Annotated in this window: 61 protein-coding genes and 3 pseudogenes (2 of these 64 only partly in view); 31 read left to right on the top strand and 33 right to left on the bottom strand. The window is 65.5% G+C overall.

Features of this window, described 5'->3' with window-relative positions:
• The 9 genes from ASD73_RS21285 to ASD73_RS21245 form a co-directional block, all read right to left on the bottom strand.
• A protein-coding gene (locus ASD73_RS21285; protein WP_056368048.1) for a GFA family protein crosses the window boundary here: on the bottom strand, positions 1-450 show its 5' portion. 6 nt of this gene lie to the left of the window's left edge; 450 of the gene's 456 nt are visible here — the first part of the coding sequence; its start codon is at positions 448-450; its stop codon lies beyond the left edge, outside the window.
• On the bottom strand, positions 450-1,055 hold the full coding sequence (locus ASD73_RS21280) for a hypothetical protein (protein WP_056368046.1): 606 nt from the start codon (positions 1,053-1,055) through the stop codon (positions 450-452). The genes ASD73_RS21285 and ASD73_RS21280 overlap by 1 nt, the downstream gene beginning before the upstream one ends.
• A complete protein-coding gene (locus tag ASD73_RS21275; RefSeq protein ID WP_056368044.1) occupies positions 1,043-1,687 on the bottom strand; it encodes a DUF2238 domain-containing protein in 645 nt (214 codons plus the stop codon). Before ASD73_RS21275 ends, ASD73_RS21280 begins: the two co-directional genes overlap by 13 nt.
• Positions 1,688-1,831: 144 nt before the next feature.
• A complete protein-coding gene (locus ASD73_RS21270) occupies positions 1,832-2,611 on the bottom strand; it encodes an arginine deiminase family protein (RefSeq protein ID WP_056368042.1) in 780 nt (259 codons plus the stop codon).
• Between the two features lie 106 nt (positions 2,612-2,717).
• A complete protein-coding gene (locus tag ASD73_RS21265; RefSeq protein WP_056368041.1) occupies positions 2,718-3,743 on the bottom strand; it encodes an aspartate-semialdehyde dehydrogenase in 1,026 nt (341 codons plus the stop codon).
• 47 nt (positions 3,744-3,790) lie between these two features.
• A complete protein-coding gene (locus tag ASD73_RS21260) occupies positions 3,791-4,402 on the bottom strand; it encodes a DUF1287 domain-containing protein (protein ID WP_082521768.1) in 612 nt (203 codons plus the stop codon).
• Positions 4,403-4,500: 98 nt separating this feature from the next.
• Entirely contained in the window at positions 4,501-4,878 is a 378-nt protein-coding gene (gene rplS, locus ASD73_RS21255; RefSeq protein WP_037513643.1) for a 50S ribosomal protein L19, read from the bottom strand.
• Positions 4,879-4,883: 5 nt separating this feature from the next.
• Positions 4,884-5,621 carry a tRNA (guanosine(37)-N1)-methyltransferase TrmD gene (gene trmD, locus ASD73_RS21250; RefSeq protein WP_056368039.1) on the bottom strand — a complete coding sequence of 246 codons (738 nt, stop codon included), beginning with the start codon at positions 5,619-5,621 and terminating at the stop codon, positions 4,884-4,886.
• 38 nt (positions 5,622-5,659) lie between these two features.
• The gene (locus tag ASD73_RS21245; protein WP_056368037.1) at positions 5,660-6,070 is read right to left on the bottom strand and encodes an SRPBCC family protein; all 411 of its coding nucleotides are present in this window, start codon (positions 6,068-6,070) and stop codon (positions 5,660-5,662) included.
• A 125-nt stretch (positions 6,071-6,195) separates the two neighbouring features.
• On the opposite strand from ASD73_RS21245, the gene ASD73_RS21240 reads away from it, so the two are divergent.
• Positions 6,196-6,780: a bifunctional transcriptional activator/DNA repair enzyme AdaA gene (locus tag ASD73_RS21240; RefSeq protein ID WP_056368036.1), complete on the top strand. Its 585-nt coding sequence runs from the start codon at positions 6,196-6,198 to the stop codon at positions 6,778-6,780.
• Here the strand turns inward: ASD73_RS21240 and ASD73_RS21235 are convergent.
• The 5 genes and pseudogenes from ASD73_RS21235 to ffh all read right to left on the bottom strand — a co-directional run bounded on the left by ASD73_RS21235 (position 6,777) and on the right by ffh (position 12,386).
• Positions 6,777-7,715, bottom strand: coding sequence for a LysR substrate-binding domain-containing protein (locus tag ASD73_RS21235; RefSeq protein ID WP_056368034.1), 939 nt, complete (start codon positions 7,713-7,715; stop codon positions 6,777-6,779). The two genes, ASD73_RS21240 and ASD73_RS21235, sit on opposite strands and share 4 nt — an antisense overlap.
• 353 nt (positions 7,716-8,068) lie before the next feature.
• The gene (locus ASD73_RS21230) at positions 8,069-9,586 is read right to left on the bottom strand and encodes a serine hydrolase domain-containing protein (RefSeq protein ID WP_056368032.1); all 1,518 of its coding nucleotides are present in this window, start codon (positions 9,584-9,586) and stop codon (positions 8,069-8,071) included.
• 114 nt (positions 9,587-9,700) lie between these two features.
• A complete protein-coding gene (gene rimM / locus ASD73_RS21225; protein WP_056368030.1) occupies positions 9,701-10,195 on the bottom strand; it encodes a ribosome maturation factor RimM in 495 nt (164 codons plus the stop codon).
• A 243-nt stretch (positions 10,196-10,438) separates the two neighbouring features.
• Positions 10,439-10,900: pseudogene (gene rpsP, locus ASD73_RS23375) on the bottom strand (30S ribosomal protein S16); the annotation flags it as partial.
• 40 nt (positions 10,901-10,940) lie between these two features.
• Entirely contained in the window at positions 10,941-12,386 is a 1,446-nt protein-coding gene (ffh, locus tag ASD73_RS21215; protein ID WP_200934994.1) for a signal recognition particle protein, read from the bottom strand.
• A gap of 272 nt (positions 12,387-12,658) precedes the next feature.
• On the opposite strand from ffh, the gene ASD73_RS21210 reads away from it, so the two are divergent.
• From ASD73_RS21210 to ASD73_RS21180, 7 genes and pseudogenes are all read left to right on the top strand, one after another.
• The gene (locus ASD73_RS21210; RefSeq protein ID WP_056368024.1) at positions 12,659-14,290 is read left to right on the top strand and encodes a putative bifunctional diguanylate cyclase/phosphodiesterase; all 1,632 of its coding nucleotides are present in this window, start codon (positions 12,659-12,661) and stop codon (positions 14,288-14,290) included.
• A gap of 72 nt (positions 14,291-14,362) precedes the next feature.
• Positions 14,363-14,772, top strand: a pseudogene (locus ASD73_RS21205) (endonuclease domain-containing protein).
• Positions 14,773-14,806: 34 nt separating this feature from the next.
• Positions 14,807-15,613: a diaminopimelate epimerase gene (gene dapF, locus ASD73_RS21200; protein WP_056368022.1), complete on the top strand. Its 807-nt coding sequence runs from the start codon at positions 14,807-14,809 to the stop codon at positions 15,611-15,613.
• Positions 15,610-16,845, top strand: a complete 1,236-nt coding sequence (locus ASD73_RS21195; RefSeq protein WP_056368020.1) for a MiaB/RimO family radical SAM methylthiotransferase — start codon at positions 15,610-15,612, stop codon at positions 16,843-16,845. Before dapF ends, ASD73_RS21195 begins: the two co-directional genes overlap by 4 nt.
• Positions 16,842-17,768 carry a signal recognition particle-docking protein FtsY gene (gene ftsY / locus ASD73_RS21190; protein WP_037513628.1) on the top strand — a complete coding sequence of 309 codons (927 nt, stop codon included), beginning with the start codon at positions 16,842-16,844 and terminating at the stop codon, positions 17,766-17,768. The genes ASD73_RS21195 and ftsY overlap by 4 nt, the downstream gene beginning before the upstream one ends.
• Positions 17,765-18,436 (top strand): inner membrane-spanning protein YciB, encoded by a 672-nt coding sequence (locus ASD73_RS21185; RefSeq protein ID WP_056368018.1) that lies wholly within the window; start codon positions 17,765-17,767, stop codon positions 18,434-18,436. Before ftsY ends, ASD73_RS21185 begins: the two co-directional genes overlap by 4 nt.
• Positions 18,437-18,517: 81 nt before the next feature.
• Positions 18,518-19,090, top strand: a complete 573-nt coding sequence (locus tag ASD73_RS21180) for a urate hydroxylase PuuD (RefSeq protein WP_056368017.1) — start codon at positions 18,518-18,520, stop codon at positions 19,088-19,090.
• A gap of 139 nt (positions 19,091-19,229) precedes the next feature.
• Here the strand turns inward: ASD73_RS21180 and ASD73_RS21175 are convergent, their stop codons facing one another.
• The 4 genes from ASD73_RS21175 to ASD73_RS21160 are packed head-to-tail and all read right to left on the bottom strand — an operon-like array spanning position 19,230 to position 24,605.
• Positions 19,230-19,778, bottom strand: a complete 549-nt coding sequence (locus ASD73_RS21175; RefSeq protein WP_056368015.1) for a gamma carbonic anhydrase family protein — start codon at positions 19,776-19,778, stop codon at positions 19,230-19,232.
• Positions 19,775-22,063 (bottom strand): spermidine synthase, encoded by a 2,289-nt coding sequence (locus ASD73_RS21170; protein ID WP_282570895.1) that lies wholly within the window; start codon positions 22,061-22,063, stop codon positions 19,775-19,777. The genes ASD73_RS21175 and ASD73_RS21170 overlap by 4 nt, the downstream gene beginning before the upstream one ends.
• The gene (gene hemB / locus ASD73_RS21165) at positions 22,029-23,027 is read right to left on the bottom strand and encodes a porphobilinogen synthase (RefSeq protein ID WP_056368013.1); all 999 of its coding nucleotides are present in this window, start codon (positions 23,025-23,027) and stop codon (positions 22,029-22,031) included. The genes ASD73_RS21170 and hemB overlap by 35 nt, the downstream gene beginning before the upstream one ends.
• Positions 23,028-23,087: 60 nt before the next feature.
• Positions 23,088-24,605, bottom strand: coding sequence for a M23 family metallopeptidase (locus ASD73_RS21160; RefSeq protein ID WP_235534634.1), 1,518 nt, complete (start codon positions 24,603-24,605; stop codon positions 23,088-23,090).
• Positions 24,606-24,905: 300 nt separating this feature from the next.
• On the opposite strand from ASD73_RS21160, the gene ASD73_RS21155 reads away from it, so the two are divergent.
• From ASD73_RS21155 to ASD73_RS21130, 6 genes are all read left to right on the top strand, one after another.
• The gene (locus ASD73_RS21155) at positions 24,906-27,680 is read left to right on the top strand and encodes a helicase-related protein (protein WP_056368276.1); all 2,775 of its coding nucleotides are present in this window, start codon (positions 24,906-24,908) and stop codon (positions 27,678-27,680) included.
• Positions 27,680-28,039, top strand: a complete 360-nt coding sequence (locus ASD73_RS21150) for an RNA-binding S4 domain-containing protein (protein WP_056368009.1) — start codon at positions 27,680-27,682, stop codon at positions 28,037-28,039. The genes ASD73_RS21155 and ASD73_RS21150 overlap by 1 nt, the downstream gene beginning before the upstream one ends.
• A gap of 115 nt (positions 28,040-28,154) precedes the next feature.
• Positions 28,155-28,493 (top strand): ferredoxin FdxA, encoded by a 339-nt coding sequence (gene fdxA / locus ASD73_RS21145; RefSeq protein ID WP_037513620.1) that lies wholly within the window; start codon positions 28,155-28,157, stop codon positions 28,491-28,493.
• A gap of 154 nt (positions 28,494-28,647) precedes the next feature.
• Positions 28,648-29,298 carry an ATP-dependent Clp endopeptidase proteolytic subunit ClpP gene (gene clpP / locus ASD73_RS21140; RefSeq protein ID WP_056368006.1) on the top strand — a complete coding sequence of 217 codons (651 nt, stop codon included), beginning with the start codon at positions 28,648-28,650 and terminating at the stop codon, positions 29,296-29,298.
• A 190-nt stretch (positions 29,299-29,488) separates the two neighbouring features.
• The gene (clpX, locus tag ASD73_RS21135; protein ID WP_037513618.1) at positions 29,489-30,760 is read left to right on the top strand and encodes an ATP-dependent Clp protease ATP-binding subunit ClpX; all 1,272 of its coding nucleotides are present in this window, start codon (positions 29,489-29,491) and stop codon (positions 30,758-30,760) included.
• A gap of 269 nt (positions 30,761-31,029) precedes the next feature.
• Complete coding sequence (locus ASD73_RS21130; protein ID WP_056368005.1) at positions 31,030-34,230, top strand: TonB-dependent receptor; 3,201 nt, start codon at positions 31,030-31,032, stop codon at positions 34,228-34,230.
• Between the two features lie 100 nt (positions 34,231-34,330).
• Here ASD73_RS21130 and ASD73_RS21125 read toward each other — a convergent pair whose 3' ends face one another.
• The 10 genes from ASD73_RS21125 to ASD73_RS22890 form a co-directional block, all read right to left on the bottom strand.
• Positions 34,331-34,741 carry a SufE family protein gene (locus tag ASD73_RS21125; protein ID WP_056368002.1) on the bottom strand — a complete coding sequence of 137 codons (411 nt, stop codon included), beginning with the start codon at positions 34,739-34,741 and terminating at the stop codon, positions 34,331-34,333.
• 130 nt (positions 34,742-34,871) lie between these two features.
• On the bottom strand, positions 34,872-35,117 hold the full coding sequence (locus ASD73_RS21120) for a hypothetical protein (RefSeq protein ID WP_056368000.1): 246 nt from the start codon (positions 35,115-35,117) through the stop codon (positions 34,872-34,874).
• Positions 35,118-35,140: 23 nt separating this feature from the next.
• Complete coding sequence (locus ASD73_RS21115) at positions 35,141-35,404, bottom strand: hypothetical protein (RefSeq protein WP_056367997.1); 264 nt, start codon at positions 35,402-35,404, stop codon at positions 35,141-35,143.
• Positions 35,405-35,433: 29 nt separating this feature from the next.
• Positions 35,434-35,697: a hypothetical protein gene (locus ASD73_RS21110; RefSeq protein WP_037513613.1), complete on the bottom strand. Its 264-nt coding sequence runs from the start codon at positions 35,695-35,697 to the stop codon at positions 35,434-35,436.
• A 23-nt stretch (positions 35,698-35,720) separates the two neighbouring features.
• Entirely contained in the window at positions 35,721-36,038 is a 318-nt protein-coding gene (locus ASD73_RS21105; protein WP_056367996.1) for a hypothetical protein, read from the bottom strand.
• A gap of 14 nt (positions 36,039-36,052) precedes the next feature.
• Positions 36,053-36,352 (bottom strand): hypothetical protein, encoded by a 300-nt coding sequence (locus ASD73_RS21100; RefSeq protein ID WP_056367994.1) that lies wholly within the window; start codon positions 36,350-36,352, stop codon positions 36,053-36,055.
• Positions 36,353-36,391: 39 nt separating this feature from the next.
• A complete protein-coding gene (gene pspC / locus ASD73_RS21095) occupies positions 36,392-36,772 on the bottom strand; it encodes an envelope stress response membrane protein PspC (RefSeq protein ID WP_056367992.1) in 381 nt (126 codons plus the stop codon).
• 1 nt (position 36,773) lies between these two features.
• Positions 36,774-37,049 carry an envelope stress response membrane protein PspB gene (gene pspB, locus ASD73_RS21090; protein WP_056367989.1) on the bottom strand — a complete coding sequence of 92 codons (276 nt, stop codon included), beginning with the start codon at positions 37,047-37,049 and terminating at the stop codon, positions 36,774-36,776.
• 12 nt (positions 37,050-37,061) lie between these two features.
• Positions 37,062-37,727 carry a phage shock protein PspA gene (pspA, locus tag ASD73_RS21085; RefSeq protein WP_056367987.1) on the bottom strand — a complete coding sequence of 222 codons (666 nt, stop codon included), beginning with the start codon at positions 37,725-37,727 and terminating at the stop codon, positions 37,062-37,064.
• A 116-nt stretch (positions 37,728-37,843) separates the two neighbouring features.
• Complete coding sequence (locus ASD73_RS22890; protein WP_156377496.1) at positions 37,844-38,014, bottom strand: hypothetical protein; 171 nt, start codon at positions 38,012-38,014, stop codon at positions 37,844-37,846.
• A gap of 179 nt (positions 38,015-38,193) precedes the next feature.
• Here ASD73_RS22890 and pspF point away from each other — a divergent pair, with 179 nt between their 5' ends.
• Positions 38,194-39,225: a phage shock protein operon transcriptional activator gene (pspF, locus tag ASD73_RS21080; RefSeq protein WP_056367985.1), complete on the top strand. Its 1,032-nt coding sequence runs from the start codon at positions 38,194-38,196 to the stop codon at positions 39,223-39,225.
• A gap of 2 nt (positions 39,226-39,227) precedes the next feature.
• Here pspF and ASD73_RS21075 read toward each other — a convergent pair whose 3' ends face one another.
• Positions 39,228-39,737 (bottom strand): hypothetical protein, encoded by a 510-nt coding sequence (locus ASD73_RS21075; protein ID WP_056367983.1) that lies wholly within the window; start codon positions 39,735-39,737, stop codon positions 39,228-39,230.
• A gap of 228 nt (positions 39,738-39,965) precedes the next feature.
• Here ASD73_RS21075 and rplU point away from each other — a divergent pair, with 228 nt between their 5' ends.
• The 3 genes from rplU to ASD73_RS21060 all read left to right on the top strand — a co-directional run bounded on the left by rplU (position 39,966) and on the right by ASD73_RS21060 (position 41,609).
• Complete coding sequence (rplU, locus tag ASD73_RS21070; RefSeq protein ID WP_056367981.1) at positions 39,966-40,451, top strand: 50S ribosomal protein L21; 486 nt, start codon at positions 39,966-39,968, stop codon at positions 40,449-40,451.
• A gap of 52 nt (positions 40,452-40,503) precedes the next feature.
• A complete protein-coding gene (rpmA, locus tag ASD73_RS21065) occupies positions 40,504-40,773 on the top strand; it encodes a 50S ribosomal protein L27 (protein WP_039577112.1) in 270 nt (89 codons plus the stop codon).
• 239 nt (positions 40,774-41,012) lie between these two features.
• On the top strand, positions 41,013-41,609 hold the full coding sequence (locus tag ASD73_RS21060) for a GNAT family N-acetyltransferase (RefSeq protein ID WP_056367978.1): 597 nt from the start codon (positions 41,013-41,015) through the stop codon (positions 41,607-41,609).
• 36 nt (positions 41,610-41,645) lie between these two features.
• Here the strand turns inward: ASD73_RS21060 and ASD73_RS21055 are convergent, their stop codons facing one another.
• Positions 41,646-42,239, bottom strand: coding sequence for a DUF937 domain-containing protein (locus tag ASD73_RS21055; RefSeq protein ID WP_056367976.1), 594 nt, complete (start codon positions 42,237-42,239; stop codon positions 41,646-41,648).
• 177 nt (positions 42,240-42,416) lie between these two features.
• Here ASD73_RS21055 and ASD73_RS21050 point away from each other — a divergent pair, with 177 nt between their 5' ends.
• From ASD73_RS21050 to ASD73_RS21040, 3 genes are all read left to right on the top strand, one after another.
• The gene (locus ASD73_RS21050; protein ID WP_056367974.1) at positions 42,417-42,815 is read left to right on the top strand and encodes a DUF3597 domain-containing protein; all 399 of its coding nucleotides are present in this window, start codon (positions 42,417-42,419) and stop codon (positions 42,813-42,815) included.
• 123 nt (positions 42,816-42,938) lie between these two features.
• Positions 42,939-44,783 carry a DUF885 domain-containing protein gene (locus tag ASD73_RS21045; protein ID WP_056367973.1) on the top strand — a complete coding sequence of 615 codons (1,845 nt, stop codon included), beginning with the start codon at positions 42,939-42,941 and terminating at the stop codon, positions 44,781-44,783.
• Positions 44,783-45,721: a DUF2268 domain-containing putative Zn-dependent protease gene (locus tag ASD73_RS21040; RefSeq protein ID WP_056367971.1), complete on the top strand. Its 939-nt coding sequence runs from the start codon at positions 44,783-44,785 to the stop codon at positions 45,719-45,721. Before ASD73_RS21045 ends, ASD73_RS21040 begins: the two co-directional genes overlap by 1 nt.
• Here ASD73_RS21040 and ASD73_RS21035 read toward each other — a convergent pair.
• A complete protein-coding gene (locus ASD73_RS21035; protein ID WP_056367969.1) occupies positions 45,718-46,167 on the bottom strand; it encodes a hypothetical protein in 450 nt (149 codons plus the stop codon). The genes ASD73_RS21040 and ASD73_RS21035 overlap by 4 nt on opposite strands.
• Before the next feature lie 49 nt (positions 46,168-46,216).
• A complete protein-coding gene (locus ASD73_RS21030) occupies positions 46,217-47,818 on the bottom strand; it encodes a phosphoenolpyruvate carboxykinase (protein ID WP_056367967.1) in 1,602 nt (533 codons plus the stop codon).
• A gap of 82 nt (positions 47,819-47,900) precedes the next feature.
• Here ASD73_RS21030 and ASD73_RS23370 point away from each other — a divergent pair, with 82 nt between their 5' ends.
• The 10 genes and pseudogenes from ASD73_RS23370 (at position 47,901) to ASD73_RS20990 (ending at position 54,168) form a co-directional block, all read left to right on the top strand.
• Positions 47,901-48,062 (top strand): hypothetical protein, encoded by a 162-nt coding sequence (locus ASD73_RS23370; RefSeq protein WP_162256158.1) that lies wholly within the window; start codon positions 47,901-47,903, stop codon positions 48,060-48,062.
• Positions 48,063-48,099: 37 nt separating this feature from the next.
• Positions 48,100-48,810: a response regulator transcription factor gene (locus tag ASD73_RS21025; RefSeq protein WP_056367964.1), complete on the top strand. Its 711-nt coding sequence runs from the start codon at positions 48,100-48,102 to the stop codon at positions 48,808-48,810.
• Positions 48,800-50,422, top strand: coding sequence for a sensor histidine kinase (locus ASD73_RS21020; RefSeq protein WP_056368275.1), 1,623 nt, complete (start codon positions 48,800-48,802; stop codon positions 50,420-50,422). The genes ASD73_RS21025 and ASD73_RS21020 overlap by 11 nt, the downstream gene beginning before the upstream one ends.
• Before the next feature lie 54 nt (positions 50,423-50,476).
• A pseudogene (locus ASD73_RS23365) lies at positions 50,477-50,611 on the top strand (HPr kinase/phosphorylase); the annotation flags it as partial.
• A 79-nt stretch (positions 50,612-50,690) separates the two neighbouring features.
• The gene (locus ASD73_RS23360; protein ID WP_235534643.1) at positions 50,691-50,924 is read left to right on the top strand and encodes a hypothetical protein; all 234 of its coding nucleotides are present in this window, start codon (positions 50,691-50,693) and stop codon (positions 50,922-50,924) included.
• Between the two features lie 10 nt (positions 50,925-50,934).
• Positions 50,935-51,873 carry an RNase adapter RapZ gene (rapZ, locus tag ASD73_RS21010; RefSeq protein WP_056367960.1) on the top strand — a complete coding sequence of 313 codons (939 nt, stop codon included), beginning with the start codon at positions 50,935-50,937 and terminating at the stop codon, positions 51,871-51,873.
• A 14-nt stretch (positions 51,874-51,887) separates the two neighbouring features.
• Complete coding sequence (locus ASD73_RS21005; protein ID WP_037513594.1) at positions 51,888-52,316, top strand: PTS sugar transporter subunit IIA; 429 nt, start codon at positions 51,888-51,890, stop codon at positions 52,314-52,316.
• Positions 52,313-52,591, top strand: coding sequence for an HPr family phosphocarrier protein (locus ASD73_RS21000; RefSeq protein ID WP_037513592.1), 279 nt, complete (start codon positions 52,313-52,315; stop codon positions 52,589-52,591). Before ASD73_RS21005 ends, ASD73_RS21000 begins: the two co-directional genes overlap by 4 nt.
• Positions 52,592-52,595: 4 nt before the next feature.
• Positions 52,596-53,411: a TrmH family RNA methyltransferase gene (locus ASD73_RS20995; RefSeq protein WP_056367958.1), complete on the top strand. Its 816-nt coding sequence runs from the start codon at positions 52,596-52,598 to the stop codon at positions 53,409-53,411.
• 52 nt (positions 53,412-53,463) lie between these two features.
• A complete protein-coding gene (locus ASD73_RS20990; protein ID WP_056367956.1) occupies positions 53,464-54,168 on the top strand; it encodes an META domain-containing protein in 705 nt (234 codons plus the stop codon).
• Positions 54,169-54,178: 10 nt separating this feature from the next.
• On the opposite strand, the gene ASD73_RS20985 is transcribed toward ASD73_RS20990, so the two are convergent.
• Positions 54,179-54,289, bottom strand: the 3' end of a protein-coding gene (locus tag ASD73_RS20985) for a DNA recombination protein RmuC (protein ID WP_056367953.1). It continues 1,245 nt past the right edge of the window; only the last 111 of its 1,356 coding nucleotides appear in the window; its start codon lies off the right edge, out of view; its stop codon occupies positions 54,179-54,181.

Here is a 54,289-nt window from a genome sequence, read left to right as displayed (position 1 = left end):
GCCGCGTCGCTCCGTTATAAAGCGCATGAACTCCATCGGGTCCGGACTTTCGTCGAAGGTCGGCACACCTTCGGCAATCGCGATCCAGCCGCGCTTTCGCGTCACCCAGATATGCGCGAAGGGCTCAAGCCCCGAGGGGTCGTCGAGCGTGCCAGCGCGGACGATCGTCATCGCCGGGTAGACGGTGTTCGCATTGCACACACGGCTGAAACAGTCGGGACAATGTTGATTGTTCGTCGTTCCGCCCGACGGACGCTGCGTCGAAAAGGTCACGCTCCGCCCCGTCAGCGTCAACGCATCGGTCGGTACGATCACCTGATCGGCAAAGGCGCTCGCGGTCGATTTCTGGCAATCGAGGCAGTGACAGCAATAGTTGAGCAGCGGCCCTTCCTGCTCGAAGCTGTAACGCAGCTGCCCGCAGCGACAGCCGCCCGTGATCGCGGTCGGCATCAGCGGAAGAAACAGTTGGTGCCGGCGAAAAGCGCGTCGATCTTCGCCGAATCGCCGGGGGCAGCGAACATGCCGCCGATAACATTGTCGCCGGTCCCGATGCTGAACTCCTCGCCCAGCGTGCTGTCCTCAAGGTCGACGATCGTCACCGATTCGGACGCCTTGGCGCGCGTCGTGCCGACACCGATGCCGCTCATCGTTGAATAGGTCGCGGCGCCGGGCTCGTTGCCGAGGAACCAGCCGGCGAACTTGCCGTCCTGAAAGTTGAGCGTCATCGCGTCGTAGCGGGTGAATTCCATCGATCCCGCGCCGCATTCCGCGTTCGTGCTGCGGTCGTCTTCCTTGCCGGCGACATTCGCAAGCGCCGTTTCGGCCTGCGCGCGCGGGACACCGAAGGCGAGCAGGCTGGTCTTGCCGCTGGTCTTGTCGACGAAGCGCAGCCCCTCGCCGTCGAGGCCGACTGCGGTGGTTGCCGCGTTCGGGCCATCGGCCTTCGCCTCGGGCACCGCGGGAGCGACTGGGTCGGCATCGACGGGGGCCTTGTCGGCCGCGGGTTTGCACGCGGCGAGCAGGCCGATCATCGCGAGGGTCGTCAAGTTGCGCATGCCTGTCTCCTGTTTCGAACGCTCGGCCCCATCGTCATCACCAGTATCGCACCGAGGGTCGCGAGCGCCATATCCTTTTGCGCGTCCCAGATATCGCCCTGTTGCCCGTTATAGCGATCGGCGGTTTCGCCCGCCGCGACGATGGTGAGCAGCCATTCGAAGATTTCATAGAGACAGGATATGGCCAAGACCCAACCAAGCACGGTTAAGACGGCGCCGCGCGGGCCAAGCCCGCCCCAACGCCGCGCAATCTCGGCAACGGGGATCACCGACAGCGCGCCGAAGGCAAAATGGACAAAGCGGTCATAATGGTTGCGCGTCCAGCCGAAGGCGTCGGAGAGGCTGGTGCCGGTCAGCGACCGTGCCCAATCGTCATAGGGGACATTGCTATAGGCATAGCGTCCGCCGAGCGTGTGGAGTGCCATGAAGACGACGATGCACGCGACCGACGCGGTCGACAGCGGCCAGCGGCGAAGCAGCCAAGGCGCCGCAACGATCAGTAGCATCGTCGGGATATGCTGAAGCAGCGCGACATCGGGATAGGGCTGGTCGATTTGCGCGAGGAGGAGCAGCGCCAGGAGCAGGCCGATCAGCGGCCTTTGCGCATCGGGACGCGCCGAACCGGCCGTCATCGACCGAAATCCGCGAGGACGGCAATGGCGGAAAACTCCTTAACTTCACTCGCAAATGCAGTAGTCGGGCGCGGCGTCGGTGTTTGCATCATGCCGACGACGCTAATGCAGCAAGATATTGCAGGACAGCGATTTCCGATGCCGTCACCAGCGCAGCGACATGCAGCTGAGCCCGGCGTCGATATGCGCGATCTGGTCGGTCGGCAGCGGACGGATCGCGATGCCGCGCGCGGCGAGCAGCGCGTGCGTCGCGGGCCAGCGGTCACCGACGAGAACGGTGTCACGGATGCGCAGGATATTGGCGGCGGGCTCTTCGCCCGGCGGCGTCGTCACGACCTCCAGCCCCTCGAACTGCGGACAGCCCGCGAGCGCGGGCACCGCGAGGATCGTGCCCTCGTCAATCAGCCCGCAACCGGTCTTGAAGTGGAGAACGCCCGGCGGCGTTTCGGCGATCTCGGCGCGGGTGCCGAGCGTACCGAGCAGGCCCGCGAGTTCCTCAGCGCCGGTGGGGTCGGTGCGCGCCGAAAGGCCGATGATGACGCGGTCGGCGAGCCGCAGGATGTCGCCCCCGTCGGCGTATCCCGGGCCGCTCATTTCGAGGAGGCGGCTGTGGTGCGCCGCGAGGGCCCCGCGGATATGCGTAACCTCGCCCGCGCGGCTCGGTGCGCCGGGGCGGAGTAGGATCGCGCCCTTGGGAAAGGTCAGCGCGACATCCTCGGTGAACAGCGCGTCGGGGAAATCGTCGAGCGGCGTCAGGACTTCGACCGCGAGGCCGAGTTCGCGGAGCGTCGCGACATAGGCTTCATGCTCGCCGACGAGGCCATAGAAATCGGGATCGGGGCCGCCATCGGCGCGGATGCCCTTCACCGCAGAGCGGGCGGGCGCGCGGCAGAGGGCATGGGTGAAGGCATAGGGTCTGGTCATTCGCCCCTCTTATCCGTTCGCATCGAGCGAAGTCGAGATGCCCTGAGGGCAAACACCAGCGATGGTGTCTCGACGTCGCTCGACACGAACGGATGATGAGCGAGGCTCAGCCTTTCTTGAGGTGGCGGCGGCCGAGCAGTTCGGCGATCTGCACCGCGTTCAGCGCCGCGCCCTTGCGCAGATTGTCGCTGACGCACCAGAGGTTCAGGCCATTTTCGACCGTCGGGTCTTCACGCACGCGCGATACGAACGTCGCAAAGTCGCCCACGCATTCGACGGGGGTGATATAGCCGCCATCCTCGCGCTTGTCGTGGAGCACGACGCCGGGAGCCTCGCGGAGGATGCGCTGCGCGTCCTCGGCCGACAGCTCATTCTCCATCTCGATGTTGATCGCTTCCGAATGGCCAACGAACACCGGCACGCGGACGCACGTTGCGGTGACCTTGATCTTCGAATCAAGGATCTTCTTGGTCTCGACGACCATCTTCCACTCTTCCTTGGTCGACCCGTCGTCGAGGAATTTGTCGATGTGCGGGATGACGTTGAAGGCGATCTGCTTGGTGAACTTCTGGATGTCCTTCTCGTCGCCGACGAAGATCTGGCGCGTCTGGTTCCACAGCTCGTCCATGCCCGATTTGCCCGCGCCCGACACCGACTGATAGGTCGAGACGACGACGCGCTTGATCTTGGCGGCGTCGTGGAGCGGCTTCAGCGCGACGACCATCTGCGCGGTCGAGCAGTTCGGGTTCGCGATGATGTTGCGCTTCGTATAGCCGTCGATCGCGTCGGGGTTCACCTCGGGCACGATCAGCGGCACGTCGGGGTCCATGCGATAGAGCGAGCTGTTGTCGATCACGACGCAGCCGGCCGCCGCAGCCTTGGGCGCGTGGATCGCGGTCGCGTCGCTGCCGATCGCAAAGATCGCCATGTCCCACCCGGCCCAGTCGAAATTGTCGATATTCTGGCATTTGACGGTGCGGCCGCTGTCGCCGATTTCGACGTCGGTGCCCTGGCTGCGCGACGATGCGACCGCTGCCAGTTCGTCGATCGGAAATTCGCGCTCGGCGAGAATGGCGAGCACTTCGCGCCCGACATTGCCCGTGGCTCCGGCGACAACGATACGATAACCCATTTATTCACTCCTCAGTGTAAATACTCGGTTGAAAACGTAAATCTAATTCAGACTTTCCAGCGGAAATGGCCGGTCAGCTTGTGATCGAACAGCGCATCCTCCTCGCGCGTCCCGCCCCCGATATTGTGGAGGACGAGCGGCACGCCGGCCGTATCCTTGCGGTCGGACACGATGCCGGTGTGCGGCAGGCGGCCGTTCACCATCGCGGTGAAGATGTCGCCCGGGCGCCAGTCGGCCGGATTGGTTGTGACAGGGAGTGACGCCCCCTGCCGGCGCCAGAAGGTCGCGAGATTGGGCACGCGGCGATGGTCGATATTGCGGTCGGGGCGGCCCAGCCCCCAGTTTTTCGGATAAACCGCAAAATTGGCGCGCATGTCGGCGTTTACAAGAGCCTGCAGATCATGGCCGAGCGCGTCGCGAAAGGCGCGGATCACGACGTCGGTACAGACGCCCTTTGCGCGGTCGACATCGCCGTTCGGAAAGCGAAGCACGCTGTAGGCGGGGTCATAGCGCAGCGTCACGCCGACCTGCCGCCGCGCCGCGCTGACCAGCCGCTGCGCATTGGTGAGGGCCATCGCCTCGCCCGACACGCCGAATGCGAGCACCGCGCCAAGAAAGGCGCGCCGCGTCGGCTGGAACGGGAGGACGGACTGCTGCATGAAATTCGCTTTGCCCAAAAGAAAACGACCGGCTCTGCCTGTTGGCGGAACCGGTCGTTTTTGAAAGCTGTTTCGGCTTTGTAGAGGAGAAGCTCTCCTTAGCCTTCGCCGGCTTCCGACCGGTATTCGCGGCGCTCCGCAATACGCGCCGATTTACCAGTGCGGCCACGAAGATAGTAAAGCTTCGCACGACGCACGGCACCCTTGCGGATGACGGTAATGCTGTCGATGTTGGGCGAGTACAGCGGGAACACGCGCTCGACACCTTCGCCGAACGACATTTTGCGCACGGTGAAGTTGGAGCCCATGCCCTTGTTCGAGCGTGCGATGCACACGCCCTCGAAATTCTGGACGCGGGTGCGTTCGCCTTCGACCACCTTCACGCCGACTTTCAGCGTGTCGCCGGGGCGGAAGGTCGGAATGGTCTTTGCCGCTTTGGCAATTTCTTCGGCTTCGATCGTCTGGATGAGGTTCATGTCCTCTAGTCCTTTTCTTGTCGCCGCGCGCCAGAGGCAGGTCGGTCCCGAGCATCGACATGACGCTCCCAAAGGTCCGGCCTGCGTAACCGTGTGTCGATCTCCGCCTGGTGTTTCCGCCAGGCCGCGATCTTCGCATGATCCCCCGATCGCAGCACTTCGGGGATCGTGCGCCCTTCCCAATTTACGGGCCGGGTATAGTGCGGATATTCGAGCAAACCGTTTTCGAACGATTCGTCGTCACCGCTTGAAGCCGCGCCCATTACGCCGGGAAGCAGCCGAATGCAAGCGTCGAGCAGCAACAGCGCCCCCATCTCGCCGCCCGACAGGATGATGTCGCCCATCGACACCTCTTCGATCGGCCGCGCCTCGAAAATCCGCTCGTCGAATCCCTCGAACCGGCCGCAGAGGATGATCGCGCCCGGACCCGCCGAAAGCTGGCGCACGCGCGCCTGCGTGATCGGGGTGCCGCGCGGGGTCATCGCGAGGATCGGGAGGCCCGGATGCGCCGCCACCGCATGGTCGATCGCGGCGCCGAGCACATCGGCCTTGAGCACCATGCCCGCCCCGCCGCCCGCGGGCGTGTCGTCGACGGTGCGGTGCTTGTCGGTCGCAAAATCGCGGATCTGCACCGGCGCGCAATGCCATGTCCCGCTTTCGAGCGCGCGCCCCGCCATGCTGTGCCCCAGCGGGCCGGGGAACATGTCGGGATAGAGTGTCAGGGGGACGGCGGTGAAGGGCATATATCCCCATGCCGCTCACCGACCCCGCTTGGCAAGCGTCAGCTGTCGACGCGCACGCGTTCCATATGCGCCTTCATGCGCGCCAGCCCCTCTGCCATCATCGGCGCGACCTGCTGCGCGAGCGCATCGGGCAAGATGTCGGCGGTCCAGCGCACGCGCGCGCCGCCTTCGGCCTCGGCGACTTCGAGCACGCCATTATGATGCTCGAACGCCTTGATCGCCCAGACGAGGCGGCGGCGGTCGTCGTCGACCGAGACGATCGTTTCGTCGGCCACCGCGCCGTTCGCAAAGGTGACGCGGCGTACCCGCGCGCCGCCGCCTTCGATCATTTCGGTGGCGGCGACGAACCCCGGGACGAGCCGGTCGTGAAGCCGGCCGACGTCGCGCGCGGCCTCCCAGATCGTGCCGGGATCGGCGGCAATGAAGATGTCGTGGTGGATCGAGGCCATCGGGCTTGCTCCTGCTCTGGATAGGCGGCCGATGATAGCGGCGTCGCCGCACCGTCGCTGGCAGGAATCGGACGCGGTCACCGACACCCCCGGACAAGCGCGGCGGATTCCCGTATAAAGAGCGCATGACGCCGCCCGACGAACCCGACCTCGATTTCGCGCTGTGCGAACGGGTGCGCTATGCGCGCGATCCGGCCTATGACGGGATTATCTTCATCGCGGTCAAATCGACCGGCATCTATTGCCGCCCGGTCTGCCCGGTGCGCCAGCCGCTCTCGCGCAACGTCAGCTATTACCGCAGCGCGGCGGCGGCCGAGCGCGCGGGCTTTCGTCCCTGCCTTCGCTGCCGGCCGGAAACGGCGCCGCGCTCGCCGGCGTGGAACGGCACCCGCGCGACCGTCGATCGCGCGCTGCGGCTGATCGAGGACGGCGCGCTCGACGAAGCAGACGTCGAGGCGCTGGCCGGGCGGCTCGGCATCGGCGCCCGCCACCTGACGCGGCTGTTCCGCCGCCATCTCGACACCACACCGCTGGCCGCCGCGCGCACGGCGCGCATCCAGCGCGCCAAGCGACTGATCGATACCACCGACCTTGGCATGACGGACATCGCGCTGGCAGCGGGCTTTGGCAGCGTGCGGTCGTTCAATGCGGCCTTCCAGCAAGTCTATCGCCGGGCGCCGAGCATGTTGAAACGCCGCGTAAGGCGCTAGCCCGGTTCGGGCGGCGACAGCGGCTCCCATACCGCGTCGGGCAGCAGGTGGCGATCCTTCTCCATCTCGTCATGCAGCCATTCACGGAACCGCTCAATCTTGCGCACCCCGACGCGGTTGTCGCGGTGGACGAGCCACATGCCCGACGATGCCGAGACATAAAGCGTGTCGAACGGTTGGACCATGCGGCCGCTCGCGAGTTCGCCTTGCCAATAAAGCGGGGTCATCATCGCGACGCCGAAGCCCGCCTGTACCGCGCTCCCTTCCTGCAACTGGCTGTCGAGTTCGATCCCGCGCCGTGTCGACGCCGGCGGCGTCGCGACCCCGGCCAAGGCGAACCAGTCGGTCCACCAGCTGTCGTTCGGCGCGAGCCGCTGGACGCGCAGGAGGTCGGCCGGCTCGCGAATGGCATGTTCTTCGATAAACGCCGGCGAGGCGATCGGCGCGAGATATTGGCGCATCAGGAAATCGCTGCGCAGCCCGGGCCAGACGCCCTTGCCGATGCGGATCGCGACATCGACGTTTGAGGCGTCGAAATCGATGAGGTCGTTGCTCATCGCCATGCGCACCGCGAGCTCGGGATATTCGAGCTGGAAGCTGCCGATGCGCGCGCTGAGCCAGGTGCCGCCGAAGCTGGTCGCGGCGTTGATCGTCAGCACATCGGCCTCGTCGCTGCCGAGCGCGGCGAAGGCGTCGCCCATCGTCGCGAAGGCGTTGCTGATCGCGGGGAGCAGCCGCTGCCCGGTTTCGGAGAGCCGCACGCGGCCTTTCTCGCGCACGAAGAGCGCGCGGCCGAGTCGATCCTCCAATTGGCGGATTTGATAACTCACCGCCGCCTGCGTCAGCCCCAGTTCCTCGGCGGCGCGCGAGAAATTCTGCAGCCGCCCGGCGGCTTCGAAGGTGCGTACGGCGGCGAGAGGCGGCAGGCGGGACACGCCTCCTTATAAGTACGGCTTATATCATGGTCTACGCCTTTTGTTGGCGGCGCGGTGTCGAGGGGTGCATATTCTCCTCATCAAGCGAAAGGAAATGAACGATGAAAGACGAGCAGTTCATGCGCGTTTGGAATGACGGTCATGATCATTTCAGCGCCGATATCGCCCGCGGCCTCCACTGGCTCGCGACCCCGTTCCGCCGCCTCGGCGAATGGATCGCCCTGCCGAGTGCGCCCGGCGAAGACAGCGTCTTCACCCGCGCCGGGCGCGATAAGAATCCCTGCCCCTCCCCTCAAGGTCCAGGGCGAAACGGGGTGGGGCCGTCCCTTGCTAAAGGCCCCGCCCCGTCGACATCAGCGCGCTTCGGGCGGCACCACACGCAGGCGCAGCGCCTGGATCGTGACGGGCATCGTCGGTGCGAGCAGCAATATCCCGTCGAGCTTGCCCTTTTCGCAGTTGAGGCGGAAGGCGGTCGACATCGCGCCCGTCGGCGCGAGCGGTTCGTCGGTGGGACACTCCCCCACCTCAGCCTTCAGCCTCACAAATTCGGCCACCCAATTATCGGCGGAGCGGTCGAGCAGGAAGTTCATCGCGAGCTTGCCCTGAAGCGGGCCGAGATCGCCCGCAACATAAGCCGCCCTTGCCGCCGCATAGGCATCCGCCACCGCCGGTGACACCGGGACGGTGCGCGTTTCGAGCAGCCCCGCCTTGTCCATCAGGGCCGCGGTGTCCCATGCGGGGCCCGACGGGCCAGCGTAAGTGCGGTTCGACAGCGCGAACACGCCGACGCCGTGATCGGGCATCAGCATGACATGGCTGCCATAGCCCGGATAACCGCCGCCATGCGCGAGCGTCAGGCCAAGGTCGCAGTCCTGCGCGACGCGCCAGCCCATGCCGTAAGCGCTCGACAGCTTGCACGCGTCGGCGCCGCTCGCTCCGGTGCGATTGACCACCGCGGTGAAATTCAGCCCCTGCGCTATTTCGCGCACCGTCGCGCGCTTGACCGGCCCGGTGTCGGGATCGTCACGCGCGGGCCAGGCCGCGAGCAGGAAGGCGACCCATTTGGCATAGTCGTTCGCGCTGACTTGCAGCCCGCCCATCGCGTTGAACGCCCCGTCGACCATCTCAGGCTCGGCGGTCCATTTCTCATTTTCCCAGCGATAGCCAAGCGCGTAGCGCGCCTTCGGCGCTTTGGGCGCGTCGAAGCCGCTGCTCGTCATGCCAAGCGGGGTCAGGATCGCCTTCCGGACATAGGCCGTGTATGGCATTCCCGACGCATTGCTGACGATCCGTCCGAGCAAGGCATATCCGAAATTCGAATATTCATGTTGGCTCTGCGGCACGCGGCTGAACGGCACGCCCGCCGCGATCATCCGGGTGAAATCCTCCTGCGGCAGCACCTGCTGGCGGTCGCCCCACGGATCGTCGGTGACGAAACCGCCGACATGCTGGAGCAGGTCGCGCACCCGGATGCGCGGGCTGTCCTTGGTCGGATAGGTCCAGCCCTTCATTTCTGGCACATATTGTTCGGCGAGGTCATCGAGGCGGAGCTTGCCGTCGTCGCGCAGCTTCAGGATCGACAGCGCAGTGAACGCCTTGGTCATCGAGGCGATGCGGAACAGGCTGTCGGGGGTGACGGGGCGCTTGTCGGTGACATTCTGGACGCCAAGGCCCTTCACATAGGCAAGCTTGCCGTCCTTGACGACGCCATAGACCACCCCGGGGACATGCTGATCGGACTGGAATCGGGCGAAAAGCGCGTCGATTTCGGGAGCGAGCTTGTCGAGGGTTTTGGGAGCCGTGTCCTGGGCGGTGACAGGGGGCGCAACGGCCAGTGCTGCCGCGAGAAGGAGACCAAATCTTGCGCGCATCAAAACCTCCGTTCGTGCTGAGCTTGTCGAAGCACTGTTCTTCCTTCGCAACATAGAAAGGAAGAGCAGCCCTTCGACAAGCTCAGGGCGAACGGATTTTGATGGGAGGCGGTTTTACTCGACGAACGCCGCGTTCACGGTCACGCCGTCGTCGTTCCACACCGGCACCGCCTGTGCGGTCATCGGCACCATGAAACGTTTGCGATCGGGCTTCTCGATTTCGAGGATGTCGCCCGCGCCGAAATTCTCGATCGCGGCGACATGGCCGATGGCCGTGCCGTCGGTCGACACGCACGGCAGGCCGAGCAGATCGTGGTGATAATATTCGCCCTCGCCCAAGGGCGGCAGCGCCGAGCGCGGGACGGTGAGCAGGGTGCCGCGCAGCGCTTCCGCGCCGCTGCGGTCGGTGACTTCGGCAAAGGTCGCCACCGCGCCCTGATTGGCGGGGCGCACCGATTTCAGGGTCAGCTTGCGGTCGCCGGCCTCTAAAACGGAAAAGGCGCGGAGAGCATCCGCGCCTTCGCCAAATAATTTGAGACGCACCTCGCCCCGTACCCCATGCGCGCCGGCGATGGCGGCGAGGGTGACGGGGCGATTCGCGTCGGCCAAGGCTTAGCCTTCGGCCTTTTCTTCGCCAGCTTCTTCAGCGGGCGCTTCTTCAGCAGCAGCTTCTTCAGCAGCGGGAGCAGCCGGGGCTTCTTCGGCCGGGCCGCCTTCGGCAGCCTGTTCGGCCATCGCGGTGGCGTCGTCCGCGGTTGCGTCGGCCGGGGTTTCGTCGGCAACGGCTTCAGCAACGGCTTCGGCGGTCGCTTCGCTCTTCACCGAGCCGGTTGCGTCCGATTCAGCGGCAGCGGGGGCGGCTGCTTCTTCGGCCACGACTTCTTCAGCGGCAGTTTCTTCAGCCGGAGCGGCTGCTTCGACCGCTTCGGGCTCGGGTGCCGGAGCGGCGGCGGCAGCTGCTGCGGCTTCTTCGGCGTCAGCCAGCTTCTGGGCCTTTTCTTCGGCGCGTTCCTTGGCCTTTTCGCCCGGGACAGCCTTGTTCGGGTTGTTGCGTGCGGCGCGTTCGAGGACGCCAGCGGCGTCGAGGAAGCGGGCGACGCGGTCGGTCGGCTGCGCGCCAACCGAGACCCAATGCTTCGCGCGGTCGGCGTCGAGCTTGATGCGCTCGGGATTGTCCTTGGCGAGCAGCGGGTTGTAGCTGCCGATACGTTCGATGAAGCGGCCGTCGCGCGGGCTGCGCGAATCGGCGACGACGATCTTGTAATAAGGACGCTTTTTCGAACCGCCGCGTGCGAGGCGAATGGAGGTTGCCATGATATTTTCCTTTTACTTCTAAACTGAAATTCGGGTTTAATTACTTCTTTTTATTCATCAAATTTGCGAGCTCGGGCGGCATCGATCCGCCTCCACCGAGACCGGGAAGGCCACCGCCACCCATACCGCCCATTCCGGGAATGCCGCCGCCCTTGCCGAACAGCGCGCCGAGGCCCTTGAGCCCGCCCATCTTGCGGATCTTCTTCATCGCGGTCGCCATTTCCTGGTGCATCTTCAACACTTTGTTGACCTGCTGGACCGTCGTGCCCGAACCGTTGGCGATGCGAATCTTGCGCTTCGCGGTCAGGATTTCGGGCTTCGCGCGTTCCTTGGGGGTCATCGACCCCATGATCGCGTCGAAATGGACGAGCATCTTGTCGTCGGCACCGCCCTGCGCCGCGGCGACCTGCGCCTTCTTGATCCCGGGGATCATGCCCGCCAGCGCGCCAAGGCCGCCCATGCGGCGCATCTGATTGAGCTGGGTGCGCAAATCGTTGAGGTCGAACTGGCCCTTGGCCATCTTCGCCGCCATCGCCTCGGCCTCTTCGGCCTGGATCGTCTCGGCGGCGCGCTCGACGAGGCTGACGACGTCGCCCATGCCGAGGATGCGGCCCGCGATGCGCGACGGCTGGAAGAGTTCGAGCCCGTCGAGCTTTTCGCCCGTGCCCGCGAACTTGATCGGCTTGCCGGTGACGGCGCGCATCGAGAGCGCGGCACCGCCGCGCGCGTCGCCGTCCATGCGGGTGAGCACGACGCCGGTGAGCGGCACCTGATCGGTAAAGCGCTGCGCGACCTGCACCGCGTCCTGCCCGGTCAGGCTATCGACGACGAGCAGGGTTTCGGCCGGGTTCGCCGTGCGCGATACCGCCTGCATCTCGTCCATCAGCTGCTGATCGACGTGGAGGCGGCCCGCGGTGTCGAGCATCAGGACGTCATAGCCCTGAAGCTTCGCTGCCTGCATGGCGCGCTGCGCGATCTCGACCGGCTGCTGCCCCGCGACGATCGGCAGCGTCGCGACGTCGATCTGGGTGCCGAGGACGGCGAGCTGTTCCTGCGCGGCGGGGCGATTGACGTCGAGCGACGCCATCAGCACCTTCTTGCGCTCTTTTTCCTTGAGCCGCTTCGCGATCTTCGCGGTCGTCGTCGTCTTACCCGAGCCCTGCAGGCCGACCATCATGATCACGGCGGGCGGGGTGACGGCGAGTTCGAGCTCGGCGGTTTCGGAACCGAGCATTTCGGTCAGCGCGTCGCTGACGATCTTGACGACCTGCTGCCCCGGGGTGACCGAGCGAAGGACATTGGCGCCGATCGCGAGGTCGGTGACCTGATCGATGAAGCTGCGCACGACGGGCAGCGCGACGTCGGCCTCGAGCAAGGCGATTCGCACTTCGCGCATCGCGGCGCGCACGTCGGCCTCGGTCAGCGCACCGCGACCGCGGAGCTTTCCGAAAACATCGCCAAGCCGGTTGCTCAGACTATCGAACACAGCCAAAATCCTTGCCTACAACGCCCGCAACGCAAAACACGCCGGTGAGCGAAACCTCGCCAACCAGCGGTATCCGTGGACAGTGTTTCCGTCGCGGATGTCGATATGCCCGAACGCAAAATGCGCGCGGACGCGGCGGCCTTTACGCAAAAGCGCCGCCGAAAGCAAGCGGCGGGCCGTCCTGCCCCCGCGAACGGCGCGGCTGCGGTGCACTTAACCCAAATTTCACCGCTTTGCCCGCATAGAGCCCGTAAGGGTGGGATAAAATTCATATGACATCGACGCCGAAGCCATTCGACCGCAGCGAGGGCGCGAAACGCGACATCATCGCCGGCGGCATCGTTGTCGCCGCCATTCTGCTGTTCGTGGGGACGGGCAGTAATGTGATGCAGGCGGCCGTCCGCGCTCTCATCGGCATCGGCGGCGGCCCCGACCGCGCGCTGGCGACGGCGGTCATCCTCAATGTCGCGCTGATTCTCTTCGGCTGGCGCCGTTACAAGGATCTCAACCGCGAAATCCTCGAGCGCACCGAGGCCGAGCAGCGCGCGCGCTACCTCGCCGACACCGACCCGCTAACGGGCTTTCTCAATCGCCGGGCCCTGCTCGCGACGGGGCAGCGGCAGATCGCGAATGCGATCGCCGAAAAGCGTCAGGTCGCGCTGTTCCTGCTCGATCTCGACCATTTCAAGACCGTCAACGACATCCACGGCCATGTCGCGGGCGACCGCGTGCTGCAGGTTGCCGCCGACCGCATCTCGGCCGTGCTGCCGCCCAATGCCACCAAGGCGCGGCTCGGCGGCGACGAGTTCGTCGCGATGCTGGTGTTCGAGCCCGCGGCGCGCGCCGATATCGACGCGCTGGCCGCCGAGCTCGTCATGGCGCTCGACAATAATGTCACGCATGACGGGCAGCAGATCCGCGTCGGCGCGTCGCTCGGCATATCGCTCGCCAGCGACGCCAGCGTCACGATGGAGACGATGGTCCGCCAGGCCGACATCGCGATGTATCATTGCAAGGACGAGGGCCGGAACCGCTTCTGCTGGTTCGAGGCCGGGATGGAGATGGCCGTACAGGTCCGCAACCAGATCGAAACCGGCATTCGCGACGGCATGCCGCGCGGCGAGTTCGTCCCGCATTTCGAACCGCAGGTCGACATCGCCAGCGGCCGCCTGATCGGCTTTGAAATGCTGATGCGCTGGGAATCGCCCGAATATGGTATGATCCCGCCTGAACGCTTCATCCCGGTCGCCGAGGAAAGCGGCCTGATCGGCGAATTGTCGCTCCAGGTGATCCGCGAGGCGATGGAGACCGCCAAACGCTGGGACCCGTCGATCATGCTCGCGGTCAATATCTCGCCGCAGCAGCTGAAGGATCCGTGGTTCAGCCAGAAGCTGACCAAGCTGCTCGTCGAGGTCGGCTTCCCGGCGAGCCAGCTCGAGGTCGAGATTACCGAAAGCTCGCTGTTCGAGAATCTGCCGCTGGTGCGCTCGATCGTCACCAGCCTCAAGAATCAGGGCGTATCGCTCAGCCTCGACGATTTCGGCACCGGCTACAGCTCGCTATCGCATTTGCGCGCGCTGCCGTTCGACCGGATCAAGATCGACCGCAGCTTCGTCGCCGCAATGCGCGGCAGCCCCGATGCGCAGGCGATCGTCGTCGCGATCGTGCGGCTCGGCGAAAGCCTGGCGATGCCGATCACCGCCGAAGGCGTCGAGGACGAAGCGACCGCGATCGAACTGACGCGGCTTGGCTGTTCAAAGGGGCAGGGCTGGTATTTCGGCCGCGCCTCGTCGGCCGCCGACACCGAGCGGCTGCTCGCCGAGCGCGGCCTGCTGCGCAAGCCGATGGCGCCGCCCGCCGGCCCCGATACCAGCGAAGACGCGCCGCTGCGCAAGACGGCTTAGTCCTCCCCTCCCTGCAAGGGAGGGGCTGGGGGTGGGTTGGCGAGCGAAGCTCGCCGCTCTAGTCTTCGGTCCATGCATCGCGTACCGCCGGAAATGACCGAGCGCGCCCGGCAGCTTCGGAGGGATTCCACACCAGCGGAGCGGAAACTGTGGCGCATACTCTCGCGCTATCGACCAGCGTTCACGCGGCAGCTTGTGGTGGCCACTATATTGTCGACCTTGCATGCCGGGATGCCAAGCTCGCTATCGAACTCGATGGCAGTCAACATCTCGATCAACAACAATATGACGAGAAGCGAACCGCCTATCTGGAAAGCATGGGCTGGCGAGTCATCCGGCTATGGAATTCCGAGGTGATGACCAATCCCGACGGAGCAGCGGAATATCTGCTCGCGCAGGCCGCCGAGTGCCTCGGCGGAACCCACCCCCAACCCCTCCCTTCCAGGGAGGGGAGGATCAGGAAGCCCCGGATGGTTCGCTAGACTTCGCGCCCGCGCGCCCTTACATGCGCGGACTATGGCAGACCGCTTCACCAAGATGCACGGCCTCGGCAACGACTTTGTCGTGATCGACGCGCGCGAGCGCAGCGTCGAGATAACGCCGGCGCGCGCGCATGCGATCGCCGACCGCCGGCATGGCATCGGGTGCGACCAGCTGATCCTGCTCGAACCCTCAGCCAGTGCCGATGTGAAGATGCGCATCTTCAACGCCGACGGCGGCGAGGTCGAGGCGTGCGGCAATGCGACGCGCTGCGTCGCGACGCTGATCGGCAAGCCCGCAGTGATCGAGACGCTGGGCGGCATGCTGCGCGTCACGCCCGCCGACGGCGGCGCCGAAGTCGTGCTGGGCGAACCCGAATTCGACTGGGAGCATATCCCGCTCGCGATGCCTATGGACACGCGCGACATGCCGGTCGCGTGGGACGAGCTGGAGCATGGCGCGGGGGTCAATGTCGGCAATCCGCATATCGTCTTTTTCGTGCCCGAGGCCGATGCCGTCGCACTCGACGAGCTGGGCCCGCGGATCGAGACCGATCCGTTGTTCCCCGAGCGCGTCAACGTCAATGTCGCGAGTCTCGACGGTGAGAATCAGTTGCAGCTGCGCGTCTGGGAACGCGGCGTCGGGCTGACGCAGGCGTGCGGCACCGGCGCGTGCGCAACCGCGGTCGCCGCGATCCGCGCGGGGCTGGTCCAGTCGCCGGTGACGGTGTCGCTGCCCGGCGGCGATCTCGTCATCCGCTGGGCGCCCGGCGAGCCGATCGTGATGAGCGGCGCTGCGACGCGCGTTTACGAGGGCGAGACCGACTGGGCGCAGTTCGGATGAGCGCTTCCCTCGTCGACCGGCAAGAGGTCGTCAATTTCGGTTGCCGGCTGAACATCGCCGAGGGCGAAGGGGTTCGTGCGGCCGTCAAGGCTGCGGGCGCTCGCGACACGATCGTCTTCAACAGCTGCGCGGTAACCGACGAGGCGGTGCGGCAGGCGCGGCAAGCCGTGCGGCGCGCGCTGCGCGAGCGGCCGGGCGCCGAGGTTGTGGTCACCGGGTGCGCGGCCGAATTGGAGCGCGAGACCTTTGCCGCGATGGGTGCGCGTGTGGTGTCCAACGATGCCAAGGACCTTGCGCAGAGCTACGGCGGCGCAGTCGCGCCGGTGGCTTCGGCTTATGCTCCCGCCCTCTCCGGCGCCGATCATGCGCGCGCCTTCCTTGGTGTCCAGACCGGTTGCTCGCATAGCTGCACCTTCTGCGCGACGGTGCTGGCGCGCGGGACGGCGCGATCGGCAAGTGTCGACGCGGTCGTCGCGTCCGCGCAAACGGCACTCGACCGCGGGCAGCGCGAGATCATCCTGACCGGGGTCGATCTTGCCAGCTATGGCGATGACAGCGGCACGACATTGGCCGCGCTGGTCGAGGCGTTGCTGGCGCTGCCGGTCGAACGGCTTCGCCTCTCGTCGCTCGACCCGGACCGGATCGACGACGCGCTGTTCGCGCTGCTCACGCAGGAACAGCGTGTGATGCCGCATATCCACCTGTCGCTGCAGGCGGGCGACGATATGGTGCTGACACGCATGAAGCGCCGCCATCGCCGTGCCGACGCGGTTCGGCTGATCGAGCGATTGAAAGCCGCGCGGCCCGAGATCGCGATCGGCGCCGATCTGATCGCGGGCTTTCCGACCGAGGATGACGCGATGTTCGCGAACTCGCTGGCGCTGATCGACGATTGCGACATCGTCTTCGGGCATATCTTTCCGTACAGCCCGCGCGCCGGGACGCCCGCCGCGCGGATGCCGCAGGTCGGCCGCTCGATCGCCCGCGAGCGCGCCGCGATCCTGCGCGACGCCAATGCGCGGCGGCGGCAGGATTGGCTCGATACGCAGGTCGGTCGCACCGCATCGATGCTCGTCGAGCGCGACGGCGCCAGCGGTCATGTCGAAAATTTTGCCGCCGTGGCGCTGACCGCACCCGCGGCGCCCGGCACCATCATCGACGTGCGCCTCGGCGTGCGTGACGGCGACCGCATGATCGCCACCCAAATCGAAGCAAAGGATATCGCGGCATGACCGGCCAAAGCTGGAGCGAACGGCTGCTCGGCGGATTTCGCCGCACGTCGGAACGGCTCGGCGAAAATCTCGCCGGGCTGACCGGCAAGGCGCGGCTCGACGAGGATGATCTCGACCGGATCGAGGAGGCGCTGATAACCGCCGACCTCGGCCCCGCGATGGCCGAGCGCATCCGCAGCCGCCTCGCCGAGCGCCGCGACATCGCCGCGAACGGCACCGAGGAATTGCGCAAGGTCGTCGCCGAGGAAATCGCCGCGGTGCTGCGCCCGGTCGCCGAACCGCTCGACATCGATGCCTTCCCGCGCCCGCAGGTCATTCTGGTGATCGGGGTCAACGGGTCGGGCAAGACCACGACGATCGCAAAGCTCGCGCATCTGTTCCAGGAACAGGATTATGGCGTGATGCTCGTTGCGGGCGACACGTTCCGCGCCGCGGCGATCGGGCAACTCAAGGTATGGGCCGAACGGCTGGGCGTGCCGATCATGGCGGGACCCGAGGGTGGCGACAGCGCGGGCATCGTGTTCGACGCGGTCAAACAGGCGACCGCGACGGGGATCGACGTGCTGATCGTCGACACCGCGGGGCGGCTGCAGAACAAGCGCGAGCTGATGGACGAGCTTGCCAAGATCAAGCGCGTGCTCGGCCGCCTCAACCCCGCCGCGCCGCACGATGTCGTGCTCGTGCTCGACGCGACGACGGGGCAAAATGCGCTGTCGCAGATCGACGTGTTCCGCGAGGTTGCGGGGGTTACCGGGCTGGTGATGACGAAGCTCGACGGCACCGCGCGCGGCGGCGTTCTCGTGTCCGCGGCCGAACGCCACGGCCTCCCCATCCATGCGATCGGCATCGGTGAAACCATCGACGACCTTCGCCCGTTCGATGCGGACGAGATCGCAGGCATTATTGCAGGAAATATCCGATGAGCGACGTGCTTCCCACTGGCCCCGAGGCGGTCCCGGCACCGCCGCCGGCGAAGCATGGCTGGCTCAACTTCGTGATCGATTTCGGGCCGTTGCTCGTCTTCTTCCTCGCCTATAAATTCTCTTCGGGCGGCGAAGGCGCGTTTGCCGCGACGACCGCGGCGATCAAGGGCACGGTCGCCTTCATGGTCGCGATCGTCATCGCGATGGCGGTGTCGAAGTGGAAGCTCGGCAAGATTTCGCCGATGCTGTGGATGTCGAGCATCCTCGTCCTCGGCTTCGGCGCGCTGACCATCTGGTTCCACGACGAGCGCTTCATCGTGATGAAGCCGACGATCATCTATGGCGCCTTCGCCGCGCTGCTGCTCGGCGGATACTGGTTCAAGAAACCGATGCTCAAATATCTGCTGCAGTCGGCGCTCGAGGGGCTCACCGATCGCGGCTGGCTGCTTCTGTCGCGCAATTGGGGGCTGTTCTTCGCCGCGCTCGGTATCGCCAATCATGTGATGTACGAGATGATCCAGGCGAAGCAGATGAGTTTCGACCTGTGGCTGACGATCAAGGTCTGGGGCGTCACCGCCCTCTCCTTCCTCTTCACTTTCAGCCAGGTTCCGGTGATGCTGAAGAACGGCCTCGCCGTTCCCGAGGAAGCGGCAACCGACAAAAGTTGATGCATTTCCCCGCCGCGCTGGCATAGCTGCGTCACCGGCACCGGGTCGCACGCGGCGCCGCGATAAACAGGGGGAACTGCCATGGATAAATTTTTCGGAAACCTGCACGCGGTGTTGGGCACGGGGCTCGTGCTCGCGATCATCCTGATGCTGTGCCTGAACGGCCAGAATTTCGAGGACGGGGTCGCCGCGGGCAATGCGATCATGCGCTGGCTGCACACCTTCTTCGGCGTGCTGTGGATCGGCCTGCTTTACTATTTCAACTTCGTCCAGATGCCGACGATGCCGAAGATTCCGGCCGAGCTGAAACCCGCGGTCGGCAAGCATATCGCCCCCGCCGCGCTGTTCTGGTTCCGCTGGGCGGCGCTGGTCACCGTGCTGCTGGGCCTCGCAATCGCGGGTCATGCGAAATATCTCGCGCCTGCGCTGGGTCTTCAGGATCCGTACAAGCTGATCGGCGTCGGCATGTGGCTGGGCCTGATCATGGCGTTCAACGTCTGGTTCCTGATCTGGCCGAACCAGAAGAAGGCACTGGGCATCGTCGAAGCCGACGATGCAACCAAGGCAAAGGCCGCGCGGACCGCAATGATCTTTTCGCGGACCAACACCTTGCTGTCGATCCCGATGCTCTATGCGATGGTGAACTTCAGCTAAGCCGACTGGCGACGCTTAAAGAAAGGGCGCTTCGGAAAACCGGAGCGCCCTTTTTTTGTCCGTCGCCCCCGCGAAGGCGGGGGCCGCCATCGGCCTTACGCTACATCTCCAGCGGCCCCCGCCTTCGCGGGGGCGACGATTATTGATCGATCGCCGCCTTGTGCATGCGGCCGTTCATCACATAATGCGCGACGCCCAGTTGCATGCCGGCCGCCTGCGCATCGTCGATCTCGCGCACCCGCCGCGCGGGTGAGCCCGCCCAGAGCTCGCGGGTCGGAATTTCCTTATTTTCGGTGAGCAACGCGCCCGCGGCGAGCATCGCGTCGCTGCCGATCCGGCACCCGTTCATTACCGTTGCCTTCAGCCCGACAAAGGCGCGATCGGCGAGCGTGCAGCCATGCACCATCGCCAAATGGCCGATCAGCACATCCTCGCCGATGATCGTCGGGAAACCCTCGGGACGGTGCGGCATCGGGCCGTCGCAATGGACGACGCTGCCGTCCTGGATGTTCGAGCGCGCGCCGACGACGATGCGGCTGACGTCGGCGCGCAGCACGCAATTATACCAGATGCTGACGTCGGGCCCGATCGTCACGTCGCCGATGATGCGGCATCCCGGCGCGATAAAGGCGCTCGGGTCGATCTGTGGCGTCTTGCCATTGACGCTGATGATGCTGATGTCGGTCATTCGTCGCGGCCTCCGATGATATTCTTCCAGATCAGGACCGGCAGCGTCGATGCATAATCGTCGGTCCAGCGGGTGAAACCGGGGCGCGCGTCGAGCGGCACCCACGCGTCGAGGTCGCGCGAATCCTTGCGCGGCCTGATCCCGCCGGTCAATTGCTGCATTCGCTGCGGCGTCGCGGTCAGTGCGACCCAGTTCGATCCCGTCAGGTCGCCATATTCGTCGATCGGGCCCGGGTCCATCCGGATCGCGCTCGTCCAGCCGCGCGCCTTCGCCTCCGCCGCCAGCACCGGCTCCAGATCGAAGAAGCGGTTCGAGATATGGACGAGCAGGATCCCGTCGGGCTTCAGCGCGCGCGCATAAATGCCGATCGCTTCCTTGGTCAGCAGGTGCAGCGGGATCGCGTCGGAAGAGAAGGCGTCGATGACGATGACGTCGAAATGTCCCGCGGGCTGGTTGGCAAGTTGCAGCCGCGCGTCGCCGATGACGATCGGCGTGTCGGCGGCGCAATCGGACAGGAAGGTGAATTTCGACGGGTCACGCGCGATGTCGACCATCACCGGATCGATCTCGAAGATCGTCCAATGCTGGCCGGGCCTCCGGTAACAGGCGAGCGTGCCCGCCCCCAGCCCGACGATGCCGACCGACGCATTCGGCCCGGCGAGCGCCCCCACCTTATCGAGCGTCAGCCCGACCCCCGACTGGTGGCCATAATAGGTCGTCGGATCGCGCCGGTGCGCGGCGTCGGTGCGCTGGAGCCCGTGGAGCGTTGTGCCGTGCGCGAGGCGGCGCTGGTTCGATTGGGGATAGTCGGTGACGGTGTAGACGCCGAAATAGCTGCGCACGCGCGCGTCGGTGAAGCTTTCCTGGATCGTGTCCCAGCCGCCGACGCCGATCATCAGCAATGCGAGCACGGGCACATAGGCCCAGCGCCAGCCGATGACGAGCATGCCGATGACGAAGATCACGATGCCCCACGACGTCGTCGCGCTGTCGAGCCGGCCGGTCCAGTCGCCGACCATATGCCACGCACCGAAGGCGGCGATCGCGACGAGCGCCGCGGCCACGACACGCGCGGTTTTCGCTTCGAGTCCCAACCATTTGTCCCACGGAAGGAGCGCGGGGAGCGGCAGCAGGATCGCCGCGGCGAGGATCAGCAGCGGATGCTCATAGACCCAGTCGAAAATCAGCGGCGCGAACAGCGCCGCGAACAGCCCGCCGAGCACACCGCCCGCCGACATGATGAGATAAAAGAGCGTCAGGTGCTGCGCCGCCGGACGGAGGTGATAGAGATAGCCGTGGAGCGCGGTCGCGACGACGAACAGCATCGCGAGGCTGGCGAGTGCGACCATCATCGACCCGCCGCCCGAGCTCAATAGCCCGAGCCCGCCGACCGCGAGCAGCACGACCGGCGCGATCAGCGTGATGATCTGCGTCGGCCGCTCCATCGTCGAAAAGGCGATCACGAAGCTGAGCAGATAGAGGCCGAGCGGCAGCACCCAGAGCAGCGGCATCGCGACGATATCGGTGGTAAGATGTGTCGTCGTCGACAGCATCAGCCCCGACGGCACCGCCGCGATCAGCAGCCAGTGGAGCTGGCGGCGCAGGCTCGGGCGCGGTTCGTCGGTGATCGCGGCATGCGCCTCGGCACCGCCGTGCCAGCGCGCCGCCGCGGCCCCCGCAACGAGCAGGACGAGAAGCGCGTAACCCGCGGTCCAACCCCAGCTCTGCGCCGCGAGCGGCATCGTCGGCTCGACGAGCGCCGGATAGCTGATGAGGCCGGCGAAGCTGCCGAGGTTCGAGGCGGCATAGAGATAATAGGGATCGCCCGCGCGCGCGTCGGCAGCGAACCAGCGCTGCATCAACGGCGCCTGCGCCGAGACGACGAAGAAAACGGGGCCGATCGACGCAAGCAGCAGCAAGGGCACCCACAGCGCCTCCTGCCCCGGCCCCGGTGCCGCGATCTGGGCAATGCCGATCGGGAGCCAGAGCGCCGCGACGAGGAAGAGCGCGAGGTGGATGACCGCCTGTCGCCGCACGGTGAACCGCCCGAGCCAGTGCGCATAGGCGTAGCCGCCGAGCAGCAGCGCCTGATAGACGAGCATCGCGCTGTTCCACACCGCGGGTGCGCCGCCCAATTTGGGCAGCACCATGCGCGCGACCATCGGCTGGACAAGGAAAAGCAGGAAGCTGCCGACGAGAATCGTCAGCACGAACAGCCAGCGGCGCGGCGATGCGGAACCGATCACGCGATCAGGCGCCAAGCAGCCGTGCCGCGTGCAGCGCATGATAGCTGAGCACCCCCGAAGCCCCCGCACGGCGGAAAGCGAGCAATGTTTCGAGGACGAGCGCGTCGCGATCGCCCGCGCCCGCCGCGGCGGCCGCCTCGATCATCGCATATTCGCCCGACACCTGGTACGCGTAGACCGGCACGGCGAAATTGTCCTTCACCGCGCGGACGATGTCGAGATAGGGCAGCCCCGGCTTCACCATCACGCTGTCGGCACCCTCGGCGAGATCCTGCGCAACCTCGCGCAGTGCCTCTTCGCTGTTCGCGGGGTCCATCTGATAGGTCTTCTTGTCGCCCTTGAGCAGCCCGCGCGAGCCGACCGCGTCGCGGAACGGACCGTAAAAGGCCGACGCATATTTGGCGGCGTAGCTCATGATCTGGACATGGCCGAAACCCTCGGCCTCCAGCGCCTGCCGGATCGCGCCGATGCGGCCGTCCATCATGTCGCTGGGCGCGATGATGTCGGCGCCGGCGCGCGCCTGGTTGAGCGCCTGCCCAATGAGCACCTCGACCGTCTCGTCGTTGAGGACATAGCCCGCATCGTCGATCAGCCCGTCCTGCCCGTGGCTGGTATAGGGGTCGAGCGCGACGTCGGTAAGGATACCGATTTCGTCGCCGAGCGCCTGCTTGATCGCGGCGGTCGCACGGCACATCAGATTATCGGGGTTGAGCGCCTCGCCGCCATCCGCGCTGCGCCGGTCGGGCTGCGTATAGGGAAAGAGCGCGAGGCACGGGATGCCCGCGGCGACCGCGTCCCGCGCGCGTTCGACGAGCAGGTCGACCGACCAGCGCGATACGCCGGGCAGGCTGGAAATCGGTTCCTCGGTGCCCGATCCGTCGGCGACGAAGAGCGGCCAGATCAGGTTTGCGGGCGAAAGCTGGGTTTCGCGCACCATCGCGCGGCTCCAGCCGGTGCGGCGGGTGCGGCGCAGGCGCAGGTCGGGGAAAGCGGCTTGGGTCATGCGGGGTGCATAGCGGCGCTTGGCCGCGGGGCAAATGGATATTGCCGCTTCAGTGCGGGGTCAGATTCCGTCGCCCGCGCGTTTCGAGGCGACATCGGCAAGGCTGCCGAGCTTTGGCCCCTCGACCTGTTTCGGTGCAATCGGGCTCAGTGCGGCGCCGGGCGCGATCGACGTCAAAGACCGGATGCGGGCGCGGAAATCGGCGAGCGCCTTGCCTTCGAGCAGCGCGCGCGTGACGAAGGTCACCGACGACGGATTCACCGCGCGGCCGTTGCGATAAAGCTCGTAATGGAGATGCGGACCGGTCGAGAGGCCGGTCGAGCCGATATAGCCGATCACCTGCCCGCGACGCACGCGCTGGCCTGAGCGCACCGCGATGCGGCTCATATGGCCATAGCCGGTGCCGAGGCCATTGCCGTGATTGAGTTTCACATAATTGCCGAAGCCGCCGTGTCGGCCAGCGATCGTCACCACGCCGTCGGTGACGGCATAGATCGGCGCGCCATAACCGCCGCCGAAGTCCATACCGCTGTGCATGCGCTTATAGCCGAGGATCGGGTGGCGCCGCATGCCGAAGGTCGAGGTCACGCGGCCGTTCGTCGGCCGCGCCATGCCGCCGCGCTGTTCGCCGACGCCCGATGCCTCGAACCACTGGACGCGGCCGTCGACATTCCATTCGAGCATCGAAAGTTTCGATTTTCCGCCGCGGATCAGCCCGGCGTAGAGCAATTTGCCCGTCTCGCTTTCGCCCGTTTCGGCGCGGCGGTAATCGACGATGATGTCGAACTCGTCACCGGCGCGAATATCGCTGCCGACCGAAATCTGTTTGCCGACGACTCGCAGGTACGACTGGATCGCCTGCGGCGGTGCGCCGGCGGCTCGCGCCGAGCGATAGAGGCTGTCTCCGACCCTTCCGCGAATCCGCAGCGGGGTCGCGTCGACTGCGATCGGGATGCGCCGCATGACAAGCTGGCCGCCCTGTCGCTCCATTTCGATACGCAGGTCGAAACGCGCACGCATCGCGAGCGCCTCGACCGGGCGCGGCATCGTGCGCGCGGCGCGGCGGCCGAGGATCAGGTCGATGCGCGTGCCCGGCGCGATGTCGGCGAGCGGCACCGCGCCCGACACTTGCTTGGCGAGCGCCTGCGCCTCGCTGCTGCCAACGCCCGAGCGTTCGAGCAGGCGGGCGAAGCTGTCGCCGCTACCCAGCGTTGCGGTGAGCTCGATCTGCGGGCGTTCGGGGGTTTGCGTCAGCGGGCGGACGGCGTCGGTTGCCGCCATATGGCGCCCGGTGTCGCCGCCGAATGCGAGCGGCACGATCATCTGCGCGCGCGCTTCGTTGAAATCGGCCGCGTCGAGCGCGGGGGTGCCGCCGACTTCGAGCGGCTGGATTCCGGGGAAGGTCGCGATCGCGGTTCCGCACAGCAGGGTTAATGTCGCAAGACCCCGCCACCATTCGGCCGAACCGATATTGTCGCCAAGGTCAGGAACGAGGTCGAGCTGCGCCAGCCGGTCACGCCAGCCGAGATGCTGTTCGGCATCGGAATCGGCACGCCGCAGCGGGATCGCTTGCGACATCGTGAGGGCGGCCGCGTTGCCGGACATCCCCGCGATGGGTTCGTGACGCTGAAACAAATTGCAACCCCCGCTCGGCCAGCCTCCCAAGTCCCAGCTGCCGAATGATGTTTTCGAGGCGTTGTCTGTAAAGAAAGGTCGTTAAAGTCAATTTAATGGCGGATTTGCCGTAGCGCATTGCGGCGAGGCGTGGCGGGGTCGGGATATTATGCAACAGTGCGGGAAAAATCGGCCTCTATCCTGCCATTCGAAGATCGGCTGTTGCGCGGGAACCCTGCGCATGCCAGCTTGGCTCCCAAGAAAATGACGTCATCCTCCTCCCAGCCGGTCAAGGCTGTCCTTGGCCCCACCAACACCGGCAAAACCCATTTGGCGGTCGAGCGCCTGACCGCCCATTCGAGCGGCATGATCGGCTTTCCGCTGCGCTTGCTCGCGCGCGAGGTTTACGACCGCGTCGTCGCGATCAAGGGCGCGGCGCAGGTCGCGCTGATCACGGGCGAAGAGCGAATCACGCCCCCCGACGCCCGTTATGTGCTCGGCACCATGGAAGCATTGCCTGTCGAGCGTGACGTTGCCTTCGTCGGCATCGATGAGGCGCAGCTCGGCGCCGATCCCGAGCGCGGCCATGTTTTCACCGACCGACTGCTGCGCGCACGCGGGCGCGAGGAAACGATGATCCTCGGCTCGGCGAGCATTCGCGGGCTGGTCAAGGGGCTGGTGCCGGACGCCGAAATCATCACCCGGCCGCGCTTTTCGACCTTGAGTTACGCCGGTTCGTCGAAGCTGTCGCGCCTTCCCAAACGCTCGGCGATCGTCGCCTTCTCGGCCGAGGAAGTCTATGCGATCGCCGAAATGCTGCGCCGCTTTTCGGGCGGCGCCGCGGTCGTGATGGGGGCTTTGAGCCCCAAGACGCGCAATGCACAGGTCGCGATGTTCGAGGCGGGCGAGGTCGATTATCTCGTCGCGACCGATGCGATCGGCATGGGGCTCAATCTCGACGTCCAGCATGTCGCCTTCGCGAGTTTGCAGAAATTCGACGGGCGGCGCCTCCGCCGCCTGACCATCTCGGAAATGGCGCAGATCGCGGGTCGCGCCGGACGCCACCAGCAGGATGGCGGCTTCGGCACCGTCGGCCTGCCGCAGGGCGGCTTCACCCCCGAGGAAATCCACGCGATCGAAGGGCATCATTTCCCGCCGGTCGCGAACCTGTTCTGGCGCAATCCGACGCCGGGCTTCGGCTCGCTCGACCAATTGCTGTCCGACCTTGCGCAGCCGCCGAGCCAGCCGATGCTGCGCCCCGCGCCCGAAGCCGTCGATATCGCGGTGCTCAAGCATCTGGCGGGCGACATGGAAGTGCGCGCGCGCGGCGGCGATTTCGATGCGGTGCAGCGATTGTGGGACGTATGCGGCCTCCCCGATTTCGAGCAATTGGGCGCCGAACATCACAGCCGCACCGTGTTCAAGCTGTGGCAGTGGCGCACAAGCGGCGACGGGATGATCGACCCCGACTGGTTCGCGCGCCGCCTTGCGCGGCTGAACGATGTCGAGGGCGACATCGACCAGCTCGCAAGCCGCATCGCCGCGGTGCGCACGCTCTGCTTCATCTCGCAGCGCGGCGACTGGATCGCCGGTGCGGCGGGATGGACCGAACAAACGCAGGCGCTCGAATCGCGCTTGTCCGACGCGCTCCACGCCGCGCTCGCGCAGCGCTTTGTCGATCGGCGGCTCGCGCTGCTGCTGCGCGATGCGGGGCAGCGCAACGCGGCGCTGCCGGTCGCGGTCGGCGCCGACGGCACCGTCGCGGTCGACGGCGAGGCGATCGGCACGCTCAGGGGTTTCCAGTTCAAGGTCGACCCGGTTGCCAAGGCGAGCGACCACCGCATGCTGCTCGCGGCCGCCGAAAAGCATCTGCGCGCCGAACTCGCGCGCCGCGCGACCGCACTTGCCGAAGGCGACGACAGCGCGCTGTCGCTGATCGCCGAGCCGGGGACGGCGCCGCGCCTCGCCTGGCACGGCCACGCCATCGCGACGCTCGCGCGCGGGCCGACGCTGGTCCAGCCGGCGATCCAGGTCGATCCGTCGCTGCGGCGGCTCGAATTGCATCAGGTGCAGGCGATTTCCGAACGGCTCCAGCGCTTCGTTGCGCAACAGCTCGCGCGCCACGCGGGGCCGCTGGCCGCGATGGGCGAGGCGGCGGGCGACCTCTTCACCCCGCCGCGCGTCCGCGCACTGCTCGCCGCGCTCACCGACAACAGCGGGACGATCGGCCGGGCGGCGGTCGAGGATCAGCTCAATGCCCTCACCCCCGAAGAGCGTCCGCAGCTGCGCAAGCTCGGCTTCACCATCGGCTCGCTCGATCTCTTCCATCCGCTGCTGCTCAAGCCCGAGGCGGTGCGCTGGCGCGCGGCGCTGACGGCGGCGCAGCAGGGCGCGCCGGTTCCGGCGCTGCCGCCGCACGGCGCGGTGCTGCAAAAAGCGGGCAGCCATGCCGGACTGGTGATCGCGGGTTTCCGGCGCTGCGCGTCAGGCTGGCTGCGCATCGACATGGCCGAAAAACTCGCGCGTCAGGCGCATGCCGCGCGGATGCAGGCGGCAGCACCGCCGACCGCGCCGCTGGCCGGCCGCGACGATCATCATGACGATCATGCGAACGACGAGCATGAGGGCGTCAGCGCCGCGCCGCCGCCAGGCTTCGTCATCGACCCGGCGCTCGCCACTTCACTCGGGCTCGACGAGGAGACGCGCCGCGCGCTGCTCGGCAGCTTCGGTTTCCGCAGCATCGGCGAACCCGCCTTGCAGCGCTGGCGCTGGTCGGGGCTGCGCAAGGCGGCCGAAAAGCGCTCGCGCCGCAAACCACATCCGCATCGCAAGAGTGCCGACGCGCCGCCGCGCGCCGCGAACGGCGAAACAAGGCGCCCGCCCGCGCATCAGGCGAAGGGCAAGCGCGATAAGCCGGACAAAGTGCGTGTCGATGCGCCGCGCGCGGCGCGCCCCGACCGCCAGCCACGTCGCGGCCCGTCGCCGAACAGCCCCTTCGCGGGCCTCGCCGCACTCCTTGCGGACGCACGCAAAGACTGATGGCAAGCCCGGGCGCCGCAGGAAGCATAAGGCTGGACAAGCTGCTGTGGTTCCTGCGCTTCGCCCGTTCGCGCAGCATCGCGCAGGCGATGGTCGAAGCGGGGCATATCCGGCTCGATGGGCGGCGCATCACGCGTTCGTCGTGCGCGGTGCACGCCGGATCGACACTGGTTCTGCCTGTCGGCGAGCGGATCGAGGTGATCCGCCTGCTTTCGCTGCCGCTGCGCCGCGGCCCCGCGCCCGAGGCGCAAGCTTGTTACCAGCGGCTCGATCCCGGGGCGCCGCCGCCCCAACAATCGGCTATCGGCGCCGATGGAAATGCTTTGCACCCGCAGCGTCCCGATCGTCCTATTCAGTGAGAGTGATTCGCAACTGTCGCTTAGCGTTGACGCACCGCCTTCACGCGGCATAGAGGCGAGCCCATATGGAGAGCCTGACGGCCCGTTTGCCGTCATCTGAGGGAGCCGAAAGCCCATGACCTATGTCGTCACCGATGCCTGCGTCCGGTGCAAATATATGGACTGTGTCGAGGTGTGCCCCGTCGACTGTTTCTATGAAGGCGAGAATATGCTCGTCATCAATCCGAACGAATGCATCGACTGCGGCGTGTGCGAACCCGAATGCCCGGCCGAGGCGATCCTGCCCGACACCGAGAGCGGCCTTGAAAAGTGGCTCGAAGTGAACAGCAAGTTCAGCGCCGAATGGCCGAACATCACGGTCAAGAAGGAAACCCCCGCCGACGCCGACGAATTCAAAGGCGTCGAGAACAAGTTCGAGACGCTCTTCTCGCCCGAACCCGGCGAGGGCGACTGAGGCGAAACCGGATAATCCGGACGGGGCGGGACTTTCCCGCCCCTTCTTTTTGCCCCCTTGAAAGACCTCCGCTTGGCGACGATGTAGGATCACGGAGGGGCAGCCCGCCGGATTCTCCGGTGCGGCATCCCGATAACACAAGGACGAATTCCCAATGATCGACCCGCTCGCAGCCCTTGTTCCCGTCGTCGTCGAGCAGACGAGCCGCGGCGAACGCAGCTTCGACATTTTTTCCCGCCTGCTGCGCGAACGGATCATCTTCGTCACCGGCGAGGTCGAGGACCAGATGGCCTCGCTGATCACCGCCCAGCTGCTGTTCCTCGAATCGGAGAATCCGAAGAAGGACATCTATATGTACATCAACTCGCCGGGCGGAGTCGTCACGGCGGGCATGGCGATCCACGACACGATGCAATATATCCGCCCGCGCGTCGGGACGGTGTGTGTCGGCCAGGCGGCGTCGATGGGCAGCTTCCTGCTCGCCGCGGGTGAGCCGGGCATGCGGGTTGCGCTGACCAATGCGCGCGTGATGATCCATCAGCCCTCGGGCGGTGCGCGCGGCATGGCGTCGGACATCGAAATCCAGGCGCGCGAAATCCTGCGCATCCGCAAGCGGATGAACGACCTTTATGTGAAATATACCGGCAAGTCGCTGAAAGACATTGAAAAAGCAATGGACCGCGACACGTTCCTCGAAGCCGAAGAGGCCAAGGAATTCGGTCTGGTCGACCAGGTGTTCGACCGCCGTCCCGGCCTGCCCGGCGACGACGCGCCCAAGGAAGTAAGCGAAGGCCCGACGCCCTGATTCGTTGAGGTGCGGACGCCCAAACGCCGTCCCGAAACGAACCAGTAACCTCGTTTCTTGACGTCCGCTTGGCGCCTTGGCGCTAGGCGGGGCATTGAACCCATGTCACCCAATTGCCATATTGTAATTGGGTGACCCGGGGCTAGGATAAAGGCGGCGGTGCCCTTTTGGCGCTGCCAGAGGAAGATTTATGACGAAATTGAGCGGCTCGGACAGCAAGAGCACCCTTTACTGCTCCTTCTGCGGCAAGTCGCAGCACGAAGTCCGCAAGCTGATTGCCGGGCCGACCGTGTTCATCTGCGACGAATGCGTTGAACTGTGCAACGACATCATCCGCGAAGAGATCAAGGGCGGGATCGCCGCGCGCAAGGATGGCGCGGTGCCGACGCCGCTGGAAATCTGCCAGCATCTCGACGCTTATGTGATCGGGCAGAACACCGCCAAGCGCGTGCTGTCGGTCGCCGTCCACAATCATTACAAGCGCCTCGCGAACAGCGGCCGCGGCGACGACGTCGAACTGGCAAAGTCGAACATCCTGCTCGTCGGCCCGACCGGCAGCGGCAAGACGCTGCTCGCACAGACGCTCGCGCGCTTCCTCGACGTGCCCTTCACCATGGCCGATGCGACGACGCTGACCGAAGCCGGCTATGTCGGCGAGGATGTCGAGAATATCATTCTGAAGCTGCTGCAGTCGTCCGACTATAATGTCGAAAAGGCGCAGCGCGGCATCGTTTACATCGACGAGATCGACAAGATCAGCCGCAAGGCCGAGAATCCCTCGATCACCCGCGACGTGTCGGGCGAAGGCGTGCAGCAGGCGCTGCTCAAGCTGATGGAAGGCACGACCGCGAGCGTTCCGCCGCAGGGCGGGCGCAAGCATCCGCAGCAGGAATTCCTGCAGGTCGACACGACGAACATCCTGTTCATCGCGGGCGGCGCGTTCAGCGGCCTCGAAAAGATCATCGGCGACCGCCTGCAGGGCAAGTCGATCGGCTTTGGCGCGCATGTCGCCGGCCCCGACGAGCGCCGCATGGGCGAAGTGCTGAAGAATATCGAGCCCGAGGATCTGCTGAAATTCGGCCTGATCCCCGAATTCGTCGGCCGCCTGCCCGTCATCGCGACGCTCGAGGATCTCGACATCGACGCGCTGGTCAAGATTTTGGGCGAGCCCAAGAATGCGCTGGTGAAGCAATATCGCAAGCTCTTCGATCTGGAAGAGGTCGTGCTGACCTTTACCGACGACGCGCTGATCGCGGTCGCCAAGAAGGCGATCGAACGCAAGACCGGCGCGCGCGGCCTCCGCTCGATCGTCGAGGCGATCCTGCTCGACACGATGTTCGACCTGCCCGATCTGACCGACGTGGTCGAGATCGTCGTCGACAAGGATGTCGTCGAGGGCCGCAAGGACCCGGTGCGGGTCTATGCCGACAAGGCGAAAGAAGCGGCCGGCGACGCCGCCTGAGTCGCACATGGGGCGCCCCACGGGGCGCCCTTTTATGTTGCATTGCAGCAACAGTTTCCCGAAAAAACGCATTGGCGCCTGTGGATAAAATTGGGCATCTGACAGGAATTAGCGGTTTTTCGGCTCCCGCCTGAGCGGCGCGGTTCTCCCCACTTGCACTGTCACATTTGCTGTCACAATCGTGCCACATGCGGGCTTCAGGGGCGCTCGCAGGTCAGGCGCGCTCCTTTTGCACGCCTGCCAAATGCACACCAAAGGGGACAATCCAAATGCATTTCCGTCATTTTCTGGCTGCAAGCGCCGCTGCGCTCAGCCTGAGCGTTGCGCTCGCCACGCCTGCCGCAGCGCAGGAAACCAGCTCGTCGGTCCGCGGGACTGTCGAAACGGCCAGCGGCCCGGTCGCCGGCGCCTCAGTAACCGTGACGCACGTCCCGTCGGGCACCGTGTCCCGCACGACCACCGACGCCAGCGGCAATTTCGGCGCCAACGGCCTTCGCGTCGGCGGCCCCTTCACGGTCGAAGTGACCGCTGATGGCTTCGACAGCGCGCAGGTCACCGATCTCTTCCTCCAGGCCGGCCAGCCCTTCCGCCTGCCGATCACGCTCGAAGATACCGCCATCGTCGTCACCGCCTCGTCGATGAAGGGCGCAGTTGAAACGTCGAACGGCCCGATCACCGCGCTCAACCGCGAAGCGATCGAAGGCGCCGCGTCGATCAACCGCGATATACGCGACCTCGCACGCCGCGATCCGCTGGTCACGCTTGACCTGACGAACGCCCGCACGATCGAAGTCGCCGGCAACAACGGCCGTCTCAACCGCTTCTCGGTCGACGGCGTCCAGATGAGCGACGACTTCGGCCTCAACAACGGCGGTCTGCCGACCTCGCGCGGCCCGGTTCCCTTCGACGCGATCGAGCAATTCTCGGTCAAGGTCGCCCCCTTCGACATCGCCGAGGGCGATTTCCAGGGCGGCGCGGTCAACGTCATTCTCCGCTCGGGCGGCAACAAGTTTCACGGCGGCGCTTTCTTCACTTATACCGACGACAGCCTGACCGGCAACCGCACCCGCGGCCGCGACGTCAACCTTGATTTCGACAGCAAGCAATATGGCGCCAACCTCAGCGGCCCGCTGATCAAGGACAAGCTGTTCTTCATGCTTGCCTATGAAAAGACCAAGGAAACTGATCCGTTCGACAGCGGCTTTGGTCCGGGCTTCGCCAATCAGGTCCCCGGCCTGACGCAGGCGGTGATCGACCAGGTCAGCAGCATCGCGCAGTCGCGCTATGGCTATGACACGCTTGGCCTGTCGCCAAACGCCACCGAGGAAGATGAAAAGATCATCGGCAAGCTCGACTGGAACATCAGCGACACGCAGCGCGCCTCGCTGACCTATATCCGCAACGTCGGCACGCAGCAGTTCCAGCAGAACACCTTCCTGACCACGCCCTTCGCGCTGGGTTTCCAGTCGAACGGCTATGAGTTGGCCGAAGAAGTCAATTCGGGCGCGTTCGAACTGAACTCGACCTGGTCGGACAGTTTCTCGACGACCTTCCGCGCTTCATACCGCGACTATAATCGCGACCAGACGCCCTTCGGCGGCCGCGACTTCGCGCAGATGGAAGTCTGCACCGATCCGGTTGCAACCAGCGCCAGCACGGCAACCGGCTGCAATGGCACGCGCCTGTTCTTCGGTCCCGACGTCAGCCGCCATTCAAACGACCTGAACACCGAAAACCTGTCGTTCGACCTGACCGCGCGCCTCGACGCCGGCAATCATTCGTTCCGCCTGCTCGCGGGTTACACCGATGTGTCGGTTTACAACCTGTTTGTGCAGCGTTCGCTCGGCGATTTCTATTTCGACAGCCTCGCCGATTTCGCCGCCGGCAATGCGAATCGCCTGCGCTACGGCAACGCGGTGCCCAGCCTCGATCCGGACGATGCCGCAGCCCGTTTCAGCACGCAGAACTATACCGTTGGCATCCAGGACGACTGGCAGGTCACCCCCGATCTCACGCTGTCGCTCGGCGTTCGTTACGACCTGTTCGGCAACGATGTGAAGCCGCCGCTGAACCCCAACTTCCTGGCACGCTATGGTTTCCACAACCGTGAAACCTTCAACGGCCGCGACGTTCTTCAGCCGCGCTTCGGTTTCAACTGGCAGGCCACCGACAAGCTGATCGTCCGTGGCGGCGTCGGCATCTTCTCGGGCGGCACGCCCGACGTCTATCTGTCGAACAGCTTCTCGAACACCGGCCTGCTCACCAACTCGGTCGATATCAACCGCTCGAACTGCGCGGCCTCGGCCACCTGTAATGCGCTGAACGGTCTTACCGGCGGCACCATTCCGGCCAGTGTCGACACCTTCCTCATTGGCGGTTCGCAGAGCCTCGCGCCGACCGATAATATCGATCCCGACCTGAAGGTCGCGCGCAAGTGGAAGGCATCGCTGCAGGCCGACTATGAAATCGGCGACGGCTGGTTCGTTGGTGGCCAGTTCCTGTACGACAAGAACATCTATGGTTACACGTGGACCGACCTGCGTTCGGTGCCGAACGGCACGCTGCCCGACGGTCGCCCGCGTTATAATGTGCTTGGCCCGGCCACGACCAACCGCGATCTTCAACTGACCAACAGCGAAAAGGGTCGCTCCTTCTTTGCGACCGCCCGTTTCGCCAAGGCTTGGGATTTCGGCCTGTCGATCGACGGCAGCTACACCTATTCGAACGTCAAGGATGAAGGGGCCATGACCTCTTCGACCTCGTCGTCGAACTATGGCAACAACGCCTTCGTCGACCCGAACCGTGCGGCCTATGGCCGGTCGATCTATGAATATACCCATCAGTGGAAGTTCAGCGCCGATTTCAAGCGTAACTTCTTTGGCGACAATGAAACGCGCATCAGCCTGTTCGGCGAATATCGTTCGGGCCGGCCGTACAGCGCGACGATGCTGGACAACAGCGGCAATCGTGGCACCACCTTCGGCACGGTCGGGAACCTTGGCAACATGCTGCTGTATGTTCCGACCGCCGGAGGCGATTCGAAGGTCAGCTTCGATTCGCCAGCCAGCGAGACGGCGTTCAACAACCTCATTTCGCAGCTCGGCCTCGAAAAATATCGCGGCCGCATCGTGAAGAAGAACAGCCAGACCTCGCCCGATTTCTTCAAGGTCGATCTCCACTTCAGCCAGGAAATCCCGGCTTTTGTCGGCAATGCGAAGTTCAAGCTGTTCGCCGACGTCGAGAATGTGCTGAATCTGATCGACAGCGACTGGGGTTCGCTGCGCCAGGTCGACTTCCCGTATAACGCCGCGATCGTGCGGGTTGCCTGCCTGCAGGCCAACGGTCAACCGGCCTCCTTGTCACAGACCTGCGCGCAGTATCGCTACAGCAACGTTCTCGCACCGAACGAAGTGCTCACGAACCGCGTGTCGCTGTATGGCGTCCGCGTCGGTGTGAAGGTCAACTTCTAAGCCACACAGGCAGACCAATGAAAAGGGCGCGGGAGGGCAACTCCCGCGCCCTTTTTCTTTGAGCGATGCGAAATGGGGCGGCTGGCATCCGTTCGCCAGATCAGCCCGCGGCGATGCGGTGCGCCGTATCCTGCACCAGCGCGATCATGTTGGGGACGCCCTGCGTGCGGTTCGATGACAGCTGGCGCGTGAGGTCGAAGGGGGCGAGCGCCGCCGCGACGTCCATCGCGGCCACTTCGGCCGCGGGCTTGTCCTGCACCGCGGTCAGCACGAGCGCAACGATCCCCTTGGTGATCGCGGCATTGCTGTCGGCGAGGAAATGGAGGCGGCCATCGTCGCGCGGCACCGGATAGACCCAGACGCTGGCCGAACAGCCGCGCACCAATGTCGCGTCGGTCTTAAGCGCATCGGGCATCGGCTCGAGCGTCCGGCCGAGTTCGATCAGCAGGCGATAGCGATCGTCGCCGTCGAGAAAATCATATTCGTCGAAGATATCGGTCAGGCTGCGCATGGCCGCGCCACTCGCATAGATGGCGCCAAGTTGAAAGAGGCCTGAAACGACATCGGCCCGCTCCCCTGTCAGCCGCCGGACGGATGGCGACGGACAGGGGAGCGGGCCGGTGCCGCGCGGGTCGGGGTGATTAGAGGTCGACCCCCGCCGCGATGGCTTCGAGCTTGCGCAGCCGTTCCTTGAGGTCGGCGATCTCGATCCGCGACCCGGCGTGCGGAACGCCCGGATCCTGCGCCAGCGGCGCGTGCCCGGCGGCGAGTTCCTCGCGCTTGAGCTGGATCCAGTCGCGCCAGCCGCGCAGCGCGACGAGACTGACGATGGTCAGTGCGGTCAGCGCGATCGCCGCGGCAGTGAAGTCGGGGGTGATGAAAGCCATGAGCGTTGCTCCTTTTCCGGCATTCAGATTTTGCTGTTGTCGCGCAATTTCTCGATTTCCTGATCGAGCGTGACCGCGCGGTTGTGGTCGGTGGCGATGCGTTCGAGCACCTGGATCCGCTCCTTGAGTGCGCGGATTTCGGCTTGCAGCGCCTTGGTCTCTCCATTGTCGGTGGCGACGAAATAGTCGCCGCCCTTGTGATCGCGGCGGATGCCGTGCTTGGCGCGGACAATGCTGCCGATGGTCACGATCAGGACGATGCCGACAACCATTTCAAACGGGCCCATGGGGAAGATCCTTTCCGTATATCTTTGTTTTAGTTCAGCGGGGCGTCGCGCAGCTTTTCGATCTCGTCGGCGACATCGATTCCCTTGTCGGTAACGATGCGCTCGAGAACGCGGACGCGGGCCTCCAGCCGTTCGGTTTGCGCCGCATATTGCGCGGCCTTTTCGGCGGTCTCGTGCGTGATCGCCTGGAATTGCTTTTCCTTGAACTTCAGCGTCCGCTCATAGGCGGCGTAACCGATGGCCAGGGTGACGGGCAGCCCGACGACGATGGCGAGAATGAAGATGACTTCCATGTTCGTTCCTCTCAGTCCGGCGCTTAGTTCGAGGGGCGCCGCAGCGCTTCGATCTCGTGGCTCAGCCGGTGGCTCTCATCGGTGACGATGCGCTCGATCACCGCGAGGCGATCCTTCACCGAACCGAGCTCGGCGCGCAGCTGGGCATTTTCCTGGCTGATCAGCTTGACGCGTTCCATCGCCTCGTCGCTGGTCTTGGGATAAACCGCCTTGCCCCAGCTGTTTTCGAGCGGATAACCGTTCTTGACGCGGAGCCAGGTGGTGAAGACCCACCCTCCGACCCCGGCCAAACCTATGGTGGCGATGACGGGGGCGATGGCGTTCAGGACGTCCAGATTCATTGTCTTCTATCCTCTCAGCGCAGGCGGTCGATCTGGCTGGCGAGCTCTGCCGCCTGACCATGGTTTTCGGTCGCGATGCGTTCGAGCACCGAAATCCGCTCTTCCAGCCGGCTGACCTGCCCCGCCAGCTTGGCGTTGTCATCGGTCAGCAGGGCGATTTTTCGATCAGCGTCGGGGTCGGTTCGATGAACCGTGCCGCCCCATTCATTCTCAACGGGATAGCCGTGCTTGGCGCGGATCCAGGTGGTGAACATCCAGCCGCCGATCGACAATGCGATGATGGCGAGGACAAAAGTGGTGCCACCGAAATTCATGTATCTTCCTCCCTGTTGCCGTTTCCGCGTGAGGCCCGATCAGCGGAGAGCGTCGATCTCGTCCGCGAGGCGGCGGTTGTGGCTCGTGTAATATTGTTCGATGTCGGCAAGCCGGCGGTCGATGTCGCGGAAGCGCGACTTGATGTCGCGGGTCGATGCGGTCGGGTTGCTACGCACACCCTGCCAGAATTTCGCTTCCTCGCTCGAACCATAGAGCGCGAACGGCTTGGGGGTGCCCATCCAGGCGACCATCCAGTAAGCGATCAGCGTCCAGGGGAAACCGCCCATCAGGGTCAGGAGGACCGCGCCAACGCGGACCCAGAGGACGTCGATCCCGCTATAATCCGCGATCCCGGCGCACACACCGCTCCATTTGCCGTTCTGTTTGTCGAGGTAGAATTTTGTGCGGCTGGCAGACATCTCAGTTCCTCCGGCTATTGTTTTCGAGTTGCGCCAGCTCTTCATCGCTGCGTACCGCGGGGCGGAAGTCGGGATGGTCGGCGCTGATGATGCGTTCGACGGTGTGCAGGCGGTTTTCGAGCCGCCGTGCCGTATCGTAGAGTTCGTCGAGCAGCTGTTCGTCTTCTCCGGTCAGCGTCTTGGCCTGTTTCCACTTCGTGATGTAGTGGAGGATCAGCCAAGGCAGACCGAGGAAGAGGGTTCCGATGACGATCGGGACGATGATGATCTCTTCCATCGGCCTTGCTCCTTACTGCTTGCTGGCCTGCGCGGCCTTCAGCGCGGCGAGTTCGTCGGCAACCTTGTCGGCGGCCTGCAGTTCGGCGATCTCTTCGTCGAGCGACTTTTTATAGCCCAGGCTCAGCGCATCGGCGCGGCCTTCGGCTTCGTCGACGCGGCGTTCGAGGATCTCGAAGCGCGAGAAGGCGTCTTCGACCCGGTCGCCGTTGGTCATCTCGCGCAGCTTGTAGCGATTCTCGGCGCTCTCGAGGCGGTTGACGACGCTCGACTGGCGAGCGCGGGCTTCCGAAAGCTTCTTCTGCAGCTTGGCGATGTCGGCCTCGTAACCGGTCAGCGCGTCGTCGAGGACGGCGATCTCGGCCTTCAGCTTCTCGGCCATGTCACCGGCCTTCTGCTTTTCAACGAGCGCGGCGGTGGCGAGGTCTTCGCGGTCCTTCGACAGCGCGAGTTCGGCCTTTTCCTTCCAGCTGTCCTGCAGGCTTTCGAGCTTGGCGATGTGGCGGCGCATTTCCTTCTGGTCCGCGATCGTGCGGGCGGCGGAGGCGCGAACTTCGACGAGCGTTTCGTTCATCTCGAAGATGATCTGGCGGATCATCTTTTCGGGGTCTTCGGCCCGGTCGAGCAGGTCGGTGACGTTGGCGGCGATGATGTCGCGGGTTCGTGAAAAAATACCCATTTTGAAACTCCTGTCGAAATCTTGAGACCCAGTGTCTGTTTTAGAGGGTGTCTGTTTTAAGAAAAGCTGGTGCCGGGGCGGGGCAAGGGGGGAGAGTGCCCCGGCACCAGTGCCGGTCAGGCCAAAGCGCTGACCGCCGGGGACATGACAGCGGCAACCAGCGGGCCGGCGGGGGTGCCGGTGACGCTGGCGGCAACCTGGGGCTGGTCGATCACGCCGACGAGGATGGCAAGCGCTCCGACCGCGCTGAGCGCGAAATTGGTGGCCTGGGCAAACATCGTTTTCATGGATCAACCTTCCCTGTAGTTTTCGCTGCGCCGGCACGATTTGCGCCGGTTCGACTGAAACAATGCATAGGGCGTGCCAATTGCGCGCGCTCACGGAAAACCGCCGAACTTCACGCGGAAATCGCACCTCCAATCGATTTGACTTGCCAATGAGCGGGAAAATTTGCCAATGATTGGGAATGGAGCGCGAGACCCAATTTATCGGCCAATCGGCGGCGTTTCAGGACGCGGTCGAACGCGCGAGCCTCGCAGCCTCGCTCGACCGCCCGGTGCTGGTTATCGGCGAGCGCGGGACCGGCAAGGAACTGATCGCCGAACGCCTCCACCGCCTGTCGACGCGCTGGGACCGCCCCTATGTCATCATGAATTGCGCCGCGATGCCCGAGACGCTGATCGAGTCCGAATTGTTCGGGCACGAGGCGGGCGCCTTCACTGGCGCGACGCGCACGCGCGCGGGGCGCTTCGAGGAGGCCGACGGCGGCACCTTGTTCCTCGACGAACTCGCGACGATGTCGATGGGGGCGCAGGAACGCCTGCTCCGCGCGGTCGAATATGGCGAGGTGACGCGCGTCGGCTCGTCGCGCCCGATCCGCGTCGACGTACGTATCGTCGCGGCGACGAACGAACATCTGCCCGCGCTCGCCGAGGACAATCGCTTCCGCGCCGACCTGCTCGACCGGCTGTCGTTCGAGGTCATCACCCTGCCCCCGCTGCGCGCGCGCGAAGGCGACATCGAGGTGCTCGCCGAATATTTCGGGCAGCGCATGGCGGCGGTGCTCGGCTGGGACGAGTGGCCGGGTTTCGGCCCGCGCGCGCTCGCGGCGATGGAGGGGCACGACTGGCCGGGCAATGTCCGCGAACTCAGGAACGTGATCGAGCGCGCCATCTATCGCTGGGCCGATCCCGAAAAGCCGGTCGACGCGCTGAGCTTCGATCCGTTCGCAAGCCCGTGGCAGCCGGTGTCGCGGAAGGCCCCCGCGAGGCCCGAGGCATCCGCCCCGGCGCCGGCAAACGACGCCGCGCACGCCTCCGCCGCGCCGCCCTCGGGCCCGGTCAGCGACCTGCGCGCGGCTGTCGACGCTTATGAAAAGCAGATATTGTCGGACACGATGGCGCGCTGCCGTTTTAACCAGAAGGTTGCGGCCGAGGCGCTGGGCCTCAGTTACGATCAGATCCGCCACGCGCTGAAAAAGCACGGGCTGAATCAGTAGCGCTATTGCCCCGGCAGCTGCGCGTTCATCGCTTCCAGCACCGCATCCTGCGTCGAGGCCAGATCGGCGAGCCGGTCGCGCAGCGCATAAATGTCGGGAAGCCCGTCGATCTGCTCGTCGACGCTACGCTCGATATAGAGGCGATCGATATCGGCCAGCGCCGCGGTTAGCGGCGCGCGTGCGGCGGCGAGACGCGAGATCGCCTGCTGCGCGACCACCCAGCGTTCACTGGCGACGGGCGCGCCCGCGGCCGCCGAAACCGCCGATGCCGTCGCAGCCCGTTCGGCGGCAAATGCCTGCTGGCCTGCGGCTCCATCCGATTCCCAGCGCTGAAGCCGTCCGGCAAGGTCGGTGGGCAGCGGCCCCGGGGGCGCGACGACGACCGCGGGGGGCGCGACATCGAATCGCCCCTCGACCGCACGCTTCGCAAGCGAGGGTCCGTCGTTGGCCTGCGTCGCGGCGCAAGCGGGCAGCGACAGGAGCAGCGGGACGAAAAGAAAGGCGCGCTTCATCGCCGCCCCTGATATGGGCGCGTCGGCGGCGCAGCAAGCACCGAATCGGCAGCGCGTGCGATAATCGGTGCAGCCCCGCGCTTTCGGATGAAAGGCACGGGATTTGGCGGTTGACAGCGACGGCTTGGCTCGCTAGTGGCGCTGACTTTCCCGCATGCCGGAAAAATCGCCTGCTTTGGCGGGTGACTGGCAGCGTGGGTGTTTTAGTTTCTGATTGGATGGAAGACCATGTTCGCAATCGTGCGCACGGGCGGCAAGCAGTATCGCGTCGCCGCCGGAGACAAGATCGCCGTTGAAAAGATCGACGGCGAAGCTGGCGACACCGTGTCGCTGGGCGACATCCTGCTGGCCGGTGACGGCGGCGAAGTGAAGAGCGCCGACGGCCTCGTCGTTTCGGCCGAGATCATCGCCCAGACGCGCGGCGAAAAGGTCATCGTCTTCAAGAAGCGCCGCCGGCACAACTATCGCCGCCGCAACGGCCACCGCCAGTCGCTGACGCTGCTGCGCATCCTCGCCGTCGGCGATGCCAAGAAGGCCGCGCCGAAGAAGGAAGCCGCTCCGAAGGCAGAGGCCGCTCCGGCCGCCGAAGCCAAGGCTGCACCGGCCAAGGAAGCCGCACCCAAGAAGGCCGCTGCTCCGAAGACCGAAGCCGCTGCCGAAGCGCCCGCAAAGAAGCCCGCTGCCAAGAAGGCAGCCCCCAAGAAGGAAGCCTGAGCGCGGCAACGCGGCTCGGCCTCTCGAACGAACGAATTAAGGAGCATCAGTCATGGCACATAAGAAAGCAGGCGGTTCTTCGCGCAACGGTCGCGACTCAGCCGGCCGCCGCCTTGGCGTGAAGAAGTTCGGCGGTCAGGAAGTGATCGGCGGCAACATTATCGTGCGTCAGCGCGGCACCAAGGTTTACCCGGGTGTCAACGTTGGCATGGGCAAGGACCACACGCTCTTCGCAACCGCCGAAGGCCACGTCCGATTCCACGATGGCAAGCTTGGCCGCAAATATGTGTCGGTCGACGCCATGGCGGAAGCCGCCGAATAAGGACGATCTTCCAGGGTCGTCCACCAAGGGATGACCCGGAACGGTCCTTTCCGCACCAGCGGGAACAAAGTTCGAAAAGAGGGAGACGGGTCACCCCCGGTCTCCCTTTTTTCTTGTCCAAAATCCGTCACTTGTGACGATCGGGCGCGAAAACGGGGCCGTCCATCTCCCTCCATATCGAATGTCGTCAAAGCGTCACCATCTGGCGCCAAGGCGACAGGCATTGGGAGTTAGAAAAGATGTTCGCGCGTACCGAAAGACTGTTGCTGCGGCCCGGCTGGTTGGAAGATGCACCCGCACTCGCCCGTGCGATCGGCGAGGAAGCGGTGGTCCGTAACCTTGCGACCGCACCCTGGCCCTATGGTGAGGACGAGGCGCAGGCGTTCCTGAGCAAGCCGCTCGACCCGACGCAGCCGCGTTTCCTGATCTTCGCCCGCACCGGCGGCGCCCCGCGCCTTGTCGGCGGCTGCGGCATTTCGCCGAGCCCCGAAGGTGGGCCCGAAATGGGATACTGGATCGCGCGGCCCTATTGGGGCCTTGGCTTTGCGACCGAGGCGGGGCGACAGCTCGTCCATATCGCGCGTGCGATGGGCCTGCCGAAGCTTACCGCGGGTCACTTCCTCGACAATCCCGCGTCGGGCGCTGTTCTGCGCAAACTGGGCTTCCGTCCGACCGGCAAGGTCGCGCAACGCTATAGCCTCGCGCGCGGCGGCGAAGCAGCCTGCGCGCTGTTCGAAGAAGGTGATGCCACATCGGATGGAGCCGTCACCCCGATGCGAAACCGCATCGGGGTGGACGAGGATTTCCGTGAAGAACTGCGCCTGATCGCAGCGTGACCCTTCTCCCCTCCCGCCTGCGGGAGGGGGCACCCGCTATCCACGCATCTTGTTGACCATGCCCATGATGTCGTCGAGCGGATTGCCGTCGCCGTCCATGTCGAGCATCTTGCCGAGCCCGCCCAGGCTTCCGCCGAGGCCGCCTGCCGACGGTGCCGCACCGCCGCCCATCGCGCCGCCGAGCACATTGCCGAGCATGCCGCCAAGGCCACCGCTCTCGCCGCCCTGTCCGCCCTGCTTCGCCATATAGCCCGCGGCCATCATCGCGAGCATCGGCAGCATCTGCTTGAGAATCCCCGAGTCGATCCCGGTCTGCGCCGCCGCCTGTCCGGCGACGGTACGGCTGACGTCCTTTGACCCGAAAATCTGACCGAGCACGTCATTGCCCTGTTCAACCGGGGTCGTCTGCGGTCCGAGAACCGAGTCGAGCAGGCCGCCGCCGCCGAGCTGACCGAGCAGTCCCCCAAGTCCTTCGACCCCGCCGCCCGATTGCGCCTGCTTCTTGAACCCGCCAAGAATAGCGGGGAGCAGCGCGTCGGCGCCCTGCTTGGCCATCGCGGGCGGAATTCCCAGCTGGTTCGCCATCGATTCGATGCCGCCGGCCTGTGCCAAAATGTCGGTGAGATTCATGTCATCATACTCCCGTTCGGGCGCAGAGCGAACCGCGCCGCCGTCGATCAGTATAGCAGCGCACGGTCGAAGAACGAGTCGGTCTTTTGACTGTCATTCTCAAATGCATAGTCCTAGCGTGCAGCTGTTCGACTCGCCTCTTCCGGGTTGGGCCGCTTTTCTAGTGGGAGCTACACAATGAGCATTTTCGGCAAGATCAAGGACGCCATCTTCGGCAAGAAGGCCGTCGCCGCAGAACCCGCCGCCCCGGCAGCCCCCAACCCCGTCGGCTCCGCGCTCGACGCCGCGACACAAGCCATGGCCGCCGCGGCCGCCGCGCCGGTCGACGTCGATGCGATCCTCACCGCCGAGGCCGCCAATGCCGGACAGGATCTCAACTGGCGCACGTCGATCGTCGACCTGATGAAGCTGCTCGGGATCGATTCGAGCCTCGCCAACCGCAAGGAACTGGCACAGGAACTCGGCTACACCGGCGAACTCGACGGCAGCGCCGAAATGAATATCTGGCTGCACAAGGCGGTGATGCGCGAACTCGCGGCGAACGGCGGCAAGGTGCCCGCCGACCTTACCGACTGATAGACGGCCGATAATTTTCGACGGGGGTCGGGAGGGCGCATGCTTTTCCGGCCCCTTTTCGTTGACCCGCGCGCGGCGCTGCCTAGACAGGTTTCACAAGAAACAAGTCGCAGGGAGCCGTCCGTGTCCAATCCACTTTCTACCCCCGTCAGCCGCCGCCAGACGCTCGCCACGCTCGGGGCGGGCACTGCGGGCCTTGCTCTCGCCGGTCCAGCGACCGCGCTGCAGTCGCCGCCAAAGAGTGACGCGCAGAAACTGCTCGATTCGGTCGCCGACAATCTGCTCGCGCTCTCGCCCGAAGGCGCAACGTCGCTCGGCATCGATACCGGCGCACGCGCTGCCGAACGCGGCAAGCTCGGCGACCGCTCGGCGGCCGGACAGAAAGCCGTCGCCGACACACTCAAGGCCGATCTCGCGCGCGTCCGCGCGTTCGACAAGGCGGGCCTCGATCACAGCACGCGCACCAGCCTTGCGGTCGTCGAAAGCGCCTATGGCGTCGCGCTCGACGGCTTTGCCCTGCCCTATGGCGACGTCGCGGTCGGCGGCTGGCGCAACACGCCCTATGTCGTGATCCAGAATGTCGGCGCCTATCTCGATGTGCCAAAGTTCCTCGACAGCGACCACCCGGTGAAGAATGCCGCGGATGCCGAAGCCTATCTCTCTCGCCTCAATGCCTTTCCCGGCGCGCTCGACGGCGAGACCGAACGGCTGAAGGCCGCGGGCGGACAGGGGCTGATCGCCCCCGCGTTCCTGATCGACAAGGCGGTCAAGCAGATGGAGGCGAGCCTTGCCGATGCGCGCGAAGGCGGCGGACTTGTCGAAAGCCTCGCGAAAAGGACCCGCGAGCAAAAGATCGCGGGCAATTGGGGTCCGCGCGCCGAGACGATCACGCGCGGCGCGGTCGTCCCCGCGCTCGAACGCCAGCTCGCCGAGCTGAAGGCGCAGCGCGCCAAGGCGACGATGGACGCGGGCATGTGGGCGCGGCCGGGCGGCGACGAATGGTATGCCTGGGGGCTCCGCGCCTCGACCACGACGCGCATGACACCCGACGAGATCCACGCGATGGGCCGCGAAGAGCTCGCCGAACTCCACGGCCGGATGGAGCCGATCCTCAAGAAGCTCGGCTACACGCAGGGCTCTGTCGGCGACCGGATGAACGCGCTCGCCAAGGACCCGCGCTTCAAATTCCCCGACAATGACGCGGGCCGCGCCGAGATCCACGCCTATATCCAGACGTGGCTCGGCAAGATCCGCGCGCAATTGCCGCGCGCCTTCCGCACTTTGGTGAAGGGCAATGTCGAGGTGAAGCGCCTGCCGCTCGCCGAGGAACCCGGCGCGCCCGCGGCCTATGGCGGCGCGGGGTCGATCGACGGCAGCGTCCCGGGCAAATTCTGGATCAACCTGCGCACGACCGAGCTCCACAGCAAATATTCGCTCCCCGACCTGACGATGCACGAGGCGATCCCCGGGCATGTGTGGCAGGGCGAATATTCGAACCAGATGCCGCTCATTCGCACGATGCTGGCGTTCAACGCCTATTCGGAAGGGTGGGCCCTGTACGCGGAACAGCTCGCCGACGAGCTGGGGCTCTATGACGATTTCGAGGTCGGGCGCCTCGGCTATCTTCAGTCGCTGGCGTTCCGCGCCTGCCGTCTCGTCGTCGACACCGGCATCCACGCCAAACGCTGGACGCGCGAGCAGGGCGTCGAGTTTTTCGTCAAGGAGAATGGCTCGAACCCGCTCGAGGTCGCGAGCGAGGTTGACCGTTATTGCAGCTGGGCCGGACAGGCGTGCGGCTACAAGGTCGGGCATAGCGAGATCGTCCGCCAGCGCGGGCTCGCGCAAGAGGCGCTGGGGACGAAATATGACCTCCGCGATTTCGATGATGTCGTCGTCAAGGGCGGCAACGTCCCGCTCGACGTGCTGGCGCAGAATGTCGATGCCTATGTGGCGGAGAAGAAAGCCTGATGCGCTATACGATCGCTGGAGCGCTGCTCGCCGCCACGCTGGCCGCAAGCGCTGTAGGTCAAGCGGTGGAGAGGACCAGCGCGGGCGCCAAGGCCCGCGTCGACATCGCGACCTTGGACGTCGACCGCTTCTATGCGCTGTACGACGATCCCGCCCTTTTCGCGCAGCCCGATATGCTCGCCGCGCGCTACCTGGCGGATGCGTCGCCGGGGCTGCGCGAATATATGGCGATGCGCCGCATCACGCCCGAACGGGTCGCCAAGGCGCTGCGCGAAAAGCCCGAACTCTATCGCGACGCGCGCGGCTGCGCGCAACATCTCGGCGCCATTCGCACGCGTCTGGGCACGGCAACCGATCGGCTCGCCGCGCTTTATCCCGCGGCGATATTTCCGCCCATCACGATCGCGGTCAGTCGCGGCGCCCCCGTCGCGGCGGCCAACGGCAAAGGGCTTTACGTCTCGCTAGAAGCGTTGTGCGCGGCGAAGTTTTTGGAAACCGATGACGAGGACCGATTCGTGCATGTCATCGCGCATGAATATGCCCATGCGCAGCAGCCGCTGGCGCAGATGGAGAGCAGTGACGAGACGGTGCTGCACGCGGCGCTGGTTGAAGGCGCGGCCGAATTCGTCGCCGAACAGATATCGGGATCGGTGGGTTATACGCATCTGCATCGCTGGACGAGGGGACGCGAAGCGGCGATCGAGGAGGCTTTCTTGGCCGAGAAGGACGGCAAGGCGATTGGATCGCGCTGGCTCTACAACCAGCGAGGTAGCGAAGACTGGCCGGGTGATCTTGGCTATTGGGTCGGCTATCGCGTCGCCAAGGCGCACTATAACGGCGAAGCCAATAAGACAAAGGCGATCCGCGAGATCATCGAGATGCGCGATCCCGCAGAATTCCTGGCCAGGAGCGGCTGGACGCCGGGAATGAAGCTCTAGGAGGGCAGCGGCGCCAAGTCCGGCTCCAAAAACCCGCGCCGCGCCGGCACCGAAAAGAGCAGCTCGCGGCTGTAGAAGCGCAGCGGCCAGTCGCGGCCGCCCATGTCGGAGCGCAGCAGCGCGTTGACGCGCGCCGCGAGCCCGGTCTCCGCGGTCGCCGACAGGAACAGCCGCACGCCCGCGACATAAGCCCGGGTAATGCTGTCGTGATAGCCGCCCTGGTCGTCGTTCACGCCGCCGACGCTTTCGTTAAAGCGGCGGATGATGTCGCCGATCTCGGTATCGACATCGACGTCGGGGCGCTCGGTCAGCAGCCACAGGCACGCGCCGAGGTGCGCCTCGTGCGTCCACGCTTCGCGCGGCAGGGCGCACGCCAGCAAGCCCTCGCCAAGCGTGCGGATTTCGTCGTCGCGCTCAAACAGGCGCGGTGAATATTCGGTGGTCATTGGTCCGGTCCTTCCGGGTGATCTGCCACCCGGAAGAGGTCCGGGTCAATCAGGCTGCGACGGCGGCCTGCGGTGCGGCCTGGCGGACGCCTTCGTCGACATGGTCCGCAAATTGCGCGAAATTGTCGATGAATTGTCCGACGAGCGTTTGTGCCGTGCGGTCATAAGCTTGCTTGTCGGCCCAGGCTTCGCGCGGATCGAGAAGCGCGCCATCGACGCCTGGAACCGCGACGGGGACCATGAAACCGAAATTCGGGTCCTTACGGAATTCGGCGTCGTTCAGACTGCCGTCGAGCGCGGCATTGAGCAGCGCGCGCGTCGCCTTGATCGGCATGCGCTTGATGCCGTCCATCGTCGCCATACCGCCGGTCCAGCCGGTGTTGACGAGCCAACACTGGACGCCGCCCTTGGCGATGCGCTCTTTGAGCAAATTGCCATAGACCGACGGGTGGCGCGGCATGAACGGCGCGCCGAAGCAGGTCGAGAAGGTCGCCTCGGGCTCGGTCACGCCGATCTCTGTCCCCGCGACGCGCGCGGTGTAGCCCGACAGGAAGTGATACATCGCCTGATCGGGGGTTAGCTTCGCGATCGGGGGCAGGACGCCATAGGCATCGGCGGTGAGCATGATGACGGTCTGCGGCACCGGACCCATATTCTGTTCCGACGTATTCGGAATGAAATCGATCGGGTACGAACCGCGGCTGTTCTCGGCGAGGCTGGCGTCGTCGAAATCGAGCTCGCGGGTCACGGGATCGATCACGACATTTTCGAGCACGGTGCCGAAACGCTTCGTCGTCGCGAAAATCTCGGGCTCGGCCTCGGGCGAGAGGCGAATCATCTTCGCGTAGCAGCCGCCCTCGAAGTTGAAGACCGCGGTGTCGGACCAGCCATGCTCGTCGTCGCCGATCAGCGTGCGCGAGGCGTCGGCCGACAGCGTCGTCTTGCCAGTGCCGCTGAGGCCGAAGAAGACCGCGGTGTCGCCCTTGGGACCGATGTTCGCCGAGCAATGCATCGGCATCACGCCCTTTACCGGGAGCAGATAGTTGAGGATGCCGAACACCGACTTCTTCATCTCGCCGGCGTACTGCGTGCCGCCGATCAGGATCAGCTTTTCGGAAAAATTGACCGCGACGACGGTCTCGGTCCGCGTGCCATGGCGCGCCGGATCGGCGCGGAAGCTCGGCAGGTCGATGATCGTATATTCACTCGCGAACGCCGCCAGCTCCCCGGCCGTCGGGCGGCAGAGAAGCGTACGGATGAACTGGCTGTGCCAGGCGAATTCGGTGACCACCTGGACCGCGACACGATGTTCAGGCTGCGAACCACCGAACAGCTGCTGACGGAACAGCCGGGGGCGTGTCGCGAGGTGTGCGAAGAAATCGGCCTTGAGCGCCGCGAAATGATCGGGTGTCATCGGGACATTGGTCTTGCCCCACCAGATCGTGTCGGCGGTCTCGGCGTCCTGGACGATGAATTTATCCTTGGCGCTGCGGCCGGTGTGCTTGCCGGTTTCGACGACCAGCGGGCCATCCTTGGCAAGCACGCCTTCGCCGTGGCGGACCGCGTCCTCGATCAGCTGCGGCGTGCCCCAGTTTTCGGCGACCTCCGCCTTCGTCTCGACGGTGTTCGCGCCGATCAATATCCTGGTCATCTGCTTTCGCCTTTCCTTGTCCGGCGGCGTCGTTGCATACCTATGCAATGCTTAGCGCACTAATGGGTTGGCCCGCATTTGCATGGGTGCCGACGTGACCGCCGATTCCGAAATCCCGGCCGCGTTAGCTCGCTTGGCGGGGGAGGTCAAAAGATTAAAGCGGGGCTGCGCGACGCTTGCGACGAACGCGCAAAAAGGGAAACCGGTGACCATGAGCGCGCTGTTGTCGCTGCGCCACGGATAGGCTAATCGCTTTACCGGGCCCGCCCAACGGAAAGAGCATGACGGCAACTATCGCGCTGGTCGATGACGACCGCAACATTCTGCAATCCCTTTCCATCGCGCTGCAGGCCGAGGGTTTCGTGACGCGCGTCTATTCGGATGGCGAAGCGGCCCTGAAACCGCTCATCGACAATCCGCCCGACCTTGCGGTGTTCGACATCAAGATGCCGCGCATGGACGGGCTGGAACTGCTGCGACGGCTCCGCGAGAAGAGCCAGCTTCCGGTCATCTTCCTCACCAGCAAGGACGACGAGATCGACGAGGCGCTGGGACTCGCGATGGGCGCCGACGATTATATCGCCAAGCCCTTCTCCCAGCGCTTAGTGATCGCGCGCATTCGCGCTATATTGCGCCGCGTCGAGCTCAATAAGAGCGCGGCTGAAGGCGACGACGAGCCCGTCGCCGAACCGATCACCCGCGGCCGGCTCAGCATGGATCCGGCGCGCCACAAGGTCGCATGGGACGGCAAGGACGTCACGCTGACGGTCACCGAATTCCTGATCCTCGAAACGCTTGCCAGCCGCCCCGGCATCGTGCGCAGCCGGAACCAGTTGATGGACGCCGCCTATCAGGACGACGTCTATATCGACGACCGCACGATCGACAGCCACATCAAGCGCCTGCGCCGCAAATTCCGCGAGGTCGACCCTGAATTCGACGCGATCGCTACCCTCTATGGCGCGGGGTATCGCTTTGCCGATGAAAGCTGACGCCCAAAAACGCGACGGGCAGAAACCCGAGGGGAGCGTCGCCGAGCAGGAGGAATCGCCGCTCGTCTGGTCGGCGCGGTGGTCGCTGACGACGCGCATCCTCGCGGTGAACATATTGGCGATCGCGCTGCTCGCGGGCGGCTTCTATTATCTCGACACCTATCGCAGCCGCCTTGTCGATACGCGCATCGAGGTGATGAAGGACCAGCTCGCGATGCTCGACAGCGCGCTCGAGGCGGCACGCCCCGACGAGCGGACGCGGCTGATCGAGGAGTTCGCGGCGGCGACCGAATCGCGGCTGCGCTTCTACGCCCCCGACGGCCGGCGCATCTCCGACAGTTTCAACACCGGCCCGCCTACCTATACGCTGCGCGATCCCGACCTTCAGCCATGGAAACGCGATGCCGCGCGCGCGATGGACCGCGGTATCGACTGGGTGGTCGGCGCGCCGACCTATCCCGATTTTGAGGAACCTCGCGTCGACAGGGCACAGTCATGGCCCGAAGTGGTCGAGGCGCAGACCGGCGGTGTCGCCGCGAGCCGCTTCCGCTATGCCCCCGAACGCACGCCGCTGCTCAGCGCCGCCCGCGTCGTCGACCTCGAAACGCCGCAGACGGTTCTGATGACGCTCAACGCGCGCGACATCACGCGCACCGTGCGCGCCGAGCGGTTCCGCATCGCGGTCGTCGTCGCGATGGTGCTGCTCGCCTCCACCCTTTTGTCGCTCTTTCTCGCGCGCACGATCGTCCGCCCGCTCCGGCGCCTCGCGCGCGCCGCGGTGCGCGTCCGGCTCGGCCGCGCGCGCGAAGTCGTCGTCCCGCGCCTGCCGAGCCGCCGCGACGAGATCGGCACACTCGCCCGCGCGCTGTCCGACATGACGCAGGCCCTTCGTGAGCGCATCGACGCGGGCGAACATTTCGCCGCCGACGTGACGCACGAACTCAAGAATCCGATCGCCTCGGTTCGCTCGGCGATCGAGGGGCTCGGGCGCGTCAGGAGTGACGAGCAGCGCGCGCAACTGCTCGCGATCGCCGACGAGGACGTCCGCCGGCTCGACCGGCTGGTGAGCGACATCAGCGAAGCGAGCCGCGTCGACGCGCAATTGTCGCGCACCCTGTTCGAACAGATCGACGTCGGCATCATGATCGAATCGATGCTCGCGGCGCGCGCGGCGCGCGTCGACACGAACGTACCACAGCCGCGCGTCGCCTTTGCGCGGCCGCGCAAAGGCACGACGGTGGTGATGGGCGACGGCCACCGGCTCGAACGCGCGATCGACAATGTGATCGACAATGCGATCAGCTTCTCGCCCGAAACCGGTCTCGTGTGCGTGTCGGCAACGCGCCTCGGCGACGAGGTCCATGTGAAGGTCGACGACGACGGCCCCGGAATCGACCCCGCGCAGCGCGACGCCATTTTCCGCCGTTTTCACAGCGAACGCCCCGCCGGCGAAGCCTTTGGCCGCCACAGCGGGCTGGGCCTCGCGATCGCGCGGACGATCGTCGAGGGACATAGCGGGACGATCAGCGCCAAGGATCGCGACGACGGCAAACCCGGCGCCAGCCTGCTCATCACCCTCCCCGCGCGCGAAGGTACGACCGGAACCGGGTGACACTGTCATCCTATCGCCTTGCGGCACCGCATCGTCGCCGGTAAGCCATGCGCCATGCTTCCGAGCCGGACCAGAACCGATATCGTCAATATCCATGCCAGCTGCGTTGCGGCGGGCAATGGCGGCGTGCTGATCCTCGGCAATTCGGGACAGGGCAAATCGGACCTCGCGCTGCGGCTGATCGACCGCGGCGCCAAGCTGGTCGCCGACGATCGCTGCGACATCTGGTTCGAACGCGATCGCCTGTGGTGCCGCCCCCCCCGAAAGCTTGGCGGGCAAGCTGGAGGTCCGCGGCATCGGGATCATCGAACGCGCGTGGACGGCGCCGGTGCCGCTCGCACTCGCGGTGCGCCTGACCGACCGCTACGACCGCATGCCGTCTATCAACCAGGTCGAGATGATCGCGGGCCGCCCGCTGCCCGCGCTGCTCTTGTCGGCGTTCGAGGCGTCGGCGCCGATCAAGATTCTGCTCGCGTTGGAACGGCTGGCGCCCGGCGCATGATGCATCGACGATGAGTCTGGCCGCCGAATCGCGCCTGTTGCTGGTTACCGGCCTGTCGGGCGCGGGCAAATCGACCGTGCTCAAGGTGCTCGAAGACCTCGGCTGGGAGGTGGTCGACAATCTGCCGCTCGCGCTGCTCGAAACGCTGATCGACGCGCCGATGCAGCGCAGCGAAGCGGGTCGCCCGCTCGCGATCGGCATCGACAGTCGCAGCCGCGGCTTCCGTCCCGCTCTGCTCGTGCGCCGGATCAAGGATTTGCGCGAAGCGGGCGGCCGCGACATCCAGACACTGTTTCTCGACTGCGCCGGCGCCGAGCTCGAGCGCCGCTTTTCCGAAACCCGCCGCCGCCACCCCATGGCCGAGGACCGCCCCGCCGCCGACGGGATCGCGCGCGAGCGCGAGATGATGGAGCCGCTCCGCCGTTGGGCCGAGCATGTCGTCGACACGACGAATTACAGCAGCAATGATTTGCAGCAGGAAATCCGCCAGCGCTTCGGCGACGCCGGCGACGGCGAACCGGTGCTCAACATCATGAGCTTCGGCTTCGCGCGCGGCCTGCCGCGCAACGCCGACCTCGTCTTCGACATGCGCTATCTGCGCAATCCGCACTGGGACCCCAAGCTGAAGCCGGGCACCGGGCTCGATCCCGACGTCGCCGCCTATGTCATCGCCGACCCCGCCTATGAGGACAGCGTCGCGCAGATCGAGAAGCTCATCCTGACGTTGCTGCCGCGCTACCGCGCCGAGGGCAAAAGCTATGTCACCGTTGCTTTTGGTTGCACCGGCGGACGGCACCGATCGGTCCATGTCGCGGCGCGTGTTGCCAAAACGCTACGCGGTTGCGGATATGAGCCAACGCTGACCCACCGCAATCTTGACTCTGCCCCGCAAGATGGGCTTGAGGGCAGGCCCCCGCCCGCGGCTTCCGCGCCCGGCGGCAAAACATAAGGGTCGACGACTGCATGCCGAACGATAAGGCTCTGCCGCTTCTGGGAATGGTGCTCGTCACCCACGGCCGCCTCGCCGAGGAAATGGTGCGTGCAATGGAGCATGTCGTCGGTCCCCAAAGGGCCATCGCGACCGTCTGCATCGGCCCCAACGACAATATGGAAATGCGCCGCAAGGAAATCGCCGACGCGATTCGCAAGGTCGACGAAGGCCGCGGCGTCGTGATGCTGACCGACCTGTTCGGCGGCACCCCCTCGAACCTTGCGATCAGCCTGCTCGAATCGGGGCGCACCGAGGTGATCGCCGGCGTCAACCTGCCGATGCTGATCCGCCTCGAAAGCGCGCGCAAGACGATGGAACTGCGCGCCGCGGTGATCGCCGCAAAGGAAGCCGGCCAGAAATATATTTCGGTCGCGTCGGAAATGCTGGGAGTAGGCCCTTGAACGAAAATTCCGAGACGGTCGAAATCACCAACCAGCGCGGACTGCACGCGCGGGCGAGCGCCAAGTTCGTGACCTTTGTCAGCCGCCTTCCCGAAAGCGTGTCGGTCGAGGTCGAAAAGGGCGGATCGCGCGTCAACGGAACCTCGATCATGGGGCTGATGATGCTCGGCGCCGCGAAGGGCGATTCGATCACGATCCACACGCGCGGCGACGGCGCCGATGCCGCGCTTTTGAAGCTGGTCGGGCTGGTCAAGGACAGCTTCGGCGAGGATTGACCGGATGACCGGTCGTCGTTCCACAATTGAGAGCCTGTCGAACCCGCTGATCAAGCGGATGCGGCTGCTGCGCGAAAAACGCCATCGCCGCGCCGAGGGGCTGTTTCTCGCCGAAGGGCTGCGCATCGCGACCGAGGCGCGCGAAGCGGGCGTGCTTCCGCAATGGCTGTTCCTCGGGCCCGAGGGCGAGGCGCACCCGCTCGCGGCGGCGCTGGCCGCCGACACGCTGGCAGCGGGCGGCGAGGTGATAGATACGACGGGCGCGATCCTTTCGAAGCTGTCGGGCAAGGACAATCCGCAGACCGTCGTCGGCATCTATGCCGAACCGCAGACAGTGCTCGCCGATCTCGACCGCGACGCCGCGCCGATCTGGCTCGTCGCCGAGCGGCTCCGCGACCCCGGCAACCTCGGCACGATGCTGCGCACCGGCGATGCGGTCGGCGCGGGCGGACTGATCCTGCTCGACGAATCGACCGATCCCTATGCGGTCGAAGCGGTGCGCGCGAGCATGGGGGCGATCTTCACGCAGAAGCTGGTGGTCGCACGCTGGGACGAATTTCTCCCCTGGCTTCGCCAAGGCCCCGGGCAGCTCGTCGCGACCTGGCTCGGCGACGATACGCAGGATTATCAGGCGGTACGCTACGTCGCGCCGACCTTCATTCTCACCGGCAATGAATCGCAGGGCATGCCGAGCGAATATGCCGACGCCGCCGATGTGCGCGTGAAGATGCCGATGATGGGCAAGGCCGACAGCCTCAACGCCGCGGTCGCGACCGCGGTGATGGCGTATGAGGTGCTGAACCAGCGGCGGAACCAATAGCCGCCCGCGCGGTTCATCGATCGATCAGCATAATGCGTTCAGGAGATACCGCATGATCAGGATCGCCCTCCCCGCCGCCTCGCTGCTCGCCCTCGCCGCCTGCGCCCCCGCCGCCGAAACGCCGCCGCAAGGCCCCGGCGACCAGCCCGCCACCTATATGGCGCTCGGCACCGAGCCCGGCTGGACGCTCGAAATCACGCCGTCGCGGCTCAATTACGACGGCGACTATGGCGAGACCAAGATCATGGTGCCGAATCCCGGCGCGAAGCCGTCTTTCAATGGCGAGCGCTATGTCACCGATCGGCTGGCCGTCGACATCACCCATGGCGAATGCAGCGACGGGATGAGCGACCGGCGATATCGCGACACCGTGACCGTGACCGCTGACGGCAAGACCGTAAGCGGATGCGGCGGCGCGGTCCTGCCGCCGACCGGGCTTGCTGGCACCAACTGGACCTTCGTGTCGATCGGCGGCGTCGCAGTTGCGGCGGACCGGCCGTCGTCGCTGCAATTCGACGGCAACAGGCTAAGCGGCAGCGCGGGCTGCAACCGCTTTTCGGGCGGTTATGCGGTAAGCGACGGGGTGCTCAAAGCCGGGCCGTTGATGGCGACCGAAATGGCGTGTCCGGGCATGGAGCTGGAACAGGCATTCTTCAAACTGATGGCGGCACCGGTCAGCCTGTCCTTCGCCAATGACGGGACGCTGATTCTGACGGGAAGCGAAGGCCGGACCGCAGTGCTGAAGCGTGTGATCTGATCGCCCAGCCCTATTCGCCCGCGTCGTTAACCGCCGCCGGCGCCGCCGCCAGCTTCGCGAGCGGACGCGCCGCCTGTTCGGCGACGGGCAGCGACGGGATTTCCTTGTCGCCGGTTTCGAT

This window comes from Sphingopyxis sp. Root154, from assembly GCF_001427105.1.
In the GTDB taxonomy this organism is placed as follows: domain Bacteria; phylum Pseudomonadota; class Alphaproteobacteria; order Sphingomonadales; family Sphingomonadaceae; genus Sphingopyxis.
The sequence above is the reverse complement of the archived record's forward strand: the minus strand, read 5'-3'. Positions and strand labels throughout refer to the sequence as shown.

Coding starts and splice junctions, on each gene's coding strand:
- ASD73_RS21125 (WP_056368002.1), bottom strand. CDS start 34,741: ATGCGCAGCCTGACCGATATCTTCGACGAATATGATTTTCTCGACGGC.
- ASD73_RS21210 (WP_056368024.1), top strand. CDS start 12,659: ATGACATCGACGCCGAAGCCATTCGACCGCAGCGAGGGCGCGAAACGC.
- ASD73_RS21020 (WP_056368275.1), top strand. CDS start 48,800: ATGAAAGCTGACGCCCAAAAACGCGACGGGCAGAAACCCGAGGGGAGC.
- rplU (WP_056367981.1), top strand. CDS start 39,966: ATGTTCGCAATCGTGCGCACGGGCGGCAAGCAGTATCGCGTCGCCGCC.
- ASD73_RS21050 (WP_056367974.1), top strand. CDS start 42,417: ATGAGCATTTTCGGCAAGATCAAGGACGCCATCTTCGGCAAGAAGGCC.
- ASD73_RS21100 (WP_056367994.1), bottom strand. CDS start 36,352: ATGAATTTCGGTGGCACCACTTTTGTCCTCGCCATCATCGCATTGTCG.
- ASD73_RS20995 (WP_056367958.1), top strand. CDS start 52,596: ATGACCGGTCGTCGTTCCACAATTGAGAGCCTGTCGAACCCGCTGATC.
- ASD73_RS21270 (WP_056368042.1), bottom strand. CDS start 2,611: ATGACCAGACCCTATGCCTTCACCCATGCCCTCTGCCGCGCGCCCGCC.
- clpP (WP_056368006.1), top strand. CDS start 28,648: ATGATCGACCCGCTCGCAGCCCTTGTTCCCGTCGTCGTCGAGCAGACG.
- ASD73_RS21115 (WP_056367997.1), bottom strand. CDS start 35,404: ATGGGCCCGTTTGAAATGGTTGTCGGCATCGTCCTGATCGTGACCATC.
- ASD73_RS21075 (WP_056367983.1), bottom strand. CDS start 39,737: ATGAAGCGCGCCTTTCTTTTCGTCCCGCTGCTCCTGTCGCTGCCCGCT.
- trmD (WP_056368039.1), bottom strand. CDS start 5,621: ATGCCCTTCACCGCCGTCCCCCTGACACTCTATCCCGACATGTTCCCC.
- ASD73_RS21170 (WP_282570895.1), bottom strand. CDS start 22,063: ATGCGCTGCACGCGGCACGGCTGCTTGGCGCCTGATCGCGTGATCGGT.
- ASD73_RS21150 (WP_056368009.1), top strand. CDS start 27,680: ATGGCAAGCCCGGGCGCCGCAGGAAGCATAAGGCTGGACAAGCTGCTG.
- ASD73_RS21275 (WP_056368044.1), bottom strand. CDS start 1,687: ATGACGGCCGGTTCGGCGCGTCCCGATGCGCAAAGGCCGCTGATCGGC.
- hemB (WP_056368013.1), bottom strand. CDS start 23,027: ATGACCCAAGCCGCTTTCCCCGACCTGCGCCTGCGCCGCACCCGCCGC.
- ASD73_RS21060 (WP_056367978.1), top strand. CDS start 41,013: ATGTTCGCGCGTACCGAAAGACTGTTGCTGCGGCCCGGCTGGTTGGAA.
- rapZ (WP_056367960.1), top strand. CDS start 50,935: ATGAGTCTGGCCGCCGAATCGCGCCTGTTGCTGGTTACCGGCCTGTCG.
- ASD73_RS21260 (WP_082521768.1), bottom strand. CDS start 4,402: ATGCAGCAGTCCGTCCTCCCGTTCCAGCCGACGCGGCGCGCCTTTCTT.
- ASD73_RS20990 (WP_056367956.1), top strand. CDS start 53,464: ATGATCAGGATCGCCCTCCCCGCCGCCTCGCTGCTCGCCCTCGCCGCC.
- ASD73_RS21175 (WP_056368015.1), bottom strand. CDS start 19,778: ATGACCGACATCAGCATCATCAGCGTCAATGGCAAGACGCCACAGATC.
- ASD73_RS21130 (WP_056368005.1), top strand. CDS start 31,030: ATGCATTTCCGTCATTTTCTGGCTGCAAGCGCCGCTGCGCTCAGCCTG.
- ASD73_RS21155 (WP_056368276.1), top strand. CDS start 24,906: ATGACGTCATCCTCCTCCCAGCCGGTCAAGGCTGTCCTTGGCCCCACC.
- ASD73_RS22890 (WP_156377496.1), bottom strand. CDS start 38,014: ATGAAAACGATGTTTGCCCAGGCCACCAATTTCGCGCTCAGCGCGGTC.
- ASD73_RS21230 (WP_056368032.1), bottom strand. CDS start 9,586: ATGCGCGCAAGATTTGGTCTCCTTCTCGCGGCAGCACTGGCCGTTGCG.
- ASD73_RS21180 (WP_056368017.1), top strand. CDS start 18,518: ATGGATAAATTTTTCGGAAACCTGCACGCGGTGTTGGGCACGGGGCTC.
- rpmA (WP_039577112.1), top strand. CDS start 40,504: ATGGCACATAAGAAAGCAGGCGGTTCTTCGCGCAACGGTCGCGACTCA.
- ASD73_RS21195 (WP_056368020.1), top strand. CDS start 15,610: ATGAGCGCTTCCCTCGTCGACCGGCAAGAGGTCGTCAATTTCGGTTGC.
- ASD73_RS21265 (WP_056368041.1), bottom strand. CDS start 3,743: ATGGGTTATCGTATCGTTGTCGCCGGAGCCACGGGCAATGTCGGGCGC.
- clpX (WP_037513618.1), top strand. CDS start 29,489: ATGACGAAATTGAGCGGCTCGGACAGCAAGAGCACCCTTTACTGCTCC.
- ASD73_RS21185 (WP_056368018.1), top strand. CDS start 17,765: ATGAGCGACGTGCTTCCCACTGGCCCCGAGGCGGTCCCGGCACCGCCG.
- ASD73_RS21005 (WP_037513594.1), top strand. CDS start 51,888: ATGCCGAACGATAAGGCTCTGCCGCTTCTGGGAATGGTGCTCGTCACC.
- pspB (WP_056367989.1), bottom strand. CDS start 37,049: ATGGAAGAGATCATCATCGTCCCGATCGTCATCGGAACCCTCTTCCTC.
- pspF (WP_056367985.1), top strand. CDS start 38,194: ATGGAGCGCGAGACCCAATTTATCGGCCAATCGGCGGCGTTTCAGGAC.
- dapF (WP_056368022.1), top strand. CDS start 14,807: ATGGCAGACCGCTTCACCAAGATGCACGGCCTCGGCAACGACTTTGTC.
- ASD73_RS21110 (WP_037513613.1), bottom strand. CDS start 35,697: ATGGAAGTCATCTTCATTCTCGCCATCGTCGTCGGGCTGCCCGTCACC.
- fdxA (WP_037513620.1), top strand. CDS start 28,155: ATGACCTATGTCGTCACCGATGCCTGCGTCCGGTGCAAATATATGGAC.
- pspA (WP_056367987.1), bottom strand. CDS start 37,727: ATGGGTATTTTTTCACGAACCCGCGACATCATCGCCGCCAACGTCACC.
- ftsY (WP_037513628.1), top strand. CDS start 16,842: ATGACCGGCCAAAGCTGGAGCGAACGGCTGCTCGGCGGATTTCGCCGC.
- ASD73_RS21245 (WP_056368037.1), bottom strand. CDS start 6,070: ATGGCCTCGATCCACCACGACATCTTCATTGCCGCCGATCCCGGCACG.
- ASD73_RS21040 (WP_056367971.1), top strand. CDS start 44,783: ATGCGCTATACGATCGCTGGAGCGCTGCTCGCCGCCACGCTGGCCGCA.
- ASD73_RS23370 (WP_162256158.1), top strand. CDS start 47,901: ATGGGTGCCGACGTGACCGCCGATTCCGAAATCCCGGCCGCGTTAGCT.
- pspC (WP_056367992.1), bottom strand. CDS start 36,772: ATGTCTGCCAGCCGCACAAAATTCTACCTCGACAAACAGAACGGCAAA.
- ASD73_RS21025 (WP_056367964.1), top strand. CDS start 48,100: ATGACGGCAACTATCGCGCTGGTCGATGACGACCGCAACATTCTGCAA.
- ASD73_RS21030 (WP_056367967.1), bottom strand. CDS start 47,818: ATGACCAGGATATTGATCGGCGCGAACACCGTCGAGACGAAGGCGGAG.
- ASD73_RS21160 (WP_235534634.1), bottom strand. CDS start 24,605: ATGTCGCAAGCGATCCCGCTGCGGCGTGCCGATTCCGATGCCGAACAG.
- ASD73_RS21105 (WP_056367996.1), bottom strand. CDS start 36,038: ATGAATCTGGACGTCCTGAACGCCATCGCCCCCGTCATCGCCACCATA.
- ASD73_RS21240 (WP_056368036.1), top strand. CDS start 6,196: ATGACGCCGCCCGACGAACCCGACCTCGATTTCGCGCTGTGCGAACGG.
- ASD73_RS21035 (WP_056367969.1), bottom strand. CDS start 46,167: ATGACCACCGAATATTCACCGCGCCTGTTTGAGCGCGACGACGAAATC.
- ASD73_RS21120 (WP_056368000.1), bottom strand. CDS start 35,117: ATGGCTTTCATCACCCCCGACTTCACTGCCGCGGCGATCGCGCTGACC.
- ASD73_RS21055 (WP_056367976.1), bottom strand. CDS start 42,239: ATGAATCTCACCGACATTTTGGCACAGGCCGGCGGCATCGAATCGATG.
- ASD73_RS21280 (WP_056368046.1), bottom strand. CDS start 1,055: ATGCGCAACTTGACGACCCTCGCGATGATCGGCCTGCTCGCCGCGTGC.
- rplS (WP_037513643.1), bottom strand. CDS start 4,878: ATGAACCTCATCCAGACGATCGAAGCCGAAGAAATTGCCAAAGCGGCA.